Annotated in this window: 60 protein-coding genes, 3 tRNA genes and 1 pseudogene (1 of these 64 running past the window's edge); 20 read left to right on the top strand and 44 right to left on the bottom strand. The window is 52.9% G+C overall.

The window, feature by feature from the left end; genetic code table 11:
- Positions 1 to 508 precede the first annotated feature (508 nt).
- Complete coding sequence (uspC, locus tag CU081_RS13285) at positions 509 to 937, top strand: universal stress protein UspC (protein ID WP_003859692.1); 429 nt, start codon at positions 509 to 511, stop codon at positions 935 to 937.
- Positions 938 to 952: 15 nt separating this feature from the next.
- Here the strand turns inward: uspC and otsA are convergent, their stop codons facing one another.
- The 6 genes from otsA to CU081_RS13250 all read right to left on the bottom strand — a co-directional run bounded on the left by otsA (position 953) and on the right by CU081_RS13250 (position 7,753).
- Positions 953 to 2,377, bottom strand: coding sequence for an alpha,alpha-trehalose-phosphate synthase (otsA, locus tag CU081_RS13280; protein ID WP_003859691.1), 1,425 nt, complete (start codon positions 2,375 to 2,377; stop codon positions 953 to 955).
- Positions 2,352 to 3,155 (bottom strand): trehalose-phosphatase, encoded by an 804-nt coding sequence (otsB, locus tag CU081_RS13275; RefSeq protein ID WP_003859690.1) that lies wholly within the window; start codon positions 3,153 to 3,155, stop codon positions 2,352 to 2,354. Before otsB ends, otsA begins: the two co-directional genes overlap by 26 nt.
- A gap of 153 nt (positions 3,156 to 3,308) precedes the next feature.
- On the bottom strand, positions 3,309 to 4,289 hold the full coding sequence (gene araH / locus CU081_RS13270) for an arabinose ABC transporter permease AraH (RefSeq protein WP_003859689.1): 981 nt from the start codon (positions 4,287 to 4,289) through the stop codon (positions 3,309 to 3,311).
- A 14-nt stretch (positions 4,290 to 4,303) separates the two neighbouring features.
- The gene (araG, locus tag CU081_RS13265; RefSeq protein ID WP_003859688.1) at positions 4,304 to 5,818 is read right to left on the bottom strand and encodes an L-arabinose ABC transporter ATP-binding protein AraG; all 1,515 of its coding nucleotides are present in this window, start codon (positions 5,816 to 5,818) and stop codon (positions 4,304 to 4,306) included.
- 71 nt (positions 5,819 to 5,889) lie between these two features.
- Complete coding sequence (araF, locus tag CU081_RS13260) at positions 5,890 to 6,879, bottom strand: arabinose ABC transporter substrate-binding protein AraF (RefSeq protein ID WP_003859687.1); 990 nt, start codon at positions 6,877 to 6,879, stop codon at positions 5,890 to 5,892.
- 316 nt (positions 6,880 to 7,195) lie between these two features.
- A complete protein-coding gene (locus CU081_RS13250; protein ID WP_003859686.1) occupies positions 7,196 to 7,753 on the bottom strand; it encodes a DJ-1/PfpI family protein in 558 nt (185 codons plus the stop codon).
- 502 nt (positions 7,754 to 8,255) lie between these two features.
- On the opposite strand from CU081_RS13250, the gene CU081_RS13245 reads away from it, so the two are divergent.
- The gene (locus CU081_RS13245) at positions 8,256 to 8,759 is read left to right on the top strand and encodes a non-heme ferritin-like protein (RefSeq protein ID WP_003859685.1); all 504 of its coding nucleotides are present in this window, start codon (positions 8,256 to 8,258) and stop codon (positions 8,757 to 8,759) included.
- A gap of 574 nt (positions 8,760 to 9,333) precedes the next feature.
- On the top strand, positions 9,334 to 10,677 hold the full coding sequence (locus tag CU081_RS13240) for an anaerobic C4-dicarboxylate transporter (protein ID WP_003859684.1): 1,344 nt from the start codon (positions 9,334 to 9,336) through the stop codon (positions 10,675 to 10,677).
- A gap of 80 nt (positions 10,678 to 10,757) precedes the next feature.
- On the opposite strand, the gene CU081_RS13235 is transcribed toward CU081_RS13240, so the two are convergent.
- The gene (locus tag CU081_RS13235) at positions 10,758 to 11,009 is read right to left on the bottom strand and encodes a DUF2766 family protein (RefSeq protein WP_003859683.1); all 252 of its coding nucleotides are present in this window, start codon (positions 11,007 to 11,009) and stop codon (positions 10,758 to 10,760) included.
- A 106-nt stretch (positions 11,010 to 11,115) separates the two neighbouring features.
- Positions 11,116 to 11,199, bottom strand: a complete 84-nt coding sequence (azuC, locus tag CU081_RS13230; RefSeq protein ID WP_003859682.1) for a stress response protein AzuC — start codon at positions 11,197 to 11,199, stop codon at positions 11,116 to 11,118.
- A 214-nt stretch (positions 11,200 to 11,413) separates the two neighbouring features.
- Here azuC and CU081_RS13225 point away from each other — a divergent pair, with 214 nt between their 5' ends.
- Positions 11,414 to 12,832: an MFS transporter gene (locus CU081_RS13225; RefSeq protein WP_003859681.1), complete on the top strand. Its 1,419-nt coding sequence runs from the start codon at positions 11,414 to 11,416 to the stop codon at positions 12,830 to 12,832.
- Positions 12,833 to 12,875: 43 nt separating this feature from the next.
- Here the strand turns inward: CU081_RS13225 and CU081_RS13220 are convergent, their stop codons facing one another.
- Positions 12,876 to 13,514: an RpiB/LacA/LacB family sugar-phosphate isomerase gene (locus tag CU081_RS13220; protein ID WP_003859680.1), complete on the bottom strand. Its 639-nt coding sequence runs from the start codon at positions 13,512 to 13,514 to the stop codon at positions 12,876 to 12,878.
- Between the two features lie 245 nt (positions 13,515 to 13,759).
- Here CU081_RS13220 and yecR point away from each other — a divergent pair, with 245 nt between their 5' ends.
- Together yecR and ftnA are read left to right on the top strand one after the other, a co-directional pair.
- Positions 13,760 to 14,098 (top strand): YecR family lipoprotein, encoded by a 339-nt coding sequence (gene yecR, locus CU081_RS13215; RefSeq protein WP_003859678.1) that lies wholly within the window; start codon positions 13,760 to 13,762, stop codon positions 14,096 to 14,098.
- Positions 14,099 to 14,298: 200 nt separating this feature from the next.
- Positions 14,299 to 14,796, top strand: coding sequence for a non-heme ferritin (gene ftnA, locus CU081_RS13210; protein ID WP_003859676.1), 498 nt, complete (start codon positions 14,299 to 14,301; stop codon positions 14,794 to 14,796).
- Positions 14,797 to 14,832: 36 nt separating this feature from the next.
- Here the strand turns inward: ftnA and CU081_RS13205 are convergent, their stop codons facing one another.
- Positions 14,833 to 15,069: a YecH family metal-binding protein gene (locus CU081_RS13205; RefSeq protein ID WP_003859673.1), complete on the bottom strand. Its 237-nt coding sequence runs from the start codon at positions 15,067 to 15,069 to the stop codon at positions 14,833 to 14,835.
- A 191-nt stretch (positions 15,070 to 15,260) separates the two neighbouring features.
- Between CU081_RS13205 and tyrP the strand changes: the two genes are divergently transcribed.
- Positions 15,261 to 16,472: a tyrosine transporter TyrP gene (tyrP, locus tag CU081_RS13200; protein ID WP_032645646.1), complete on the top strand. Its 1,212-nt coding sequence runs from the start codon at positions 15,261 to 15,263 to the stop codon at positions 16,470 to 16,472.
- A 316-nt stretch (positions 16,473 to 16,788) separates the two neighbouring features.
- Here tyrP and CU081_RS13195 read toward each other — a convergent pair whose 3' ends face one another.
- Positions 16,789 to 17,457, bottom strand: coding sequence for a YecA/YgfB family protein (locus tag CU081_RS13195; protein WP_003859671.1), 669 nt, complete (start codon positions 17,455 to 17,457; stop codon positions 16,789 to 16,791).
- A gap of 411 nt (positions 17,458 to 17,868) precedes the next feature.
- On the opposite strand from CU081_RS13195, the gene CU081_RS13190 reads away from it, so the two are divergent.
- The 6 genes from CU081_RS13190 to CU081_RS13165 all read left to right on the top strand — a co-directional run bounded on the left by CU081_RS13190 (position 17,869) and on the right by CU081_RS13165 (position 23,477).
- The gene (locus tag CU081_RS13190) at positions 17,869 to 18,990 is read left to right on the top strand and encodes a branched-chain amino acid ABC transporter substrate-binding protein (RefSeq protein WP_003859669.1); all 1,122 of its coding nucleotides are present in this window, start codon (positions 17,869 to 17,871) and stop codon (positions 18,988 to 18,990) included.
- 67 nt (positions 18,991 to 19,057) lie between these two features.
- Positions 19,058 to 19,972, top strand: coding sequence for an ABC transporter permease subunit (locus CU081_RS13185; RefSeq protein ID WP_003859667.1), 915 nt, complete (start codon positions 19,058 to 19,060; stop codon positions 19,970 to 19,972).
- Between the two features lie 11 nt (positions 19,973 to 19,983).
- Positions 19,984 to 21,258, top strand: a complete 1,275-nt coding sequence (gene livM / locus CU081_RS13180; protein WP_003859664.1) for a high-affinity branched-chain amino acid ABC transporter permease LivM — start codon at positions 19,984 to 19,986, stop codon at positions 21,256 to 21,258.
- Positions 21,255 to 22,130, top strand: coding sequence for an ATP-binding cassette domain-containing protein (locus CU081_RS13175; RefSeq protein WP_003859662.1), 876 nt, complete (start codon positions 21,255 to 21,257; stop codon positions 22,128 to 22,130). The genes livM and CU081_RS13175 overlap by 4 nt, the downstream gene beginning before the upstream one ends.
- Positions 22,127 to 22,843: an ABC transporter ATP-binding protein gene (locus CU081_RS13170; protein WP_003859661.1), complete on the top strand. Its 717-nt coding sequence runs from the start codon at positions 22,127 to 22,129 to the stop codon at positions 22,841 to 22,843. Before CU081_RS13175 ends, CU081_RS13170 begins: the two co-directional genes overlap by 4 nt.
- A 163-nt stretch (positions 22,844 to 23,006) precedes the next feature.
- Positions 23,007 to 23,477 carry a hypothetical protein gene (locus CU081_RS13165; RefSeq protein WP_003859658.1) on the top strand — a complete coding sequence of 157 codons (471 nt, stop codon included), beginning with the start codon at positions 23,007 to 23,009 and terminating at the stop codon, positions 23,475 to 23,477.
- 5 nt (positions 23,478 to 23,482) lie between these two features.
- Here the strand turns inward: CU081_RS13165 and CU081_RS13160 are convergent, their stop codons facing one another.
- From CU081_RS13160 to uvrY, 8 genes are all read right to left on the bottom strand, one after another.
- On the bottom strand, positions 23,483 to 24,409 hold the full coding sequence (locus tag CU081_RS13160) for a LysR substrate-binding domain-containing protein (protein ID WP_022651459.1): 927 nt from the start codon (positions 24,407 to 24,409) through the stop codon (positions 23,483 to 23,485).
- 29 nt (positions 24,410 to 24,438) lie between these two features.
- The gene (locus tag CU081_RS13155; RefSeq protein WP_003859653.1) at positions 24,439 to 24,762 is read right to left on the bottom strand and encodes a hypothetical protein; all 324 of its coding nucleotides are present in this window, start codon (positions 24,760 to 24,762) and stop codon (positions 24,439 to 24,441) included.
- A gap of 447 nt (positions 24,763 to 25,209) precedes the next feature.
- Positions 25,210 to 25,296 (bottom strand) — tRNA-Leu (locus CU081_RS13145).
- An 11-nt stretch (positions 25,297 to 25,307) separates the two neighbouring features.
- A tRNA-Cys gene (locus CU081_RS13140) sits at positions 25,308 to 25,381 on the bottom strand.
- Between the two features lie 51 nt (positions 25,382 to 25,432).
- A tRNA-Gly gene (locus CU081_RS13135) sits at positions 25,433 to 25,508 on the bottom strand.
- 163 nt (positions 25,509 to 25,671) lie between these two features.
- A complete protein-coding gene (pgsA, locus tag CU081_RS13130; RefSeq protein ID WP_003859652.1) occupies positions 25,672 to 26,220 on the bottom strand; it encodes a CDP-diacylglycerol--glycerol-3-phosphate 3-phosphatidyltransferase in 549 nt (182 codons plus the stop codon).
- A 56-nt stretch (positions 26,221 to 26,276) separates the two neighbouring features.
- Positions 26,277 to 28,109: an excinuclease ABC subunit UvrC gene (gene uvrC, locus CU081_RS13125; protein ID WP_003859650.1), complete on the bottom strand. Its 1,833-nt coding sequence runs from the start codon at positions 28,107 to 28,109 to the stop codon at positions 26,277 to 26,279.
- On the bottom strand, positions 28,106 to 28,762 hold the full coding sequence (uvrY, locus tag CU081_RS13120; protein ID WP_003859647.1) for a UvrY/SirA/GacA family response regulator transcription factor: 657 nt from the start codon (positions 28,760 to 28,762) through the stop codon (positions 28,106 to 28,108). The genes uvrC and uvrY overlap by 4 nt, the downstream gene beginning before the upstream one ends.
- A gap of 397 nt (positions 28,763 to 29,159) precedes the next feature.
- Between uvrY and CU081_RS26770 the strand changes: the two genes are divergently transcribed.
- A complete protein-coding gene (locus CU081_RS26770; protein WP_418235935.1) occupies positions 29,160 to 29,240 on the top strand; it encodes a hypothetical protein in 81 nt (26 codons plus the stop codon).
- Positions 29,227 to 29,451: a DUF2594 family protein gene (locus CU081_RS13115; RefSeq protein WP_003859644.1), complete on the top strand. Its 225-nt coding sequence runs from the start codon at positions 29,227 to 29,229 to the stop codon at positions 29,449 to 29,451. The genes CU081_RS26770 and CU081_RS13115 overlap by 14 nt, the downstream gene beginning before the upstream one ends.
- 64 nt (positions 29,452 to 29,515) lie before the next feature.
- On the opposite strand, the gene sdiA is transcribed toward CU081_RS13115, so the two are convergent.
- The 8 genes from sdiA to CU081_RS13075 all read right to left on the bottom strand — a co-directional run bounded on the left by sdiA (position 29,516) and on the right by CU081_RS13075 (position 36,677).
- A complete protein-coding gene (gene sdiA, locus CU081_RS13110; protein ID WP_003859639.1) occupies positions 29,516 to 30,238 on the bottom strand; it encodes a transcriptional regulator SdiA in 723 nt (240 codons plus the stop codon).
- Between the two features lie 223 nt (positions 30,239 to 30,461).
- Positions 30,462 to 31,214, bottom strand: coding sequence for an L-cystine ABC transporter ATP-binding protein TcyN (gene tcyN / locus CU081_RS13105; protein ID WP_039268957.1), 753 nt, complete (start codon positions 31,212 to 31,214; stop codon positions 30,462 to 30,464).
- Complete coding sequence (gene tcyL, locus CU081_RS13100; protein ID WP_003859632.1) at positions 31,211 to 31,879, bottom strand: cystine ABC transporter permease; 669 nt, start codon at positions 31,877 to 31,879, stop codon at positions 31,211 to 31,213. Before tcyL ends, tcyN begins: the two co-directional genes overlap by 4 nt.
- A 21-nt stretch (positions 31,880 to 31,900) precedes the next feature.
- Positions 31,901 to 32,887 carry a D-cysteine desulfhydrase gene (gene dcyD / locus CU081_RS13095; RefSeq protein WP_022651461.1) on the bottom strand — a complete coding sequence of 329 codons (987 nt, stop codon included), beginning with the start codon at positions 32,885 to 32,887 and terminating at the stop codon, positions 31,901 to 31,903.
- Positions 32,888 to 32,990: 103 nt separating this feature from the next.
- Entirely contained in the window at positions 32,991 to 33,791 is an 801-nt protein-coding gene (tcyJ, locus tag CU081_RS13090; RefSeq protein WP_003859627.1) for a cystine ABC transporter substrate-binding protein, read from the bottom strand.
- Positions 33,792 to 33,877: 86 nt separating this feature from the next.
- Complete coding sequence (gene fliZ / locus CU081_RS13085) at positions 33,878 to 34,429, bottom strand: flagella biosynthesis regulatory protein FliZ (protein WP_015570235.1); 552 nt, start codon at positions 34,427 to 34,429, stop codon at positions 33,878 to 33,880.
- A 54-nt stretch (positions 34,430 to 34,483) separates the two neighbouring features.
- Entirely contained in the window at positions 34,484 to 35,203 is a 720-nt protein-coding gene (locus CU081_RS13080; protein WP_003859623.1) for an RNA polymerase sigma factor FliA, read from the bottom strand.
- A gap of 163 nt (positions 35,204 to 35,366) precedes the next feature.
- Positions 35,367 to 36,677 (bottom strand): FliC/FljB family flagellin, encoded by a 1,311-nt coding sequence (locus tag CU081_RS13075; protein WP_022651462.1) that lies wholly within the window; start codon positions 36,675 to 36,677, stop codon positions 35,367 to 35,369.
- 269 nt (positions 36,678 to 36,946) lie between these two features.
- On the opposite strand from CU081_RS13075, the gene fliD reads away from it, so the two are divergent.
- The 4 genes from fliD to amyA all read left to right on the top strand — a co-directional run bounded on the left by fliD (position 36,947) and on the right by amyA (position 40,757).
- Entirely contained in the window at positions 36,947 to 38,359 is a 1,413-nt protein-coding gene (gene fliD / locus CU081_RS13070; RefSeq protein WP_022651463.1) for a flagellar filament capping protein FliD, read from the top strand.
- A 30-nt stretch (positions 38,360 to 38,389) separates the two neighbouring features.
- Positions 38,390 to 38,800, top strand: coding sequence for a flagellar export chaperone FliS (gene fliS, locus CU081_RS13065; RefSeq protein WP_003859616.1), 411 nt, complete (start codon positions 38,390 to 38,392; stop codon positions 38,798 to 38,800).
- Positions 38,800 to 39,171 (top strand): flagella biosynthesis regulatory protein FliT, encoded by a 372-nt coding sequence (gene fliT / locus CU081_RS13060; protein ID WP_003859615.1) that lies wholly within the window; start codon positions 38,800 to 38,802, stop codon positions 39,169 to 39,171. The genes fliS and fliT overlap by 1 nt, the downstream gene beginning before the upstream one ends.
- A 98-nt stretch (positions 39,172 to 39,269) precedes the next feature.
- Positions 39,270 to 40,757, top strand: coding sequence for an alpha-amylase (gene amyA / locus CU081_RS13055; protein ID WP_003859614.1), 1,488 nt, complete (start codon positions 39,270 to 39,272; stop codon positions 40,755 to 40,757).
- A 445-nt stretch (positions 40,758 to 41,202) separates the two neighbouring features.
- Here amyA and yedD read toward each other — a convergent pair whose 3' ends face one another.
- From yedD to CU081_RS13000, 11 genes are all read right to left on the bottom strand, one after another.
- Positions 41,203 to 41,616, bottom strand: coding sequence for a lipoprotein YedD (gene yedD, locus CU081_RS13050; protein WP_003859613.1), 414 nt, complete (start codon positions 41,614 to 41,616; stop codon positions 41,203 to 41,205).
- A 231-nt stretch (positions 41,617 to 41,847) separates the two neighbouring features.
- Positions 41,848 to 42,171: a hypothetical protein gene (locus tag CU081_RS13045; RefSeq protein ID WP_017693216.1), complete on the bottom strand. Its 324-nt coding sequence runs from the start codon at positions 42,169 to 42,171 to the stop codon at positions 41,848 to 41,850.
- The gene (locus CU081_RS26525; protein ID WP_100185491.1) at positions 42,171 to 42,410 is read right to left on the bottom strand and encodes a hypothetical protein; all 240 of its coding nucleotides are present in this window, start codon (positions 42,408 to 42,410) and stop codon (positions 42,171 to 42,173) included. Before CU081_RS26525 ends, CU081_RS13045 begins: the two co-directional genes overlap by 1 nt.
- Positions 42,411 to 42,492: 82 nt before the next feature.
- Entirely contained in the window at positions 42,493 to 43,875 is a 1,383-nt protein-coding gene (locus tag CU081_RS13035) for a phage tail fiber protein (protein WP_100185490.1), read from the bottom strand.
- A 58-nt stretch (positions 43,876 to 43,933) separates the two neighbouring features.
- On the bottom strand, positions 43,934 to 44,167 hold the full coding sequence (cor, locus tag CU081_RS13030; RefSeq protein WP_100185489.1) for a phage exclusion lipoprotein Cor: 234 nt from the start codon (positions 44,165 to 44,167) through the stop codon (positions 43,934 to 43,936).
- A gap of 107 nt (positions 44,168 to 44,274) precedes the next feature.
- Positions 44,275 to 44,946 (bottom strand): hypothetical protein, encoded by a 672-nt coding sequence (locus tag CU081_RS13025; RefSeq protein WP_006809145.1) that lies wholly within the window; start codon positions 44,944 to 44,946, stop codon positions 44,275 to 44,277.
- Positions 44,947 to 45,261 (bottom strand): hypothetical protein, encoded by a 315-nt coding sequence (locus CU081_RS13020; RefSeq protein ID WP_017694302.1) that lies wholly within the window; start codon positions 45,259 to 45,261, stop codon positions 44,947 to 44,949.
- A gap of 42 nt (positions 45,262 to 45,303) precedes the next feature.
- On the bottom strand, positions 45,304 to 49,053 hold the full coding sequence (locus tag CU081_RS13015) for a phage tail protein (RefSeq protein WP_100185488.1): 3,750 nt from the start codon (positions 49,051 to 49,053) through the stop codon (positions 45,304 to 45,306).
- 9 nt (positions 49,054 to 49,062) lie between these two features.
- Complete coding sequence (locus tag CU081_RS13010; RefSeq protein WP_017385011.1) at positions 49,063 to 49,596, bottom strand: tail assembly protein; 534 nt, start codon at positions 49,594 to 49,596, stop codon at positions 49,063 to 49,065.
- Entirely contained in the window at positions 49,539 to 50,258 is a 720-nt protein-coding gene (locus tag CU081_RS13005) for a C40 family peptidase (protein WP_100185525.1), read from the bottom strand. The genes CU081_RS13010 and CU081_RS13005 overlap by 58 nt, the downstream gene beginning before the upstream one ends.
- Positions 50,258 to 50,962: a phage minor tail protein L gene (locus tag CU081_RS13000; protein ID WP_063946804.1), complete on the bottom strand. Its 705-nt coding sequence runs from the start codon at positions 50,960 to 50,962 to the stop codon at positions 50,258 to 50,260. Before CU081_RS13000 ends, CU081_RS13005 begins: the two co-directional genes overlap by 1 nt.
- A gap of 166 nt (positions 50,963 to 51,128) precedes the next feature.
- Between CU081_RS13000 and CU081_RS12995 the strand changes: the two genes are divergently transcribed.
- Positions 51,129 to 51,335, top strand: a complete 207-nt coding sequence (locus tag CU081_RS12995) for a hypothetical protein (RefSeq protein ID WP_154815480.1) — start codon at positions 51,129 to 51,131, stop codon at positions 51,333 to 51,335.
- Here CU081_RS12995 and CU081_RS12990 read toward each other — a convergent pair.
- From CU081_RS12990 to CU081_RS12965, 6 genes and pseudogenes are all read right to left on the bottom strand, one after another.
- Entirely contained in the window at positions 51,328 to 51,534 is a 207-nt protein-coding gene (locus CU081_RS12990; protein ID WP_063250681.1) for a hypothetical protein, read from the bottom strand. The two genes, CU081_RS12995 and CU081_RS12990, sit on opposite strands and share 8 nt — an antisense overlap.
- Positions 51,535 to 51,544: 10 nt before the next feature.
- Positions 51,545 to 51,892: a phage tail protein gene (locus tag CU081_RS12985; RefSeq protein WP_063250684.1), complete on the bottom strand. Its 348-nt coding sequence runs from the start codon at positions 51,890 to 51,892 to the stop codon at positions 51,545 to 51,547.
- Complete coding sequence (locus CU081_RS12980) at positions 51,892 to 55,293, bottom strand: tape measure protein (RefSeq protein ID WP_059596139.1); 3,402 nt, start codon at positions 55,291 to 55,293, stop codon at positions 51,892 to 51,894. The genes CU081_RS12985 and CU081_RS12980 overlap by 1 nt, the downstream gene beginning before the upstream one ends.
- 64 nt (positions 55,294 to 55,357) lie before the next feature.
- Positions 55,358 to 55,762, bottom strand: a complete 405-nt coding sequence (locus tag CU081_RS12975) for a hypothetical protein (RefSeq protein ID WP_042889550.1) — start codon at positions 55,760 to 55,762, stop codon at positions 55,358 to 55,360.
- Between the two features lie 117 nt (positions 55,763 to 55,879).
- Positions 55,880 to 56,155: a phage exclusion lipoprotein Cor gene (gene cor / locus CU081_RS12970; RefSeq protein ID WP_000735926.1), complete on the bottom strand. Its 276-nt coding sequence runs from the start codon at positions 56,153 to 56,155 to the stop codon at positions 55,880 to 55,882.
- Between the two features lie 166 nt (positions 56,156 to 56,321).
- Positions 56,322 to 56,554, bottom strand: a pseudogene (locus CU081_RS12965) (KilA-N domain-containing protein); it runs 219 nt beyond the window's last position.

Genomic DNA, 56,554 nt, shown 5'->3' with positions numbered 1-56,554 from the left:
CACATAATTTACGCGAATGTAACCCATAAATCCATCAGCATGACTTGTAATTTGACTATTTATTGAGCAACCAAAGCTTGGTTATATTCTTGTGGAACGAATACTCATGCAGAGGGATGAGTGGATCGGGTATGAAAATTGCTATGTCGGAGAAGCGCTGCCCTTCCGCGTCTGAACGGGCGCGAACGTCAGGGAACAGCCAGAGTTAATTAAGTAAAAACAGCAGGTTAAGCTTTCAATTCGAGACAGGAGCTTCCAGGGGTCAGCATCACGCTTGCGTTGACGATCGGTTAACGCGATTTAACAGCATGGAAGGCTAAATGTGTGATTTACGTTAAGTTGTTAATTACTTTCATTTAGCGCCGCCATTTCGTTATTCTTCTTATAAGAATAATTAATGAATAATTATGATAAGGTTCACACTATTGTCGCATGTACCTCTTGCAGAAGCGGCAGATTCGCGGTAAAGCTTGAGAAACGTGTCATTCTGACATAAAAGGAGTGTGTGATGAGTTACTCCCATCTTCTTGTTTCTGTTGCGGTTTCCCCAGAAAGTCATCAACTCGTCGCCCGTGCCGTTTCCATTGCCCGCCCGAACAACGCCCGCATAAGTCTGATCACCCTGGCAGCTGAACCCGAAATGTATAACCAACTGGCAGCGCCTATGCTGGAAGATATTCGTGAGGTTCTTCAGGAAGAAACGCAGCAATTTCTGCGCGAGCTGGTTGAGCGGGCAAACTATCCTGTCCATCAGACGGTGATTGCCACCGGGGAATTAAGTGAACATATTCTCGACATTTGTCGGAAACAGAATATTGACCTGGTCATTTGCGGAAATCATAACCAGAGCTTTTTTTCCCGGGCGGCATGCTCGGCAAAATCCATCGTTTCGTCAAGCCAGGTGGATGTCCTGCTGGTGCCTCTCGGGGGCAATTAATGCCCCCGAAGGAAATCAGGCGAGTTTAGGGAAGGTCGCGATCTTTTTTTGCAGATCACCTTCCTGACTTTGCGGCTGGATCGCGCGTAAATCGTCAATAAAACGCGCCTGCCAGCGGTTGATATCATTCTTGACGATGGTCTCCATCATTTCCGAATGACGTGAAATGCGTTCCGCAAGCGGCATGGTTAACGCGCGATTCAGGGCATTTGCCACGTCATCGCGATCGTAAGGGTTCACAATCAGCGCTGAGGTTAACTCGTTTGCCGCACCGGCAAATTGGGACAGCACCAGCACGCCCGGGTCAGCAGGATCTTGTGCTGCTACATACTCTTTTGCCACCAGATTCATCCCGTCGCGCAGCGGCGTGACCAGCCCGACGTCCGCATAGCGGAACACTTTCATCAGTATTTTGCGCTCAAAATGCTGATTCAGATAGAAAAGTGGAGTCCAGCCGAGCTGGCCATAGCGCCCGTTGATGCGCCCTGCTTCGGTCTCAAGCTGGTGACGAATATCCTGGTAGGCCTGAACCTCACCGCGCGAGGTCGGCGCTATCTGGGTGTAGCGGATCTTGCCATGATGCTGCGGGAATTTATCCAGCAGGGTTTCATAGGCGAGGAATCGCTCCGGCAACCCTTTGGAATAATCCAGTCGTTCAACCGAAAAGATATTCTTAACGTGCTTGAGTTCGTCCTTGAGCTGGGCAAGCTTCGGCGGCAGCGGACCGGAGGCCTGCTCGGCAATTTCGTCTGGCTCAATACCGATTGGGTAGACTTCGGTATGGAAATTTCGTCCCCACGCAGTATGAGATTTACCGCCGTGAGTGACCAGCCGGGTTTTGCCCGACACGCTGTCGAGGAAGGCCAGCCTGTCATTTTCCGTCTGGAAACCGAGCAGGTCGTAATCTGACAGCGCCTCCAGGATCTCCTCGTGCTGCGGCAGCGCCGTAAAGATCTCCGGGGTCGGGAACGGAATATGCAGGAAGAAACCGATTCGGTTATTCACACCCCGTTTCCGCAACTCCCTGGCGAAGGGCAGCAGATGATAATCGTGGATCCATAAGATATCGTCTTCTTCGATCAGCGGCAGTAGTTTATCTGCCAGCAGCGCGTTGACGCGCATGTAGCCTTCATAGGATTCACGCTGGAATTTCACCAGATCCAGACGATAGTGAAACGCTGGCCACAGCACGGCGTTTGAGAACTCGGAATAATATTCATCATAGTCCTTCTCGCTAAGGGCGAAGGAGGCCCACGTGATATTGCCCCGTGACACCTTTTTTAGCGGTTTCTCTTCGTTACTGATTTCCCCGCTCCAGCCAAACCAGAGACCACCCGCGGCTTTGAGGGCACCTAATACCCCGACCGCCAGGCCACCGGCACTGGCTTTTTTATCATCCGGCGGTGCGATGCGATTAGAGACGACGACTAAGCGACCCATAATGATTTCTCCCGTTGTTTTGCGCTATTTGTTGTTGTTGCTGGTTAGCGACGTCAGATATCCACTGCCAGACGCTGGCGACATTATCCAGCCGCCATCCGGCAATGGTTTCACCAGATCCAACCTTGACAGACATGCCCTGGGCCTGGTTTACCACCCTGAACCCGGCCTCGTCGGTCAGGTCATCCCCAAAAAAGACTGGCGTACGCCCTTTGAACGGCGCTTCCGCCATAAACGCTGCAATGGCAGCGCCTTTGTTAATTCCTGCCGGTTTAATCTCGACCACACATTTACCCGGCTGTAACGCCAGCTCCGGATGGGCTTCGGCCACGCTTCTTGCTATCGAAAATATCGCCGCCTCATGATGGGGCGCCTGACGGTAGTGCAGCGCAAAAGCCATGCCTTTGGCTTCCAGTTCCGTACCGGGAAGCATTTCCAGAGCCGAAGAGAGTTGCGCATGCAGCGCCTGAATCAGCGTGTCGGGGAGTGAAACTATATGCAGTTGATCATGGATATCGCGGCGCTCCGCTCCGTGCACACCGGCCAGCGGAAAGTGATAAGGACTGGCGAGCACGTCCAGCTCGGCCATTGAGCGCCCTGAAATCAATGCCAGTGCCCCCTCGTTCTGTCGGGAGAGCTGCTGCAAATTCTCTAACACCGTGTCCGGTACAACAACGTCATCCGGATGCGGTTCAATCCCGGCGAGCGTCCCGTCGAGGTCAAAAAAGAAAGCAAATTTTCCGGGCAGTACAGGCGGTGCGGTTAACAAGTCAGCCACCCTAATCCTCCTTACAGTGAACAAAACAGCCATGTAAGTATAGACAGTGTGACGGTGCTCGCCATTTAGCAACCGGCCCGTCAGCAAAACTGGCGGGCCGGTCAGGGGGTCAACTATGGTTAATAGTTGAGCAGGTTAGTGGCTAAAAATAAATCAGACGGTACGCTTCGCTTTTTGCTTGTAACGGTCGAAGATCACCGCTGCCAGCAGGATCAGGCCGCGTACGACGTACTGAGAGAACGGAGAAATATTGAGCAGGTTCATGGCGTTCTCCACGGTCCCCAGAATCAGGATCCCCGCCACCACATATGAGATTTTTCCGATGCCGCCCTTGAGGGAAACGCCCCCCAAAACGCAGGCTGAGATAACGATCAGCTCATAACCAATGGAGGTCATAGGCTGGCCGCTGGTCATGCGCGACGCCAGAATAATCCCCGCCGCCGCCGATACCAGCCCGGAAAGCACGAAGATAATGATCTTGGTCCGTACGACCGGGACACCCGCCAGACGCGCCGCCTCTTCATTGCCGCCAATCGCCAGGGTATTTCGGCCAAAGGTGGTGCGGTTGAGCAGGAAACCGAACAGGATCAAACAGCCTACCGTCAGCCAGATTGGCGCAGGCAGCCCCAGCCAGTTGGCATAGCCCAGCGTGAAGAAACGCTCGTCTTCGATCCCGACCGCTTTGCCGTCGGAGATGATATAGGCCAGACCGCGCACGATTTGCATGGTCGCCAGCGTCGTAATCAGGGCGTTAATCTTCAGGCGCGCAATGACAAACCCGTTCACCAGGCCGCTCAACACGCCGAGCAGCAGCCCGGCCAGCACGCCGATCCACAGGCTTTCGGTCATGTTGATCACCACGGCAGTGGTGACGCCTGCACAGGCAATCACCGAGGCGACCGACAGGTCAAAATCACCGGAGGCCAGGCAGAACAGCATTCCGCAGGCCACCATGCCGGACATGGAGATAGCCAGCCCCAGCCCCTTCATATTGATGAACGTGGCGAAGTTCGGCACAAAAATCGCGCAGGCGACGAAGAGGGCAGCAAAGACCACCAGCATGCCGTACTGGTCCCAGATGCGGCCAAAACTGAAAGCCGACTTCGGCGCTCCGGATGTAGTAACAGAGGACATCATTGACTCCTTACTCAGGCGACAGCCTGGCTAACTTTAGGCATGGCGAGACTCAACGCCTGTTGTTCATTCGCCTGTTCATGCAGCAATTCACCGGCAATTTCGCCTTCACGCATCACTACAATGCGGTCGGCGACGCCCAGCACCTCGGGCAGATCGCTGGAGGCGAACAGGACCGCCACACCACGTTTTGCCAGTTCATAGATGACGTTATAGATTTCGTGTTTCGCCCCCACGTCAATACCGCGCGTTGGTTCATCCAGCAAAATGACCTTCATATCTTCCGATAGCCAGCGCCCCAGAATGGCTTTTTGCTGGTTACCGCCGGACAGGTTCATGATCAGCTGTTCAGCGCCGGGGGTTTTAATGTTCAGCGAACGGATATGGTGATCCGCGTTGCTCGCTTCCCAGCCGTCGTTAATCAGACATCCCGCGCGGATAAACTTGCGCCGGGCAGAGATGTTGATGTTGTCGCGCACCGAGTGCACCGGAATAATGCCCTCTGCCTTTCGATCCTCCGGGCAGAGCATAATCCCCGCGTTAATCGCCTGCGCAGGCTTCTGAATATCGACCTTTTTCCCGTCGACGAAAACCTGGCCCTGGGTTATGCGCGTCCCGCCAAACAGCCCTTTCATCAGCTCGCTGCGCCCTGCCCCCACAAGGCCAAACAGCCCGACGATTTCGCCGCTGCGCACCGAGAGTGAAATGGGCGTGCGCACGCCTGGGGCTTTGACGTTATCCAGACGCAGACGCTCCGGGCCATACTCGCGCGGTTTCCAGTGGTAAATGTCACCCAGATCGCGTCCGACCATCGCCTGCACCAGCTGATCGTGATTAACCTGCTGCATATCGGTGAAGGTGCGCACGTAGCGTCCATCTTTAAACACGGTGATGGCATCGCTTAAGGCAAAAATCTCTTCCATACGGTGAGAAACGTACAGAATGATGCGGCCTTCTTTGCGCAGCTCGCGGATCACGCGAAAGAGATTTTCTATTTCACGCGCCGAGAGCGAGCTGGTTGGCTCATCGAAGGCGATAATTTTGGCGTTACGCGCCAGCGCTTTGGCAATTTCCACCATCTGCCACTGGCCGATGGAGAGATACTTAAGGGGCGTTTGCGGATCGACATCCAGCCCAAGGTGCTTGAGCTGCAAGCCCGCTTCATAATTGAGCAGCGAGCGGTTGACCACGCCGCTTTTATGCGGAAGCTGGCCCAGATAGATGTTCTCCGCCACGGTCATTTCAGGAATGAGATGCAGCTCCTGATAGATGATGGCGACGCCCGCATTTAACGCTGCCGTGGTGTCGGCAAAGGCCACCTCTTCGCCGCGAATAGCCAGCGTGCCGGTGGTGGGCGTGTAGTTGCCGCTGAGAATTTTTAGCAGCGTGGATTTTCCCGCGCCATTCTCCCCCATCAGGGCGTGAACCTGGCCGGCATAGCAGTCGAAGCTGATATCGGTCAGCGCGTTTACACCGGGGAACGTTTTACCGATGCCGCGGAAAGAGAGATACGGATCAGACTGTTGCATAACGACTCCGTGATTCCTGTAGTGTGTACGTCTGGCCCCTCACGGTGAGGGAGGGGCGCAATCACAGCGTATTACTTACCGCCCAGTCCTTTTTTCGCCAGCTCCTCTTTGAAGTTATCGCGGGTGATCAGCACCACATCGGTCACTTCAGTGAATTTCGGCGGTTCAGCCCCTTTGGTCACCCAGTTGTAGAGCATTTCGCTGGATTTATAGCCGTGGACATCCGGGCTTGGCAGCAGTGAGCCATAGAAGCCGGTCGCCTGCGCTTTAGACAGTTCGCTCACGGCGTCAACGCCGTTAATGCCGATCCCGATCACGTCCGGTGCTTTAAAGCCCTGGCCTTCCGTTGCACGCACGCCGCCCAGTACGGTGTTATCGTTCATCCCCACCACCAGCCAGTGCTTCACTTCCGGATGCTGGACGAGCATGGAGTTCGCCGCATCAAAGGCGCCCGGAATATCGTTGGATTTGGTCGGGACTTTGTAGATCTGTTTTTCCGGGAAGCCAGCCGCTTTCAGGGCGTCCATGGACCCGGTGGTACGACGACGGGCAGTGTCCAGCTCGTCAGCGGTAATGGCCATCACGGCGGTCTCTTTGACATCCCAGCCGCGTTTTTGCATCTCTTTATAGAGCTCCTGGCCCTGACGCTCACCGATTTTAGTGGCCGCCATCATTACCAGCGGAACGGTATCCATCGGTTTACCTTTGGCGTTCACGAACTGATCGTCCACCGCAATCACTTTCATGTCGTAACCGCGCGCTTTCGCGGCAATCGCTGACCCCAGTTTTGGATCCGGCGTACAGATAACGAAACCTTTCGCACCGCTGGCCGCCAGGCTATCAATGGCGTTCAGCGTTTTCTCACCGTCAGGTACGGCGATTTTAATTACCTCAAATCCCAAATCTTTTCCGGCTTTATCAGCAAATTTCCATTCGGTCTGGAACCACGGTTCTTCAGGCTGTTTAACCAGAAAACCGAGCTTTAAATTTTCAGCGATAGCGGATTGTGACATAACGGCAGCCAGGCCGATGGCCGCCAGCGCTTTAGTAAATTTGTGCATGGTAAACTCCAGCTTAAGCATTCTTATCTGTAGGGAATAATGGCGAACAACTTATTTAATCGGACTTAAAACAAGGCATTAGCGCTTACCTTGTTATAAGCGTTATTGCTGGAGATAGTTTTAGCGGGAAATTAATCATCCATAAGAGAGCGACATCACACCGCAGAATTACAGTAATTGCGTACATAAATTCAGCGAAAAATGACATAAAAAAGGACGTAATTGTCCTACAAATGGAAAGGAGTTAAGCAGGATTATCCATAAGGTCAGCTAAGAAATCCCTGTAAGCCGGACGCCTTAGCGTCCGGCAGAAAATTTACCAGCGGTAATAGATGTGTTCAGCATGATCGCGCACGGGGGCGTCGTCACCCAACAAATGAGCAGAGAGCGTCAGCGCAAAGTCAAAAGCGTGCCCCAGCCCCTTGCCGCTGATGAGGTTATTATCCTCCACGACCGGCGCATCTACATATACTCCATCATCAACGCTCTGCCACAGATCGCCGGAACAGACGTAGCGGCGCCCCTTCAGTAGCCCGTTACCGCCCAGCACCCGCGCGGCCGCAGAGCAGATCGGGCAGATAAGTTTGCCGTGCTCGTCATGCGCGGAAACAAAGCGGATCACCTCCTGGTTAGCAGCAAGATTGACGCTCCCCTGCGGCCCACCGGGCAATACGACCGCGTCATACAGCTTATTAATGCGCTCCGTTAACGTACTGTCAGCCACCATGGGGATATTATGGTAACTCACTACCGCACGGGACTCCGCGCAGGCCAGCGTCTCCACCTCAATCTGTAAACGCCGCAGAATATCAATAGTGATAATCGCTTCTGCTTCTTCAAAACCAGGTGCCAGCAGCACCGCAACGTTAGCCATCATAAACCTCAAATAATGAAACAATGTAAAACATCGTTTCATTTTCCCGCGTTATCAGATTACAATCTTGCGCCGCGATCACAGAACCGTATATTGAGTGAAAATTGATTTAGCTCAAATTTGATACGACAGGATATATTTGCAAATATTATTTCTGATTTATCACTTTTACAGAATTTCCCGCCAAAGAACGTTTCCTGAAACGATAAAAATGAGCAGAATTGATTTTACACCCTTTTAAATCAACACGTTATATAATTACCAATCTCGTAACCTTCTTTCTATTCTGGGCTATATTTAAATTTGTAATCTATGGTAAACACAGCCCAATTAAGAGTTTTCTTAAGTCGAAGAGAAGCGTATGCTTATTTAAATCGAACACAGGAAGTGAATTTTCGAGTTTTTACCTTGCAGAAATCTATTTCTGCCATTCAATCGTCAATACCTGCCGGGTCAGGTTAAGTAGCGGACATCAAGTCCCACAGTCAATAAGGATATGAGAATGACTACCCAAACGATGATGCAAAAACTGAATGCCCAGATGAACCTGGAGTTTTATGCTTCAAATCTGCATCTGCATTTGAGCGCGTGGTGTTCCAGAAAAAGCCTCAACGGCACTGCCACCTTCTTTCGTACTCAGGCGCAAAGTAACGTCACGCACATGATGCGTGTCTTTAACTTTTTGAAAGCTGTCGGGGCAAACCCTACCGTCAAAGAGCTTGAAACGATTGAAGATAATTACACTTCTCTGGAAGAACTGTTCCAGAAAACGCTCGAAGAGTATGAGCAACGCTGTGCGAAGCTGAGCAAACTGGCTGATGAAGCCAAAGCGCAACAGGACATCATTACCCTCACGTTTTTACGCGATATGGACAGAGAGCAGCAGCAGGATGGCATGCTGCTGAAGACGCTCGCAGATGAAATCCGCAACGCGAAACGTGCGGGGATTTGTCTGGAGCAGACGGACCGCCATCTTCTCGACATTGCGACCGTGCAACACCACTAATCTTTCACCCGCTCCTGTCAGGGCTGAGAGTTCCCCACAAAATAATGCCTGCACAGACGGCCCCCTCTCCCTTGAGGGAGAGGGCTGGGGTGAGGGGGAACATACGGCTCTGGTGGTCATTCCGTTCACTTTATGTTCCTTGCTACTCTGTCACGGCATGACCGGTGAACGTGCCAGGGTGGCTCAGTCGCCACCACCCTGGCGACCCGGGCTTCCGGCGGAAAATCGCCGCTTCGCGGTGCCTTCGGCTTATTCCTTCCGGCTTATCGGGGACGGGCGGAGGTAACATCCCTGTAAAGCCCGCCCTCTCGGCGCATCCCTGCGCCTCGCCCCGGCCTACAGGAAACGCCTCAGCGATTTACAGCCGGACCGAGGCATCGCTGAAAGCCCTCAGTTATTCTGAGGCAACGTTATCGCTTTTGCTTTCAAATTACTGGGGATCCCTCAGCCCGTCAGGGGGTGGGTACCAACTCCCTGCTTTTGCTGACATTTAACAAATCAGATCTTGCTCCCAATGAATAACCACACATCGTGTAATGATTTGTTTAATTACATTCATTGACGAGGGAGCATCATGATCACCATTGAGTTTATTGTCATTATCCTCTGCCTGCTGATAGGCACCCGCTTCGGCGGGATGGGCCTGGGGCTGATAAGCGGTATCGGCCTGTTTATTTTAAGTTTTGTCTTTGGTCTGCAACCCGGTAAACCGCCCGTTGACGTGATGCTCACAATCCTCGCCGTCATCGGCTGTGCGGCCACGCTACAGACCGCCGGTGGCCTTAATGTAATGATGCAGTTTGCAGAGCGCCTGCTGCGTAAACATCCCCAACACATCACCCTTCTCGCACCGTTTACCACCTGGATGTTGACCTTCCTCTGCGGGACCGGTCACGTCGTCTACACCATGTTTCCCATTATCGCGGATATCGCCCTGAAAAAAGGCATTCGCCCGGAACGGCCGATGGCGGTGGCCTCGGTGGCCTCTCAGATGGCGATCACCGCCTCCCCCGTTTCCGTGGCCGTCGTTTCGCTGGTCTCGATTCTGGGTGCGCAGCACGGCATCGGTCACGCGTGGGGGATCCTCGAAATCCTCGCCGTTTCCGTACCGGCCTCACTGTCTGGCGTCGCCATTGCGGCACTGTGGAGCCTGCGCCGGGGGAAAAACCTCGCAGACGATACTGAATTTCAGGAAAAGCTGAAAGATCCGAAACAGCGGGAGTTTATCTATGGAGGAACGGAGACGTTGATGGATCAGCGTTTCCCGAAACAGGCCTACTGGTCAACGTGGATCTTCTTCGCCGGGATTGCCGTTGTGGTCCTGCTGGGTGCGCTGCCCGAGCTGCGTCCGGCGTTTGAGATCAAAGGGAAAATGACAGCCCTGTCGATGAACCTTGTCATTCAAATGATGATGCTGATCGCCGGGGCCATCATGCTGATGACCTGCAAGGTGAATGCGTCGGCCATTTCAAACGGGGCGGTATTTAAGGCGGGGATGGTCGCGATTTTCTCGGTGTTTGGCGTGGCGTGGATGAGCGATACCTTTTTTCAGGCGCATCTCGACGAGCTGAAAATGGCGCTGGAGGGGGTGGTGAAGAGTCATCCCTGGACGTATGCCATCGTGCTGTTCCTGGTATCAAAACTGGTCAACAGCCAGGCTGCGGCCTTGACCGCGGTCGCCCCGATGGGGTTGATGCTGGGCATCGATCCGAAAATGCTGGTGGCCTTCTTCCCGGCATCCTACGGCTACTTTGTGCTGCCGACCTATCCGAGCGATCTGGCCTGTATCGGATTCGATCGCTCCGGTACCACCCGCATCGGTAAATTCATCATCAACCACAGCTTTATTCTGCCGGGGCTGATTGGCGTCAGCTGTGCCTGCGTGGTGAGCTATCTGCTGGTGCAGACGTTCTTCTGATCCTTCTGCGGGCGACAGGCTTTGTCGCCCTTCGACGTAAAAGCAGAAAAGGGTTTCTAATTTTAAAACATCGGTTTATTTTAGTGTGACTCACCCTGCGGTGTGAAGCGGAGTTCAATCAGCGCAATCGCTTTCTGGATCGCGCGGAGCGTAACCGGGTCCGCCGCAGCAGGATGGTTGGTGAAATCGATGTTTTTCAGTTGGGTCGACATCTTTTCGCGTACCTCAACCGGCGCGATAACGTCAATCACATCAAGGATTTGTTTGATAACCAGCTGGCAGGCGACGACGTCAGATACCAGTTCCTGATCGGCGCTCAGGTTTTGTGACATGGGGTTCTCCTTATTCAAAGGCCGCCATAGTAGCAAAACAGACGCCCTTCCATCTCCCTCTCGTCGTCCGCAGACATAAAAAAACCTGCCGAAGCAGGTTTTTTTATCAGAACATCGCACCCGGTGGGACGTCTTTAAACGTTGTGCAGTAGTTTGCCCACATGCTTTTCAGGATTTTGCGCAGTTTCATTATGTTGCTCCAGTAACGTGTTATGCAGGTGTTATTGTCAATACGCTTATAATATGACCACCATCACAAAAATCAACCATTTTGTGACCTGCATCACGGTTATTAAACCCTCAGTGCTGCTGGTTTGTTAAAAAAAGCCATGATAAATCTGCACGTTACAGTCTTATAAATTCCAGTAAATGTTTATAAAATTTTTTGAGCGGGCAGGAAGAGAATGAGTGAAAACGTATCCGGCAAAGAGAGCCGTGGATTATCGCCTGCGGCGCTGCTGGTGGCCGGTGCTTTCTTTATGGAGTTTCTGGACGGGACGGTGATTGCCACCGCGCTGCCGGACATGGCAAAAAGCTTCGGTGTACAGGCCGTGGATCTGAATATCGGCATCAGCGCCTACCTGATCACCCTGGCCGTGCTGATCCCCGCCAGCGGCTGGATCGCCGACCGCTTCGGCGCGCGAAAAGTGTTTGCCCTCGCGCTGGCAATCTTCACGCTGGCCTCGGTATTTTGCGGCCTGTCCACCACGCTCGATCAGTTCGTCGCGATGCGCGTCCTTCAGGGCATGGGTGGCGCGCTGATGGTGCCCGTGGGTCGCCTGGCCGTGCTACGCACCACGCCAAAACATCAGCTCATCACGGCAATCGCCACCCTGACGTGGCCTGCGCTGGTCGCGCCGATCATCGGCCCGCCGCTGGGTGGGTTCATTACCAGCTATGCCGACTGGCGCTGGATCTTCTTTATTAACGTGCCGCTGGGGATAATCGCCATTTTGCTGGCACTGCGCATCATTCCAGACCTGCATGAAGATACGCGCCGACCGTTTGATTTACCGGGTTTTGTTGTCACCACCCTTGCCATGGTGAGCCTGGTTTATGCGATGGAGTTGATGGGCGCAGAGCCTCTGCGAACAGGATTAACCGCCACGCTGTTTATCGTCGGTATCGTCGCGTTAAGTCTGGCACTGCGTCACTTTAAGCGGACAACCTGGCCGATGATCAGACTCGATGCGATGCAGGTGCCGACGTTTCGCGTCACCCTGTATGGCGGATCGCTGTTTCGCGCCTCCATCAGCGCGGTTCCGTTCCTGTTACCGCTGATGTTCCAGGTCGGCTTTGGCATGGACGCGTTCCATTCGGGCCTGCTGGTGCTGGCGGTTTTCGTTGGCAATCTCACCATTAAACCGGCGACGACGCCGCTTATCCGCAGCCTGGGGTTTAAGCGGCTGTTGCTGATTAACGGTGCGTTGAATGTCCTGGCGTTGCTGGCCTGCGCGTTTCTGACGCCGCAGACGCCCGCGTGGCTCGTCATGCTGATCCTCTATCTGGGCGGCGTTTTCCGTTCGATTCAGTTTACAGCCATCAGTACGCTGGCTTTTGCGGATGTGCCATCGGTGCAGATGAGCTATGCCAATACTCTGTTTTCAACCGCAACGCAGCTTGCCGTGGGGCTTGGGATCACGCTCGGGGCGATTGGTATTCGTATCGGGGAAAAAGTCAGTGAGGCGATGGGGATTGCCGGCATGCCGGGAATGAGCTTCCGGCTGGCATTTGTGGCGATCGCACTAATCTGCCTGGTGGGAATGGTTGACACGCTGCGTCTGACCAAAGATGCAGGCAGCGCGGTCTCATCGAAAAAGTAACGCTATCTGCCGGGCAGGCAACGCACCGCCCGGCAAAACGGAATCAGCCAACAATACCGCGCACGAAGGCTTCGATCTCTTTGTCCTGGCAGTTCTCGAAGAAGCACTGCTGGAAGCGCTGGCCTGAGACGGCGGTTTTAACCAGCTCAGGATCGATTGCTCGCAGGGTATCCAGATAGTTTTCTTTCACCACCGCCGCTTTCACCTGGTTCAGGATCCCGGCGTTACGCACCTGCGGCTCTTTACGCTCTGGTGGATAACCTTCGCCATTGCGTCCGGTAAACGCTTTCTCAAAGATAAAGCGTACGTTCAGTTCTGCCCCCCAGCCGAAGCCCTTTGCAAAAGGCAGAGAAAGCGCGTTACCGTTGTTGATTTGCGCAAACAGGAAGGCATCCGCAGGATCGATGCAGTAACCGCAAATCACACCCGGATGGATGTTCAGGGACATCAACGCGCCCTGCCCGGTACCGCAGCCGGTGACAACAAAATCGACAGCTTTAGCGTTAAGCAGAATGCTCGCCATGATGCCCAGGTGAATATAGGTGAGATGATGATCGTTCTCATCACTCATACCGACGTTATAGACCGGGAAACCTTTCTCATCAGCAACGGCTTTCAGCTCATTAAGGATGATGGGATTTTTAGCGGCCTGGCTGTTTTCCATCATCAGTGCAATTTTCATCTTGTCTCTCCTGAATGCATGGCGGGCGATCCCGCTGTGGATACTTTTTCCACTTAACCTTACTATCAAACAAACACACTTTCAAATTAAGTGAAAACTTGTTTTAAAAAACAAAGATGCGCTCACAATTTCGCGCGGTGGCCCGGCTCGTTGCACAGTGAGAGGGCAGATCCTCCGGCTATTCCGGCCATTGCGTCACATCGCGTTGGTTACAATGGCGTATTTCCCGTCACGCAGAGTGAACCATGAAACGTATAATCATAGCCGGAACGATCCTGTTGCTCGCTGGGTGCAGTATCAACCGTCAGGCAGAAATCAGCAGTACGGATGCCCCAAACGGAATTGTGCGCCTCGACTATGGCCAGGCCATGCTGCAAAACGCCTGGTCTGATGAGTATGTTAATAACGGTACGGCAACCAAAGCCTGTCAACATATGGGCTACGCCACCGCGTCAGCCTACGGGCAGCCAATTAAAACCTGCACCCTGATCAGCGGTTCACTCTGTCTGAACGAAAGTGTGACCATTCAGTATAAATGTCAGGGATATGCTGTTACCTCTTCCAGCCAGAATCCGTGGTATTAACCGCTACTGCCAGTCACGCTGGCAGTTTATTTAATAAGAACTAAAACAATTCTCATTAATAAATATAAATATCGGCAATGCGTTTTATTCCCATTCGTATTTTTAATAAAGAAATATTTATTTTACTTTTTGCAAATAATTAAATAACAAATTATAGTGTCGCTCATCGTGAACCAGAATTAATAAACCGGAGCTGCACCATGTTAAAAACTGAAATGATCGACAAGCTCAATGCGCAAATGAATCTTGAGCTTTTTTCTTCCCTGCTTTATCAGCAGATGAGCGCCTGGTGCAGCTATCACAGCTTTGAAGGAGCGGCCGCCTTCCTGCGTCGTCATGCCCAGGAAGAGATGACGCACATGCAGCGTCTGTTTGATTACCTGACGGACACCGGCAGCCTGCCGCGTATTGATAACGTGGCATCCCCTTTTGCCGAATACGGCTCTCTTGATGAACTGTTCCGCGCCACCTATGAGCACGAACAGCTGATCACCCAGAAAATTAATGAACTGGCTCATGCCGCCATGACCAGCCAGGATTATCCAACCTTTAATTTCCTTCAGTGGTATGTGGCTGAACAGCACGAAGAAGAGAAGCTGTTTAAATCCGTGCTGGATAAATTATCTCTGGCAGGTAAATCCGGGGAAGGTCTGTACTTCATTGATAAAGAGCTGTCGACGCTCGACACGCAGAATTAACAGAAAAGCGGTGCTGAGTTTTCAGCACCGTTTTATTTAATGACGGCAAATTTTACTTTCGTGAGTGGAAAATCCGTCTGCTGCCGGAATGAATTTTCCGCGCGCCGCCAGAAACGCCACCAGCTCCGCGGCCGTCATCTCCGAAGCTGAACAGGTATGGAAACGCGCCGCTTCGCCAAAGCGGGCATGTATCGCCTCAACCAGACTCTCCTCCGTATACCGCTCACCTGACTCAATCATCATATTCAGCACGTCGTGTCCGTGAATTGACATGGTTACCTCTCGTAAATAAAAAGCAGACTAAACGCTCCCTCCACGGCACGCTTTGCGCTGGCTCAGGTTACCCTTTTCTTTTTGTAAATTAATTTTTACACCCTATGTAACGGTGATTTGACGAGACGGGGCTTTTCCCTTACTCTGCGCCGCAGAATGAGTCGCGGTATGGAAGCGTTGTAGAGGAAAGCGTGAAGAACAGAACTCTGGGAAGTATTTTTATCGTCGCCGGAACGACAATTGGCGCAGGAATGTTGGCCATGCCGTTGGCTGCCGCTGGCGTCGGGTTTGGGATTACCGTAGTGCTGCTGGGCGGTCTGTGGGCCCTGATGTGTTACACCGCGCTATTATTGCTGGAGGTTTATCAGCATGTCCCTGCCGATACTGGCTTAGGCTCCCTGGCTGCACGCTATCTTGGACGCTACGGGCAGTGGATCACCGGTTTCAGCATGATGTTCCTGATGTACGCCCTGACTGCCGCTTACATCAGCGGCGCCGGGGAGCTGATTGCGTCAAGTATCAATGACGGCTTCGGTGCGTCGCTTTCACCGGAAACAGGCGCCATTGTCTTTACGCTGATTGGTGGCGGCGTGGTTTGCGCGGGCACATCGCTGGTCGATCTGTTTAACCGTTTTTTGTTCAGCGCCAAAATTCTTTTCCTTGTTGTGATGCTGGTGCTGCTGGCACCGCATGTTCACAAGATTAACCTGCTCTCCCTCCCGCTGGAGAAAGGTCTGGCGCTTTCGGCCATCCCGGTTATTTTCACCTCCTTCGGTTTTCACGGCAGCGTACCGAGCATCGTGAGCTATATGAACGGTGATATTCGCAAGCTACGCCGCGTCTTTGTTATCGGCAGCGCCATTCCGTTGATTGCTTACCTGTTCTGGCAGCTGGTGACGCTGGGCAGTATTGATTCCAATACCTTTATCGGCCTGATGGCAGAGCATTCTGGTCTGAATGGATTCCTGGTTGCCCTGCGTAACGTGGTGGCCTCTTCACACGTGGAGCTGGCGGTACATCTGTTTGCAGACCTGGCGCTGGCAACCTCCTTCCTCGGCGTGGCGCTTGGTCTGTTTGACTATATGGCGGATCTGTTCCAGCGTCGCAATACCGTTGCGGGACGCTTACAGACGGGGGCGATGACCTTCCTGCCGCCGCTGGCCTTCTCGCTCTTTTACCCGCGCGGGTTTGTGATGGCGCTGGGGTATGCCGGCGTGGCGTTATCGGTACTGGCCCTGCTGCTGCCTTCCCTGCTGGCGTGGAAGAGCCGCCAGCAACATCCGCAGCAGGGGTATCGCGTAGCGGGCGGTACGCCAATGCTGTGCGTGGTGTTTGGGTGCGGTGTGGCGATTATTCTGGTGCAGATTTTGATTGCAGCGGGGATGCTGCCGGAAGTGGGATAACTTATTTATACAGGTCCTGAGGTACTGTTCCGTTCACCTTAAGATCAACAGAATATAATTTTTTCACAGCATGTGAACGGGATAAGGGGGCCGCCGCGGCCCCCTTATCAATCCCCGCGGCCCCGCGGAAAATCGGTGCTTCGCACTGCGCTCACCTCCCGACCATCTGCCTGCGGTCGGCTCAACTCGACATCCTGTCTCGATTCGCCTCTGGCCGCCATCCATGGCGTCCAGCCCTTGTCATCTGGTCTCCGGTTCGCCGATTTTAGCGGGGACTCAACACCCGTGCCCCATTCAGGCCACAGTAATTAATGATTTAATGCAGGCAGCAGCTTTTAAACTTCTTCCCACTCCCGCACGGGCACGGGTCGTTACGCCCCACCTTCGACCCGTTCACGATCGGCTTTTTCGCTTCCGGCTGCTGCGGGTTAGCCACCCAGTAGTTATACAAGCGCAGCGCCGCAGGCTGAATGCTCTCGATGCTGGCCATATACTCCTCTTCGGTCAGCGCATCCAGCTTCTCGCTGTTCTCTTCCGTCCCGTGCAGGGCAATCACCGCCAGGTCCGCTTCCAGCGCTTCCGGCAGGGATGACCAGTCCGTCAGCGCCACGCCGCGCATGTAGCCATAGCACCACTCTTCCACCACGGTATAGCTCTGACCGTCAACGTCGTTATAGCCAAACAGCGGTTCAAACTGATCCGGGTATTCGCTCAAACGCTCGGCAATATCGTTCATGTGCTTAAAGCAGAGATCGATAAAACGGTTCATCTCACGATCGTTTTTCCAGCGAGGAATATATTTCTCACCACCCCAGACCGCCACCAGCCAGGTGTCGGGCTCCACCACAACGGGACCGGAAAGTACTGCGGTAAGCATGCCGTCCAGTTCGGACACGTCAATAACGGATGCATCGTCGTGACCGTAAGAGATTAATGTCTCTTCCAGCCACGCCATCTCGCTTTCATTTAATGGGCCTTCAGCCATTGCTGATACTCCTGATAAAAAAAACGATCCTGACATATATCGCCGCGCGTGCCTATCTGAAGTTTAGGTCTTTATTGCTGCAAAAACGTGCAAATCGTGACCGTTGCACAACTTATGGGCTTTGTTGTTAAGGAGATGTGATCTCCGCTGTAAATTCATATCATCCCGCAAAGGCGCATAAAACGGCGCTCTATACTCAACGTGTTGTGACCCGGTCAAGGGATTAACCATTCTGGCAACCTTTTTGCTTAATGTTCTGCGCGCTTCGCGGTGCGTGGGATCCTCGCCGTATTAAGCATGAGATTGCTTCTAAAGTGCATTTTGTTCTCGCTCTTGTTTTTGGATTTACGATGCCATCAGGCGTTCGGGTTTATACCTGGTGCAAAAACCTCTTTGCTAAGGAACATAATAATGTCGCTGAAATTTACCAAAACTCCCCTCTCCCTGGTGCTGGCCGGTTGTCTGGTGACGGCCTTTTCCGCGCAGGCCGATATCGTCATCGGCGTGGCCGGGCCGTTCACAGGCCCGAACGCAACCTACGGCGATCAATACTGGCATGGCGCTACGCAGGCGGCGGAAGACATTAACGCCGCCGGCGGGATCAACGGTGAGAAAATCAAACTGGTTCAGGGCGACGACGCCTGCGAGCCCAAACAGGCCGTCGCCGTTGCCAACCGCTTAGTCGATCAGGATAAGGTGAAAGCGGTCGTCGGCCACTTCTGCTCTTCGTCGACCATGCCCGCCTCCGAGGTCTATAGCGATGCCGGGATCCTCTCCATCACTCCCGGCTCAACGAACCCACTGATTACCGAACGTGGCATGAGCGACATATTTCGCATGTGCGGACGTGACGACCAGCAGGGCCAGGTCGCCAGCGATTTTATTCTTGATAAGCTGAAAGCCAAACGGGTGGTCATCATCCACGATAAAGACACCTACGGTCAGGGGCTGGCGGATGCCACTAAAGCGGCGCTGGCGAAACGCGGCGTTAAGGAGGTGATGTACGAAGGGTTGTCCCGCGGGGAGAAAGACTTTAACGCGCTGGTGACCAAAATCGGCGCACAAAAACCGGACGTGGTGTTCTTCGGGGGCTGTCACCCGGAAGCGGGCCCGCTGGTTCGCCAGATGCGTGAACAGGGCGTGCAGGCGAAGTTCTTCTCGGGAGACTGTATCGTCAATGAAGAGATGGTCACCGCCGCCGGTGGGGCACAGTACACCAACGGTATTTACATGACCTTCGGTAAAGATCCGCGCCTGATCCCGGACGGAAAAGCCGTCATCGAGAAATTCCGCACCGGTAAATTTGAACCTGAAGGGTACACCCTCTACGCCTACGCGTCTGTGCAGGCTATCGCGGCGGCATTCAAGGCCACGAAAGGGACGGATTCCGCAAAAGCCAGCGAGTGGCTGAAGGCCAACCCTGTCGACACGGTGATGGGTAAAAAAGCCTGGGACAGCAAAGGTGACCTCAAAGTCTCTGACTACGTGGTCTACCAGTGGGATGACAAAGGCAAATATAAAGAAGTGCCATAACGGGACGGAATCTGCTCAGCGCCGGCAGGTCTGACTGTCGGCGTAACCCTTATTCAGGTGCGCGACCATGAGTACATTCTTTCTGCAACAATTAATTAATGGCTTAACGCTGGGGTCGGTCTACGGTCTTATCGCCATCGGCTACACCATGGTGTACGGCATCATCGGTATGATCAATTTCGCCCACGGCGAAGTGTATATGATCTCCGCCTATCTCTCGGCCATTGGCCTGGCCCTGTTGGCGTTTTTTGGACTCCACTCCTTTCCGCTGCTGATCCTGGGGACGCTGGTATTCACCATCGTGGTCACTGGCGTTTATGGCTGGACGATTGAGCGCATCGCCTATAAGCCGCTACGCAACTCGACGCGTCTGGCGCCGCTGATTTCGGCCATCGGGATGTCGTTGATACTGCAAAACTACGTCCAGCTCAGCCAGGGCCCGCGCCAGCAGGGCGTGCCCACCATGCTTGATGGCGTGCTGCGTTTTCACCTTGGCGAAGGGTTTGTCCAGATAACCTATACCAAAGTCTTTATCCTCATCGCCTCGTTCGCGGGCATGCTGGTGCTGACCTGGATTATCAACCGTACCCGCTTAGGACGCATGTGCCGTGCGGTACAGCAGGATCGTAAGATGGCCTCCATCCTGGGTATCAACACTGACAGAATAATTTCGCTGGTGTTTGTTATCGGCGCAGCCATGGCCGGGCTGGCGGGCGTGCTGATCACCATGAATTACGGCACCTTTGATTTTTACGTCGGGTTTGTTATCGGCATCAAGGCCTTTACGGCGGCGGTGCTGGGCGGCATCGGCTCTTTGCCCGGTGCGATGCTTGGCGGGCTGATTCTGGGCGTCGCAGAAGCGCAATTCTCCGGGATGGTGAACTCGGATTATAAAGACGTGTTCTCGTTTGGATTGCTGGTCTTAATTCTGATCTTCCGTCCTCAGGGGCTGCTGGGCCGCCCTGTCGTGGCTAAAGTGTAAGGAACAACGCGATGACCTCTGACGGTTTTTCCCTGAAGCGCTGCATTCTGGACGCAATTTTTTCCGGAATGATCGCCCTGATTATTTTCGGCCCGATTGCGGGTGTGATACTGGATGGTTACAGCTTTACCTTTGACGGCCAGCGGCTGGCGTGGATTGTTGGCACGGTGATGGTGGGACGTTTTTTGCTGAGCGCCTTTTCAGCTACGGCGGCCGGAAGACGTTTACAGACGCGGTTTGAATCCGACAATGCGGGCGTGTATGTCCGGCCGCCGGCGTATAAAAGCCGCATGCGCTGGATCATTCCGCTGATTGTCACGCTGGCGATCTGCTTCCCGTTTGTAGCAACGAAATACCTTCTGACGGTTGCCATTCTCGGACTGATCTACGTCCTGCTCGGTCTTGGGCTGAACATTGTTGTTGGCCTGGCAGGGCTGCTGGATCTGGGTTATGTCGCCTTCTATGCCATCGGCGCTTACGGGCTGGCGCTCGGGTATCAGTATCTGGGGCTTGGGTTCTGGAGCATGCTGCCGCTGGCGGCGCTAATGGCCGCGGGCGCAGGCGCCCTGCTTGGCTTTCCGGTGTTGCGCATGCACGGGGATTATCTCGCCATCGTCACGCTCGGGTTTGGCGAGATCATCCGCCTGGTGCTGAACAACTGGCTCACCTTCACCGGCGGGCCAAACGGCGTTTCAGCCCCTGCCCCAACCTTTTTTGGCCTTGAGTTTGGCCGACGCGCCAAAGAAGGCGGCGTCCCCTTCCACGAGTTCTTCGGCCTGACCTATAACCCCAACATGAAGTTTATTTTCATCTATGCGGTACTTTTCCTGGTAGTCATGCTGGTGCTCTACATTAAACACCGGCTGACCCGAATGCCCATTGGACGGGCGTGGGAAGCGCTCCGTGAGGATGAGATTGCCTGCCGTTCCATGGGGCTGAATCACGTTCTGGTCAAACTCTCGGCCTTCACCCTGGGCGCATCGACGGCAGGTATCGCCGGGGTGTTTTTTGCCACCTACCAGGGGTTTGTTAACCCGACCTCTTTCACCTTTTTTGAATCGGCCCTGATCCTCGCCATTGTGGTCCTGGGCGGGATGGGCTCCACCGTCGGCGTCGTACTGGCCGCCTTTGTGCTGACCGTCACGCCGGAACTGCTGCGCAGCTTTGCGGAATACCGGGTGCTGCTGTTTGGCATGCTGATGGTGGTGATGATGATCTGGCGTCCTCGCGGTCTGATCCGCATCAACCGCAGCGGATTTACCGTGCGTAAAGGAGTGGCGCCATGAACGCAACGATTTTACGTGTAGAACATCTGATGATGCACTTCGGCGGGATCAAGGCCTTAAACGACGTCAATCTTGAGGTGCAGCGCGGCTCCATTACCGCACTGATTGGGCCTAACGGCGCAGGAAAAACGACCGTCTTTAACTGCCTGACCGGTTTCTACCGGGCCTCCGGCGGCAACATTCTGTTCAATGCACGAAATAAAACCACCAATGTCATTCAGGTGCTCGGCCAGAAATTCCAGCCGGGCGACTGGCTCAACCCGGCGCAGCTTGGTCAACGCCTGTTCTATAAAATGTTTGGCGGCACGCATCTGGTGAACCGCGCGGGTCTTGCGCGCACGTTTCAGAACATCCGCCTGTTCCGCGAGATGTCTGTTGTGGAAAACCTGCTGGTGGCACAGCACATGCGCGTCAACCGCAATCTGCTGGCGGGTGTGCTGAATACCCCTGCGTATCGTCGGGCAGAAAACGATGCGCTGGACCGGGCGTTTTACTGGCTGGAGGTGGTGGATCTGGTGGATTGCGCGAACCGTCTGGCCGGGGAAATGTCCTATGGTCAGCAACGACGCCTCGAAATCGCCCGCGCCATGTGTACCGGCCCGGAGATGATTTGTCTCGATGAACCTGCTGCCGGCCTGAACCCGGTGGAGACGCACAAGCTGAGTGAGATCATCCGGTTCCTGCGCGACCACCATGACATCACGGTTTTGCTGATCGAGCATGATATGGGGATGGTGATGGGCATTTCAGATGACATCATTGTGCTCGATCACGGCGATGTAATTGCCAGAGGTAAACCGGCTGAGATTCAGCACAATGAAAAAGTGATTGCCGCGTATCTGGGCACCGACGAAAGCGAGGTAAATCTGTGAGCGAACCGATGCTTCAGTTTCAGGATGTGGATGTTTTCTACGGGGTGATCCAGGCGTTGAAGCAGGTTTCGCTTGAGGTTAACGAAGGGGAAACCGTTGCCCTGATTGGCGCTAACGGCGCGGGGAAGTCAACATTACTGATGTCTGTCTTTGGTCAGCCCCGGATCCGCAACGGGCAGATCCTCTTCTGCGGCGAGGATATCAGCCACAAATCTACCCACTATGTTGCCACCGGCGGCATCGCGCAGGCACCTGAGGGACGACGCATTTTCCCGGATATGTCTGTAGAAGAGAACCTGCTGATGGGGACAATCCCCGTCGGCAATCAGCATGCAGCGGAAGATATGCAAAGCATGTTCGACCTCTTCCCTCGCCTCAAAGAGCGACGTAACCAGCGGGCGATGACGCTTTCAGGCGGTGAACAGCAAATGCTGGCTATCGCCCGCGCGCTGATGAGCCGTCCTAAACTTCTGCTGCTGGATGAACCCAGCCTCGGCCTCGCGCCAATTGTGGTTAAACAGATCTTCCAGACGCTGCGCGAACTGGCCCGTAACGGAATGACGATTTTTCTGGTCGAGCAGAATGCGCACCACGCGCTGAAGTTGTCCGACCGCGGCTATGTGATGGTTAACGGCCAGATTCGGTTAAGCGGCAGCGGCGAGGCGTTGCTGAAGGATCCGGAGGTGAGGAAGGCGTACCTGGGTGGAGTGTGAAACGAAAAGGCTATAGTGAGAAAAACTCACAGTGATTGCCATTATTAATCGTTTTTCTGATGCGACCGCATTCAAATATCATCTTCACGACCCGCCTTTGCGCGGGTCGATAAAACGTTCAGCCGCAAACTGAATAATAATGATAAGAGGATCCGGGGCAAATATGACACTTGATGCGTTATATCAGTTATTGAAAACTGTATTACCACCTGACACCGATTCAGCCGATGATTTACAGGATTTTATGGCCATGCTTATGGCGACGAAACATCACTCTGAGGCTCTGTCACCGTTTGCGCAGCGCGTATACATGCTATCCGTTGCCCATCGCGACCCTAAGCAAGCGGCTGCGCTGATTTCAGCCTGTCATCCTGAAGCAGGAAAGCCCCTTCCGCTGCTCGACTTCTCCGGCTGGCCGGACGTGCGTTACGCCACGTCGGGTGAATTACAGACGCCCGAGACTGAAGAATATTTTAACAGAATTTCGTCTGCCGCCACGCTATTACGTGCGGCAATCATTGACGCTGAGCAACAGAAAAACACGCCAGCATTTTATATTCTGGATAAGATACTCAGCCTGAACAGCGCTTTGCCAGAACGTTATAAAAAGATGGCAAACATATCTTATTCATAACGGTATTAATAAACCCGACTGTCATCGTATTCCAGATAATCGATATCCAGCGCCGGAACGACCGGGGTATGGTTTTGCAGCCAGGCCAGAAGATGCTGAATGCTCTCTCTTTTGAGTGAATTTTTTGGCCAGACGAGGTAGTAGCCATCCCCCGTCGCAATAGCTTCCCTGAACGGCAGGCCCAGCAGGCCACTTTTCAGGGCATCAAGCGTGAGATGCAGGTCGGCGATAGCGATGCCGTGCCCGTTCATCGCGGCAATACTTCCCTGTTCAAGGGTATCGAACACCATACCGCTGCTCATATCGAGCCCCGGGAACAATCCTGTTCTTCGCAGCCAGCGCCGCCAGTCACGTCTGTCCGGTGAAGGATGGATCAAATCGCATTGCGGAAGCCGTTGCCGGGCCGGTTCGATAAGTGATGGGGTACAAACCGGGATAAGCCATTCATGAAAAAGCAGCTGACTCTCCGTTGTGTCACCAAAACGGCCATTACCAAGAAGGATGGCGCAGTCGTAGGGCTCAAGATTGAAATCAACGGTATCAATGTCCATCCAGACGCTGGCAATCTCAACCTGTGGTTTTGCATGGTTGTTGCGAAAAGATCGCAGCACGTCGAGAAGCCATCTCATGGTCAGGGTGCTGGGTGCTTTTAACCGCAGCAGGTGGTTTTCACTGCGAAATGCCCGGCAGGCCCATTCAATGCTCGTGAAGCTCTCGTTCAGCTGTCCGGCAAGCACTCGCCCGGCTTCAGTGACCTCCACGCGAGGACCTTGCCTTTTGAAAAGCTCGCAGTCGAACCACAGTTCAAGGGTACGAACATGTCTGCTGACCGCACCCGGCGTAATATTGAGCGTTTCAGCGGCTTTACTGAAGGAGTTCAACCGCGCAGCAACTTCAAACGCACGCAGTGCATACAATGGCGGTAAAGACATAACGTCCCTTAAATGAAAATTTCATTATGCTAAAACTTGTTCCGGGGCAACGCCAGCAAGTAAATTATGGAGAAAAACAATGATCCCCAATATACCGAGTCATATCGATAGGGGTCAAAATCGATATGCAAAAAGCTGCGGACAAACTCGTAGCCATTAGCAAAGATGTTTATCTGAACGGCTGCAACAGCGATTACAAACACCATATATGCGATAAATAGCGGGTATTTATGCAGCCTGTTAACTTTTAGTTTCCCGAGATAAAGCAAGAAAAAAATTGCAACAGATACAACAAAATAGACGATGGCAGGCCAAACGGGTGGATGAAGCGAAAATTCTAATTCTTGTGACATAATCAATTCTCTTTAGCTATCTGGTACATCTGCCATCCCGTAATGCTCCCAGTGGTCAAATCCAGCGCCATTGCGGTTTTAGATGCCTCTTGTCAACCGTAGTTCATATCCTGTACGTTCGAGAGCTTGTCGCCGGAGAACAATGTTTTGATCATTTGTTGATACCCTTGCCCAGCCCATTTGCAAGCTCTTCCACTTTTTCTAAGGAAAATCCAAATGAAGTTATCTGCGAAGCTGCCGCAGGGCAATCGATGAAACGGAGATATAAGAATTTACGCGATAAGGAAACGCCCTCGACGCATAATGATCGAAAAATTATGGTTGTGCATGGGTCAGGCACGAAAAATAAGATTTGTTGTCAGGAAGGGGGAATTGCAGGCACAAAAAAACCACCTTTCGGTGGTTTCACGACACTGCTTATTGCTTTGATTATTCTGCGTTTTCCCATGGTAGCCGGAGTGGGACTTGAACCCACACAGCGCGAACGCCGAGGGATTTTAAATCCCTTGTGTCTACCGATTCCACCATCCGGCCAGGGAAGAAAGTGGAGGCGCGTTCCGGAGTCGAACCGGACTAGACGGATTTGCAATCCGCTACATAACCGCTTTGCTAACGCGCCTTAAATCTGTTGTCTTTCGACCTGCACCCGCAAACTGCCGATGCTTTAATCTGGAGCGGGAAACGAGACTCGAACTCGCGACCCCGACCTTGGCAAGGTCGTGCTCTACCAACTGAGCTATTCCCGCATGTCATCAAGTAACTATTTAACGACTTCCTAACCACTTGATTTCATTATCGTCCGGCTAACTGTGCCGCCGTTCGATGCGTTGCATTCTACTGATATGACGTTATGAGTCAACGTTATTTTTTGCATCTCAGGACCGTTTGCTGAAAATTAAGCCGAAACGATCACTGTTCAAGCAAATCACCGCGCGCAGCGTTCAAATATTGCAGCATTGACCACAATGTCAGCACCGCCGCAACCCACAGCAGACCAATGCCGGCCCACTCAACCCAGGCATTCGGACGCCACAGCATCCACACCAGCGCCGCCATCTGCGCAGTGGTTTTAACTTTCCCAATCCAGGACACCGCCACGCTGCTGCGTTTACCCAGCTCCGCCATCCACTCGCGCAGGGCAGAGATAATAATCTCACGTCCAATCATGGTCGCGGCAGGCAGCGTCACCCACCAGGTATGATAATGTTCCGCCACCAGCACCATCGCGATTGCTACCATCACCTTATCCGCAACCGGATCGAGGAATGCGCCAAAGCGGGTGCTCTGGTTCCAGCGACGCGCCAGATAACCGTCAAACCAGTCCGTCACGGCAGCGATCAGGAAAATAAGCGCACAGGCAAAAGGCGCCCAGACGACCGGCAGGTAAAATGCCAGGACGAAGAACGGAATGAGCACAACGCGAAAGAGAGTGAGCAACGTAGGGATATTAAATCGCATGATGACGGTAACTGTCTGTTGTCAGTAAAATTTAGCTCTATGTTGCTACAGAGCCCTCAATGTTTCAACGAGTAGTAGATCTTTTCTGCCAGCCCTTGCGAAATACCCGGCACTTTTGCAATTTCTTCCATACTGGCGTTGAGTAATCCTTGCAATCCGCCCATATACTTCAACAGCATCTGGCGACGTTTTGGCCCGACGCCTTCAATCGTCTCAAGGGTACTGGTATTTTTCACTTTCGCCCGTTTTTTACGGTGCCCGCTGATGGCATGATCGTGCGACTCATCGCGAATATGCTGGATCACGTGCAGCGCAGGGGAATCCGGCGGCAGGCTAAAGCCCTCGCCTTCCGGCTCAAAGAACAGCGTTTCCAGGCCAGCCTTACGATCTGCCCCCTTCGCTACCCCTAGCAGCAGCGGATGGTTCTTGTCCCACTCTACGTCGAGCGATTCGAATACCGCCTTCGCCTGCCCCAACTGCCCTTTCCCGCCGTCGATAAGGATAACGTCCGGGATTTTGCTCTCTTCAATCGCTTTACCATAGCGACGGCGCAGCACCTGGTTCATGGCGGCATAATCGTCACCGGGCGTAATGCCGGTGATGTTATAGCGACGATACTCTGCCCGCAGGGGGCCATTCGCATCAAAGACCACACACGACGCCACGGTCTGCTCACCCATCGTATGGCTGATGTCGAAGCATTCCATGCGTTTCACTTCCGGCAGCTTGAGCAGCGTAGCAAGGGCGGTTAAACGCTGGCTGACGGTCGACTGCTGGGACAGTTTGGTGGTCAGCGCCGTGGCGGCATTGGTTCGCGCCAGCTTCAGATAACGTGCGCGATCGCCCCGCGGTTTCGTCTGGACATTCACCCGGCGGCCTGCCAGCTCTGAAAGCGATTCCGCCAGCAGGGTTTTATCGTCGAGCGTGAAGTCTAGAAGGATCTCCGAGGGCAGCGTACGCATCTGGCTGCCCTGCAAATAAAACTGGCCGACGAAAGTCTCCACCACTTCACCCAGCTCGGTGCCGCCAGGCACTTTCGGGAAGTAGCTGCGGCTGCCGAGCACTTTACCCTGACGAATAAACAGCACGTGAACGCAGGCCAGACCGGCGTCAAAGGCTACGCCGATAACATCGAGGTCGTCGCCCGTATTAGAAACAAACTGCTTCTCGGTCACCCTGCGCACCGCCTGGATCTGGTCGCGGATGCGTGCGGCCTCTTCAAATTCCAGCGCCGCGCTGGCTTTTTCCATACGAGTAATCAGTTGCGTCAGCACCTGATCGTCTTTCCCGGCTAAAAACAGGCGGACATATTCCACCTGCTGCGCGTACTCTTCTTCGCTTACCAGCCCTTCAACGCACGGCCCCAGGCAGCGGCCAATCTGATATTGCAGGCACGGCCGGGAACGGTTGCGGTAGACGCTGTTTTCACACTGGCGAACGGGGAAGATTTTTTGCAACAGCGCCAGCGTTTCGCGTACGGCATAACCGTTCGGGAAAGGGCCAAAGTATTCACCCTTCGCATGCTTAGCGCCACGATGCATCGCCAGGCGAGGATGGGTATCACCGCTCAGGAAGATAAACGGGTAGGACTTATCATCGCGCAGCAGGACGTTGTAGCGCGGCTGATACAGCTTGATATAGTTGTGCTCAAGCAGCAGCGCTTCCGTTTCCGTGTGCGTCACGGTGACATCAATGTTGTGGATGAGTGCGACCAGTGCTTCGGTTTTACGAGAGGCAAGATTGCTGCGGAAATAGCTGGAAAGGCGTTTTTTCAGATCTTTTGCCTTACCGACATAGATAACCGTACCGCCAGCGTCGTACATTCGGTAGACGCCCGGCTGGCTGGTAACGGTTTTCAGAAATGCTTTTGAATCGAACGCTTCACTCACTGACTTATTAACGACTCCGCATTGCACAAACCATGGCGAATGGCCAGGTGAGTCAGTTCGACATCACCGTGAATGTTCAATTTACTGAACATCCGATAGCGATAGCTGTTGACCGTTTTCGGGCTGAGATTCAACTGCTCTGAGATCTCATTCACCTTCTGACCTTTAGTGATCATCAGCATAATCTGCAATTCGCGCTCAGACAAACTGGCAAACGGAGATTCCGTTTTTTCCGGTTCAATCTGACTCAGAGCCATCTGTTGAGCAATATCAGAAGCGATGTAACGCTGCCCGGCGTATACGGTGCGGATCGCATTGACAACTTCCTGCGGCGCGGCGCCTTTACTGAGATACCCGGCAGCACCCGCCTGCATAACCCTGGCAGGCAGCGGATTTTCGGTATGGACGGTCAGCATGATAACTTTGGTATCAACGAACATGCGCGCGATTTTGCGCGTGGCTTCAAGCCCGCCAATACCGGGCATGTTCATATCCATCAGCACCACGTCTGCGGAGTTAGCGCGACACCATTTGACGGCATCTTCGCCACAGCACGCCTCGCCGGCAACTTTAATACCCTTTATATCTTCAAGAATGCGTCGTATCCCTGCGCGCACCAGTTCGTGGTCATCAACAAGAAGGACGTTGATCAAAGGAAATGTCTCCAGAATAGGGATAACGCTACTGACTGCTAATTGGGTTTATATTAACGGTTTTCCATGCAAGATTAAAACGCTAAAAAATCGGCTATACGATTCTGGTCTCGTTTTTGGAAATTAGGCTGTACAGCAAGTGGAAAGAAAACCCTTGTCCGCTGGGCTTTTACCGCTATTTTCTAGCATCGATATTCAAAAAGTTACTAAAACAGTTGTTAACTCAAACGAAAAAGTGCGCGCGATTTTTTGTAACAACAATTAACGAATGACGAACCGGGGATAAACATTTAATTGCCGCTAACATATTGGACAGAGTACCTTCATAATCCGCGTCGACCAATAATCGCGGCGCGACAAGTATAAAAAACAACCACTGCATTTTTTGCCATAGCTTGTGGTATACTCCGCCGCCTTAACTTTCATCGTCGCGCTCATGCGCTGTTTTATAATGAGGAAAATAAATGAGCACACCTGAATTTGCCACTGCCGAGAATAACCAGGAACTGGCACAGGAAGTAAACTGCCTGAAGTCGCTGCTGACGCTTATGCTACAGGCGATGGGCCAGGCTGATGCTGGTCGTGTGATCATTAAAATGGAAAAACAGATCGCGCAGATGGAAGACCAGGCGGAATCCGCTGTTTTTGCCAATACGGTTAAGCAAATTAAACAAGCCTACCGCCAGTAACAAAAACGGCTGGATGCAAAGCATTCAGCCGTTTTCTCGTCTGACACGCAGAACGTGATATCAGTCAGATAAGTCCCGTCGCCGCGGCATAACACGCTATCTGGATCTTATTCGGTGCGTTGAATTTCTTCTGCATATTCTTCTGGTGGAAATTGACGGTATTTTCCGAGATGGAAAGAATGATGGCGATTTCTGCCGACGTCTTCCCTTCTGCGGTCCACTTCAGAATTTCCCGTTCACGCTTGCTGAATTTCATTTCAGGCGGCATCACCGTCTCATGTTCAAAGCGCAACAGCGTAGTGAGCGCCATCTGGACCAGCATTTGTAAACGCAGCTCAACTTCTTCACTGGATATCGAGTGTGCCTGTAAGCTGGTACATGACACGGAAAGGAAACCGAGCGCATGATTTGGCATCATCAGACACTGCGTTATTCCCTTGCGTAAACCGTGGTCCCGCGCGCCGTCCCATAATTGCTGGGCATCCGTGAATAATTCATCCGTCCAGGGCAAATGTCCCTGAATGAAATTCTCCGGCTTCAGTACCGGGTCAATGGCGAAATAATTCTCGGACTGATATTGCGCCATCCATTGTTGCGGATAACTGGAATGGACGGATGTTCGCGGGCGGGTAAATGGCACAGGGTGTCGAACACAAAGCGCATAATAATCGAATTCAAGCGCCTGCGTTTGTCGCTGAAGTTCCTGATATACCTCGTCAGCACAGGTCATTTGCTGAAACCGGAGGACGCATTCCCGTCGCCAGGTGAAAAAGTCTATATCCCTCATACTTGCCGAATGAAGCCTCTGATAAAGATAATCATTATTATGGTGAATATAACCTAACACATTTAGCATGATTATGTATATAAAATATCGGCCACAGGCCGATTATCTTTAATTTGGCGATGGCTTATCCACTTCAGGCGGAATAAAAAAGCAACAGAACGGAGTTTAAGGGAGGATAATTTGCTCCAGAAGCGGCATCTGGAGCAAATTGAACGCTAAAATGCTACTGCATTAAGAATTTTTCAAGGAACTGACGGGTACGGGGCTGCTGCGGATTGGCAAACAGCGCTTTAGCTGGCCCCTGCTCAACTATTCTCCCCTGATCCATGAAAATAGCCCGATCGGCAACGTCGCGGGCGAAGCTCATTTCATGCGTCACAATCACCATCGTGCGTTTCTCCTGCGCCAGCTGTCGGATGGTGTTCAGCACTTCCCCAACCAGCTCAGGATCGAGCGCGGATGTGGGTTCGTCAAACAGGATCACATCAGGGCGCATCGCCAGCGCGCGTGCAATAGCGACACGCTGCTGCTGCCCGCCAGATAAGCGACGCGGATAGCTCGTCTCCTTCCCTGCCAGGCCAACCTTCGCCAGCAGCTCGCGGGCGCGGACCGTGGCGTCTTCCTTAGGTTCCCGCTTGACGATGACCGGCCCTTCAATAATGTTTTCCAGCACCGTGCGGTGCGGGAAGAGATTAAAGCTCTGGAACACGAAGCCGACATGCTGGCGCAGGCGGCGAATCAGCCCTTTTTGCTGGCTGATGGGTTTCCCGGTATCAATGGTGATATCACCCACGCGGATCGTCCCGCCTTCGGGCTGCTCCAGTAAATTGATGCTGCGCAGCAGCGTGGTTTTGCCTGACCCGCTCGGGCCGATAATTGCCACCACTTCGCCCTGCTCAACCTCAAGATCAATGCCATGCAGCACCGTTTGCCCGTGGAATTTTTTCACCAGGTTTTTGACGTCAATTGCACTCATTTTGGATCACGCTCCTGGCGGTTAAGCTGGTTTTCAAAATAGTTTTGCAGAGCGGACAGCACCGTCGCCATCACCCAGTAAATCAGCGAGGCCGCCAGATACATAGTAAACACTTCCAGCGTACGCGAGGTGATCAGCTGCGCCTGACGGAACAGCTCCGGCACCTGAATGGTCGCCGCAAGGGAGGTGTCTTTCACCAGGCTGATAAAGCTGTTGCTCAGCGGCGGCAGCGCCACGCGCGCCGCCTGGGGCAGGATCGCCCGGCGCAGCGTCTGCCACGGGGTCATCCCGATACTGGCCGCCGCTTCCCACTGCCCTTTATCGATGGAGGAGATCGCCGCACGCAGCGTTTCAGAGGTGTACGCCGCTGTATTCAGCGACAGGCCAATCATCGCCGCCGGGATCGGATCCAGCTCGATACCGAACTGTGGCAGCCCGTAGTAAATCATAAACAGCTGGGCGATAAGCGGCGTTCCGCGGAACACGGAGATGTAAAACCGCGCCAGCCATCGCACCGGCCAGATGTTGGACATGCGCATCAGTGCCAGCACAAACCCGAGCACCAGCCCGAAGAACATCCCGCCGATACTGAGCTGTAAAGTAAACACCGCGCCTTTAAGCAAGAACGGCAGCGAATCAATAACCAGTTGAATACTTTCTTGCATTGTTATTTTTCTACCTGATTTTTAGACATGAGGATGATAGGCAAACAGCGCAGGCGCTCCGCCAGTATGAACAAACAAAATAGGTCCTTCATCCTTAAAGCGCTTCCGGGCGATGCCGTCGATCAGGCCCGCCATTGCCTTACCGGTATAGACCGGGTCAAGCAGAATACCTTCGAGACGGGCCAGCAGCTTAACGGCCTCCATCCCTTCATCATTGGGGGTGCCATAGCCCGGCGCGAAATAGTCATCCCACAGCAATATTTCCGCCTTCGCCTGAAGCGCAAGCTGTTCAGCCACCGCCTGTTGCAGGGTGACGACTTTCGGCTTTTGGTCCGCAACGCTTCTGGAAACCGTCACGCCAATCAGCTCGACCTCCGGCATCAGCCGCTCAAGCCCGACCGCTAAACCGGCATGGGTCCCCGCACTGCCGGACGCCACCACCACCGAGGATAAACTTACCGCGCCTTCGCACTGCTGAGCGATTTCCAGCGCGCTCTCAACATAGCCGAGGGCACCCAGCGCATTCGAGCCGCCAACCGGGATCACGTACGGACGAAAACCCTGCGCTTCCAGACGCGTCGCCAGCTCGTCGAGCTGTGCTGCCGGGTCGGTCAACGCGTCGACCATTTCAACCTGCACGTTGAACAGATCCAGCAGCAGACGGTTACCGTTAGTCAGGTAATTCTCTGCCTGCGTCCCGATCGGGTTCTCCAGCAGGGCTACGCAGTGGAGCCCCAGCTTCGCCGCCACTGCCGCCGTCTGGCGAACGTGGTTAGACTGAATTGCCCCGGCGGTGATCAGCGTATCCGTCCCCTCGCGCAGGGCATCGGCGGCGAGAAATTCCAGCTTGCGCAGCTTATTCCCGCCCATCGCCATGGGCGTCACATCGTCACGCTTAATGAAAATATCGCGCCCCAGATAGTCAGAAAATCTCGGAAGAAACTCCAGCGGCGTGGGTGCGCCGATAAATTCCAGACGGGGAAAGCGCGTTAAATTCTGTAGTGACATGGTTCCTCCGGTCACGCAAACAATTGTTATTTCATTATGCACGCAGACGCGCGAGAAATAAAAAAGGCGCTTTTAAAAGCGCCTTTTTTTGTCAGTCAGCGAATTATTTCGTCACGTCTGCGCCGAACCACTTCTCAGAAAGCGCTTTCAGGCTACCGTCTTTCTGCATCTCAGCAATGGCACCATCGATGGCTTTCAGCAGATCCTCGTTACCCTTACGCACCGCCACGCCGGACTCCTGACGGGAGAACGCATCACCCGCGACAGCCAGGGTATTGTTGGTTTTCTTCACCAGATCCAGCGCTGCCAGGCGGTCCACCAGAATGGCGTCGATACGGCCTACGCGCAGATCCTGGTATTTCGTCGGGTCATCATCGTAGGTACGGATGTCCACGCCCTGCACGTTCTGGCGCAGCCACTCTTCGTAGTTGGTGCCCAGACCGACGCCGACTTTCTTACCTTTCAGATCCGCTGCGGACTTGATGCTGCCTTCGTTACCTTTCTTCACCAGCGCCTGAATACCGGACACGGTGTACGGCGTGGAGAAGTCATACTTCTTCTTACGTTCGTCAGAAATGGTTACCTGGTTAATCACCACGTCAATACGTTTGGAATCCAGTGACGCCAGCATCCCATCCCATTTGGTGGGTTTCAGGGAGGCTTTAACGCCGAGGTGTTTTGCCAGCTCCTGCGCAAACTCCACTTCAAAACCGGTCAGTTTACCGTCGTCACCCTGGAAGCTGAACGGAGGATAGGTTCCTTCCAGCCCAACCAGCAGCGTGCCGCGCTCTTTAACTTTGTTGAGCAGATTCTCTGCCGCGAACGTTTTCACGCTCATCCCCGCGACCAGCGCAACGGCCATCATCCCCATCAGCGCCTGACGACCCAGAAGTGCTAATTTCATAAGTACTCCGATACAGTGGAATTTTTGAGTAGTGTAGAGAAATCGCCTGCAACGTCAAAGGCGGCTGCGCTACATCTTATTCTTTTTTAATATATATCAGAAGTTGTTCCGGCGCGGACTTTCTGCTTTATGACGCCCGGCATCTGGACTTTATATTGTGCATACTTTCGCAGCGCGATGCGGTAATTGTTGGTACTGGTGGCGGGCAGCCAGGGCTCCAGATTTTCATCCAGGTATCCGGTCGTCAGCAGATCGCGGGAGATATTTTGCATGGTCAAATGCTGACCCAGGCGGCGCAGGCGAACCACGTATTCACGCACGGTGCCGTGACTCATCTCGGTTTGTTCAAACAGGAACTGCTTGAAGCCGATAATATCGAAGAAGTCGCTTTGCTCTTTGCAATGGAGATCGCCACAGAAACGGCAAAGCGCTACCCACTCTTTTTGCTCTTCAAGCCAGGCGGCTTCATCCATCAGCGTGTCGAGGCGGGAAATCGCAATCTTATTCACGATTTCACCGCGACGAACCAGCGTGATGCGGTCGAGTAATTTTTTACAGTGGGCGCAATGCGTCTGGCTGTGTTTAAAGTCTTTCAGGTAGCGGCTTAAAGGCCGTCTTTTAGATTGCTGCACCGTCATGATAACTCCTGGTTGTCAATACGTTGTGCGGCATTTCCAAGGCGAATGACTCACCTATAACTTACCCAGTTTTGTGCGCAGGCGTTTAATGGCCTGGCTGTGCAGCTGGCTCACCCGTGACTCGCCCACCTCCAGCACGGCACCAATCTCTTTGAGATTGAGCTCTTCCTGGTAATAGAGGGTTAACACCAGTTGCTCACGTTCCGGTAAAGCTTCAATCGCTTCCATCACGCGCTGGCGTAAATTCCCTTCCAGTAAGTGGTGTAACGGGTTTTCTTGCTGATGTTCATCCGTCACCAGTTCGATGCTATCGCCATGCTCTTCGCGCCACTCATCATAAGAGAAGAGTTGGCTGTTATTGGTATCGAGCAACATCTGACGATATTCTTCAACAGGAATGCCCAGACGTTCCGCCACTTCGGTTTCCGTCGCGTTGCGCCCCAGTTCCTGTTCCAGCTGCCCCATCGCATGCGCCACTTCGCGCGCGTTGCGGCGAACGCTGCGCGGCACCCAGTCGCGGCTGCGCAGCTCGTCCAGCATCGCACCACGAATACGCTGCACTGCGTAAGTCGTAAATGCCGTTCCTTGCAGAGCGTCGTACCGGTCAACTGCATTCAATAACCCGATACCGCCCGCCTGTAGCAGATCGTCCAGTTCCACGCTCGCCGGCAAACGCACCTGGAGGCGCAATGCTTCGTGACGCACCAGCGGAACATAACGCTGCCACAGCGAGTGTTTATCCATTACACCTTCAGCGGTATAGAGTGAATTCACGATAAACAGCCCTGCGTTAGTTGAGTTATCGGCATGATTATCCGATTCTGGAGGGGTTTTAATCGGGTGAATAGTGGGTGAAATGAGGGGTTATTTGGGGGGTTACGCGTGAATGCGGACAGAAAAAACCCCGCCGAAGCGGGGTTTGAGCGTAATCAGGTGATTAGCCTTGCAGCAGAGACAGAACCTGCTGAGGAACCTGGTTAGCTTTGGACAGCACGGAGTTACCGGCCTGCTGGATGATCTGCGCTTTAGACATGTTGGACACTTCGGTCGCATAGTCGGCGTCCTGAATACGGGACTGCGCTTCAGACAGGTTGGTGGTGGTGTTGTTCAGGTTGGTTACCGCAGAGCTCAGACGGTTCTGTACCGCACCCAGAGAAGAACGGAAGCTGTCAATCTGAGCAATTGCTTTATCTAAAACAGCCAAAGGATTTGCGCTTGCAGCTCCTTTGAATTCTGCTGTAGGGGTCGCACCACTAAGAGCAACAGTCACTTTGTTAGTAGTCGCCGCTGCTGTTTGGTTTGTAGCATCGTCATCACCTGTATCAACCAGAGAATCCGCATTAGCTGCATAGTTTTTACCCTGGAAGGTAACGTAAGAAGCTGCATTACCATCTTTATCGGTTGTAACTTTAACCAGTTGCCCAGCTTGGGTAGCAGTGGTATTAAGGCCATTTGCACTATCAGTATAATCAATATCTGCTTTGTTAAGAATTACTTTACCGCTGTCGCGGTCAACTGAAGCGGCATAGAAGTCGCTTCCTGACTGAACTACGTAATTTGCAGTTGCTGCACCATCTTTATCAAGAACGTTACGCAGAGTCAGAGTTGATGCTTCTACATCCAAATCTGAGGCAACACCACTTAAATCAACATTCAACGGCGCAGAGTTGGCCGCTGTATTAATTTGTGTAACCGCGTCACTAGTCTTGAGTGAGTTTTGAGAAACAGAGAATCCACTCAGACCCAAGGTTGAAGAGTCAATTTTCTGCAAATCAATGGAAATAGTCTGACCATCGTTTGCGCCAACCTGAATCTTCATGGTGCCGTCTTTTGCCAGCACGTTCACGCCGTTGAACTGAGTCTGACCAGATACGCGGTCAATTTCGTCCAGACGGGATTTGATTTCGTCCTGGATGGAAGACAGGTCAGAATCAGAGTTAGTACCGGTAGTTGCCTGAACGGTCAGTTCACGAACACGCTGAAGGTTGTTGTTGATTTCAGACAGTGCGCCTTCAGTGGTCTGCGCCAGAGAGATACCGTCGTTAGCGTTACGTGCAGCCTGAGTCAGACCTTTGATGTTAGAGGTGAAGCGGTTAGCGATAGCCTGGCCCGCAGCGTCATCTTTCGCGCTGTTGATACGCAGACCAGAAGACAGACGCTCGATAGAAGAAGACAGAGCGGACTGGTTCTTGTTGATGTTGTTCTGAGTGATCAGCGAGAGGCTGTTGGTATTAATGACTTGTGCCATGATTTCGATTCCTGTTGTTCATCAAATCTGTTTGGTTAGATTTGGGTTTCCACCCTTCGGCTTCATCGCCGTCAAAGGTGTTATCGTCTGGTCCAAACCAACCTTTAGATTTTTTTTCAGGATCGCGTTAATTTTTTTAGCCACGGAAAAGCTCTTCTCTATTACCGTTATTCCCGCCATTAAAAAAAAGAAATTAACCGTAAACTTTCCCCCATAAAAGCCGATAACCCCACTATTCGTTCTACGTGTCGATAGATTAAGGAATAAATATGGCAAGTATTTCATCATTGGGGATTGGATCGGGTCTTAAGTTAGCAGACATTCTGGATAGTCTGACCAAGGCCGAAAAAGAGCAGCTGACGCCGATTTCCAAACAACAGTCATCTTATACCGCCAAGCTGAGCGCTTACGGCACGTTGAAGAGTTCACTGGAAGCCTTTCAGACTGCCAACACCGCGCTGAATAAAGCCGACCTGTTTACGGCGACCAGCACGTCGAGCAGCTCCACGGCATTCAGCGCCACCACTACCGGCAGCGCGATTGCCGGTAAATACACCATCAGCGTGTCGCAGCTGGCGCAGGCGCAAACCCTGACGACCAAAAACGCGCAGCCGGATACCAAAACGGCCATTGCCACGGCTGACAGCAAGATCACCTTTACCGCCGGTAACGGTAAAGATCCGGTGACCGTCGATATCAGCGCGGCAAACTCCTCGCTGACCGGCATTCGCGATGCGATTAACAAAGCTGACGCCGGCGTGACCGCCAGTATTATTAACGTCGGTAATGGTCAGTATCGTCTGTCCATCACCTCCACCGAAACCGGGGCGGACAACGCGGTCAGCATCAGCGTGAGCGGCGACAGCGCCCTGCAATCCTTTATGGGTTACAACGGCACCAGCACCGACGCCAGCAACGGCATGACGGAAAGCGTCACCGCGCAGAACGCGAAGCTGAAGGTGAATAACGTCGATATCGAAAACAGCAGCAACACCATCAGCGATGCGCTGGAAGATATCACCCTGAACCTGAACGATGTCACCACCGGTAACCAGACGCTGACGATCGCTAAAGATACGTCGAAAGCGGAAACGGCGATGAAAGCCTGGGTGGATGCCTACAACACCCTGCAAGATAGCTTCGCCTCACTGACAAAATACACGGCGGTAGATCCGGGTAAGGATGAACAAGATACCAGCAACGGTGCCCTGCTCGGAGACACTACGCTGCGTACTATCCAGACGCAGCTGAAAACCATGCTGAGCAATACCGTCGGCGGAACCGCCTATAAAACGCTGTCTCAGGTCGGCATTACTTCAGATCCAAGCACGGGCAAGCTGGAACTGGACAGCGACAAGCTGAAAAAAGCGCTGACGGATAACCCGTCTGCCGTGAAAGATTTGGTTGTGGGTGACGGTAAAACCACCGGGATCACCACCACCATGGCCACCCATCTGACTGACTGGCTTTCCAGCAAAGGCATTATTCAGGCGGCCAAAGATGGCGTCAGCAAAACGCTGAACAAGCTGACGGATCAATATAACTCAGTTAGCGAACGTATTGACGCAAGAGTGGCACAGTACAAAGCCCAGTTTACCCAACTGGACGTACTGATGACCTCGCTGAACAACACCAGCAGCTACCTGACGCAGCAGTTCGAAAATACGTCCAGCAACAAGTAGTAAACGCTAATCAGACCCGAGGGGGATAACATGTACGGCGCAAAAGGCACGCAAGCCTACGCAAAGATAGAAGTTGAAAGCGCGGTGATGAGCGCCAGCCAGCAGCAGCTGGTTATCATGCTATTTGATGGAGCCCTCAGCGCGCTGGTACGCGCGCGTCTGTTCCTGGCAGACGGTAATATCCCGGCAAAAGGGCTGGCGCTCTCAAAAGCCATCAACATTATCGAAAACGGGCTGAAGGTTGGCCTGGTGGAAAATAATGGGGATGAGCTTACGCAAAACCTGATTGCCCTTTATGCCTATATGGTACGTCGCCTCCTGCACGCCAACGTGAATAACGACGCCAGCGCCATCGAAGAGGTGGAAAACCTGCTGCGCAATATCGCTGACGGGTGGAAGGAGGTTGCCGGTACGCCACAACTGATGCAGGACGCCGTCTAATGAGTAACGCACCGCAACTTTATGCCCTTTATCAGCAACTCCTTGAGCAGAGCCAGTTGATGTTGCGACTGGCCCGGCAGGGACTATGGGATGATCTGATCATCTGTGAAACCGACTATGTTAATGCGGTGCACTCACTGGCTCGTCTCACTCAGGAAAGTGAACCTTCGACGCAGATTCAGGAGCAGCTTCGCCCGACGCTGCGGGTGATCCTGGACAACGAAGGCCAGGTAAAAACGTTGCTGCAAGCCAGAATGGATGAGCTGGCGAAGCTGGTCGGGCAATCTTCCATCCAGAAAACCGTTCTCTCCACCTACGGTAACCAGGGCGGTCATGTCCTGGTTCCGCAAAGTAATAGCGATATCAATTAGCCATTTAACTGGCGGGCAAACGTTAACCGTTTCGTTCGCCAGGCATTTCTGCCAAACCTGCTCCATACTTGAGTTTCGCGACCTCATGGAGATGGTGCATGCGCAACCCAACACTTTTACAATGTTTTCACTGGTACTACCCCACCGGCGGTGAACTGTGGCGAGAAGTCACGGCATTAGCCCCCAATCTGAACGAAATCGGCATCAATATGGTCTGGTTACCGCCGGCCTACAAAGGGGCATCCGGCGGCTATTCCGTCGGGTATGACTCTTATGACCTTTTCGACCTCGGTGAGTTTGACCAGAAAGGCAGCGTCGCCACCAAATACGGCGATAAAGCCCAGTTGCTGGAGGCCATCAACGCCTTAAAAAGTAACCAGATTGCGGTGCTTCTGGACGTGGTGGTCAACCACAAAATGGGGGCCGATGAGAAGGAACCCGTCCGCGTGCAGCGCGTGGATGCGCAGGATCGCACCCAAATCAGCGATGAGATCATCGAATGCGAAGCCTGGACGCGCTACACCTTTCCCGTTCGGGCCGGCCAGTATTCGCAGTTCATCTGGGATTACAAATGCTTTAGCGGTATCGACCACATTGAAAACCCCAATGAGGACGGTATCTTCAAAATCGTGAACGACTACACTGGCGAAGGCTGGAACGATCAGGTCGACGACGAGATGGGCAATTTCGATTACCTGATGGGTGAAAATATTGATTTTCGCAACCACGCGGTGACGGAGGAGATCAAATACTGGGCGCGCTGGGTGATGGAGCAAACCCACTGCGACGGCTTCCGCCTTGACGCGGTAAAACACATCCCGGCCTGGTTCTATAAAGAGTGGATTGAGCACGTCCAGGAGGTGGCCCCGCAGCCGCTGTTTATCGTGGCGGAATACTGGTCACACGAAGTGGATAAATTGCAGCACTACATCAATCAGGTGGACGGCAAAACCATGCTGTTTGATGCGCCACTGCAAATGAAATTTCACGAAGCCTCACGCCAGGGACGCGACTACGATATGAGCCAGATTTTCACCGGTACGCTGGTGGAAGCCGATCCGTTCCATGCCGTGACGCTGGTTGCCAACCACGACACCCAACCCTTGCAGGCGCTGGAAGCCCCAGTTGAAGCCTGGTTCAAACCGCTGGCCTACGCGCTCATCCTGCTGCGTGAAAACGGCGTGCCGAGCGTGTTCTACCCGGATCTTTTTGGCGCCAGCTATGACGACACCGGCGGGGATGGCGAGACGTATCACATCGATATGCCGGTGATTGAACAACTCCACGAGCTTATCCTCGCCCGGCAGCGTTTTGCCCACGGCGTGCAGACGCTGTTTTTCGATCATCCAAACTGCATTGCGTTCAGCCGCAGCGGGACTGAGGAGCACCCGGGCTGTGTGGTGGTGCTGTCGAATGGTGATGACGGCGAGAAGACGATCTGCCTCGGGGAAAATTACGGCAATAAGACCTGGCGTGATTTTTTAGGCAACCGCGAGGAAACCGTGACCACGGCGGCGGATGGCGAAGGGACGTTCTTCTGTAACGGGGGAAGCGTCAGCGTCTGGGTGATTGAGGACGCGCTGTAGGGCTGGAACAGTGCGGTCTGCGGACCCGCTCCCGAAGCGTACGCCATCCTCACAAAATAATGTCTGCACAGACGGCCCCCTCTCCCTTGAGGGAGAGGGCTGGGGTGAGGGGGAACATACGGCTCTGGTGGTCATTCCGTTCACGTTATGTTCCTTGCTACTCTGTCACAACATAACCGGTGAACGTGCCAGGGTGGCTCAGTCGCCACCACCCTGGCGACCCGGGCTTCCGGCGGAAAATCGCCGCTTCGCGGTGCCTTCGGCTTATTCCTTCCGGCTTATCGGGGACGGGCGGAGGTAACATCCCTGTAAAGCCCGCCCTCTCGGCGCATCCCTGCGCCTCGCCCCGGCCTACAGGAAACGCCTCAGCGATTTACAGCCGGACCAGAGCATCGCTGAAAGCCTTCAGTCGTTCTCAAACAAGTTTTTTGCTTCGGGTTAAAAGTTACGGAAGCTTACTCTCCAGCGGATTCTTACTCAGGTAATCTGCGCATTCCACCGTTGGACGGTCAACCTTGTACAGTTCCATACCGTCATACTCCAGCGCCGCCCCATCACGCTCCAGCGGATAGACATCCAGCTTACGCGTCACGTTATAATAATCATCTGAACGCAGCATGATCTTACCCGGCACCGCGATAACGCGCTGCCACTGACGGCAATCCAGCGTATCCCCTTCTGGCGTCACCACCAGCGTGGCGATCGCTTCCGGGCTCACCATCGCGCTCTGCGGACCTTTCGACTGCCAGTAACCTGCCAGTTGCGAAGGTACCGGGTGCTTAATCACTTCCTGATAGTTATCAACCTGAACACATCCCGCTAACGTCAGCATCGCAGCCACAATTGCTACTTTTTTCATCATCTTTCCTGCATGCGAAGAAAAAAATATTGTGGCATTAAAGCCATCAGGCTGCCAGCGTAAGATTGGAAGGTTTACACCTGCATCCCCATCACATGAGCATACATTTTTCATAATCGACAAAGATCGTCCAAGAGCGCTCCAAATAACAGATGGTTGCAGTTGTCGAAAACATCAGTCGTCTAAGTTCACCTTAGATCGAGTGCTGTTTTATGCCCCACCCATGCCCCATTACATCACCGGGCAGTCGTCGTCATCGCTTGCACGATTGATGAAGAACGTGACGCGTCCAAGCACCTCTACTTCTTCCAGTGCGCTTCCCTCTATTGCCTCTCCATCATCTGTAATGAGCGACTTTCCCATCAACCTGGCAAACTGCGTATGACCATCGCAAAGTATAAGCAGCACATCCCCGGGCGCGCATTTGGCTGCTGGTTCAATGACTGCAAATCCTGAATCAGTTTCAAGCACCCTACTTTCTGCGCCGATGTTGCAAATCACCTCGGGTGAAAGTTGGCGCTCGACATAATCGCTTGCAGGTGATGCAAATCCCATTACTGGACCCTCCCCATGTTACGCAGGATCCAGTACCTGTTATCGCTACCGTCTGTCGTCTTGTCAGCGAAGCCTGGCTGATTGCGCTCTATCCATGCATTGGCGTCGGCTCGGGTGAAGTGCCAGTTAAAACCACGCAACTTTTCTATAAAGCTGTCTGTTCTCAGGTAGCGGTAGCCCTTTGGGTTAAGCTCTATGGCCGCAATAAAGGCGGCCTGAATATCTGAAATTCGGGGCATAATCTGCACTCCCTTTATTACTGTGTTTATATACAGTAGTTTCAAATGGAATGCAGATCAATTTGGGTTCGCCTATTAATTTTTAAGGCTGAATGTCCTCAGGCTGCTCTGTCAGTTCAAGAGAAGCTTCGGAAGCTCTTGTTTTCCAGATGCTATCCTCTGGCATATCCAGGCGAACATCGATCCAGCTGTTCACCGGCACATCCATCGGCTCCCCTTTCATTTTGACGATCTCCCCGTCATCGCTCAGCATGTATTTTCGCTTAAAAAGCCGAATCGTCAGCCCACCGCTTTCTGTCTGCTCTGCTTCAACAACACCCAGCTCTCCCATTCCACCCGGGTCCATTGGCGGGAGCAATTGCCAGCCTTCTGATGCCAGGCCTGCCGAGCCGATAAGAACATACACCCCAACATCCAGCCGCGAGATTTTGATCCCTTCAGCCTCGGCGTTCGCCGTACCGCAGCCGCACCAGGTGAAGCCCACTTCGTCAACATCGGTACGCTGGTTATCTTCCTGAGATTTAACGATTCTGGCGATCGGTGATGCAGCCTTGAGCGTTCCGTCGCTGGCTTTCGTGGTGTTCTGCGTCGAATAAAGGGTATGCGTCGTTGAGAACCCGACGTTAGCATTGCCCAGGATGGTTCCATTACCCTGACGATACTTGAGGCCCTGCGACGTAGAGGCTAACTGCCATGACGCGTAGCCACCACCGGTTCCATCCTGCCAGCCACGGAGTGTTAACATGCCCGTGTAAGTATCAACTCCGCTGCCTCCACCCCAGCCATTCCCTCCAAGCTGTATGCCAAAAGACATGCCGAGCGGATATTGTGAAATACCATCATAAGGGCCGAGGTTGCGATAATCGCGATGGCATTGCGCCATTACAGCTGCTCCGTTCAATACTCCCGATCCAGGTGAAAACTGGCTATCAACGTCTCGTGTGGCGCTGTTTCCAAGACCGAGCCCTGTACGAGCGCCTGATGCATTTTTCGCACCGGTTCCACCCTGCTCAATGCTGAGCGCTGTTGTCAGGCCGGAAAGACTGGTGATATCGCTGTTTGCACCTTTCTTCGCCAGTGATTTTTGACCCGGTACGGTAACGGCAACGCCATTGATAGTGATGGTAACATCAGATGTCCCGTTCATCACATCAGCGAACCCGCTCATATAGCGCTGGTACATTGTGAAGGTTTCAGCGATGTCCTGCGCCAGACCGTCCACGCTCAGGCTGTCGCTCAGAAGAATGGCGTATTTGGTTCCGGCCGGAATGGCAGGACTGGCCGCTGGCGTAACATTGAGGCTTGTTGCGCTTCCAATCGCGGTAATCTGAAATACCTGCACAGGGCTGGTCATAGCAATAACAGTACAGCCGTTACGAATAAGAGAACCAGCAGCAGTGAAGTTTGTGCCGGTACCTGTAAGGGTGTTTCCGCTGATGGCGATAGTGCCAGTGGTATAAATCATGTTTTCTCCAGGCAATAAAAAACCCCGCCGGAGCGGGGTTTGTTCAAAACTGAATGGGTTAGTGACAGGTGGTGCTGGTGAACGTGTTGGCGCTCACCCATGACCAGTTAAAGGGATAACCGGCACGGTACTGCGTCTGATTATTTTGCTTGCGGACTCGGTAGATCTGGACGCTGCTTTCCTGTCCGCCAACCAGGGCTGTTCCGGTGCATACGGGTTGCTGCTTCTCAATAACGCCAGTGCAACCGGAGAGCAATACCGCTACCGCCAGGCAAAGAATCATATTTTTCATAGGGGTTATATCCCAGGGCATTCATGAAGCCACACAATAACAATATGAATCAACGGGATATAATTGATTTGGTAGATCAATTATTCAAAATTGATCGCTAAAAACGATCAATCATAATTGGCGCAGTTAATGGCCATAATCACGTTCCTCAGATTCGAATACGCGACGTTCTGAAGGTTGCCGCCGGGGGTTGTCTGCGGCCTGGCGAATATTCGCGTATTGCTTCCCTCAAGCTTTGCCATGCTCTTGTATATAGCCGAGTATGGCTGCGGTTGACCGCCAGCCGATACAACCCCGGTAATTAGCCCCAGCATGGCAGGCATGCAGGCCCACTTCCCCGCCAGAGTTGTATTGATGTTGTATCCTGAGCTGGCATCCACCCCGGCGGTACCGAGGGTGACAACATCGCTCAACGTGCGCGTTTCGTTTGTTAAAATCAGCGTCCCTGATGCATCCCACACAGCCAGCCCGTAGTCTGGCTTTGTCTGCGGGAAAATAGAGAAAAAATAAACGTACGCTGTGCCGGTTGCATTCGGTCTGAGAAAATCAATCGTGATGGTGTTCCCGCTTATCGTCTGAGTGATTTCGACCTCAACCGTGCAATGAACGAAGGCGACAACAGGCTGGCCTGCGGGGAATGTGTGCGTCACTTTGGTATTGAACCCCGATGTTCCCTGAAGTGCCGCTGTCTTTCGCGCCTGAAGAGCGATTGGCGAGCTGTTCGCGGTCACCCATACTTCCCCGCTCGTGGTCGTTAGTAAAACGCCATACTCCGCCATTTATGCCCTCTCGATCTGGAAAATGAGATAAGCCGCTGCCGCAGGCTCAGTCCCTGCTGAGTAGTCGGTATCGCCTACTGCTGACACTGTTGCTGTTCCCCCCGAAATGGTGATCTTCCTCCGACTCGTACCAAACTGATCGCCGTTCATGCTCTGAAAATAGGTCAGCCTGCAACCCGGTGGAAGCGCTACGGTGTAAGAGCCTGTTTTCTGGTTCTGGGCCAGCTGGAGATAGCCACAAACGCTGACAGGCTTAACGCCATAGTTGTTTACCTTGCCTGATGCGTCCCATGTCTGAACACCATATTCCGCCATCCAGTTCTCCTGAAAAAAAGAGGCCCCGTAAGAGGCCTCCCGTTACCATGTGCCCGTGATTCTCCCGATCTGCACCCTCAACACATTGTTGGAATCCCGCACGCTGATTGTCTGGTTTGTCTGTTTCATTGCCCCCTCACCAGCTGTCGAACCGTAGTTCTCAAACGTACCTCCCTTATCCAGCCTCCATCCGACTGAGCCAGCGACATAGTTATTGGACTGGATGTAGTTTCCAATCTTGGCGTTGCCGATGGTGCCGTCCTGAATGAAGGTTTCCCGGATAAACACCTGCCCGTTCTGGATAACGAACGGCAGTGTAACCGCTCCCCCTGCCTGCGCCATGACGGCGAAGCGATCCGCTATGAACAGCACCTGCGACTGCATGCCCGATGGAGTGTTTTCTACACCGATCCCCATTCCGGCGGCATACTGTCTGCCATTCGCGTCCACGGCAACCTTGATGCTGTACATCGCCTTCAGGTCACCACTAACGTTTGCTATCGCCTGAGCGTTAGTGCTGATCGCTGAAGTGTGCCCGTTGATGGTCGCCGTGATGCCGTTTATCTGCGTGGCCGTGGCCTGCTGATAATTCGAGAACGTCTGGTTCAGGCTGTTGATGGATGCTTTGTTGCCGTTGACATCCGTCTGCAAACTCAGCAGTGAACTCGCCGTGGCCTCCCTGTCGCTTGCCATGGCGCTGTCAATACGATCGATGTTGGCCTTACTGTCACCGTACTGCGCGCTGAGTGTCATCCGCTGATTAGCCTGCGCTAGCGTATTGGTGATTAGCGCGATGGAGTTGCTCTGAATGCCGCCGCTGGCCTTGTCCGTTTTAGCCCCCAACTCCTCCAGCCGGGACGCCATAGAGGAATCCAGGTTTGTGACAACCTGGCTAAGATCGGTTATTGAGGCTGTATTCTGCGCGCCGACTTCAGCAGCTGAGTCCGCTTTATCAGAGGCGGCCTTAGTTGCTGCGGTAAGCTGACTAACCTCAGAGGCTCGCGCCTCCGTCTCAGTGGCCAGCGCCTGGCGAACATCAGTAATACCGGCTTCATTATCCGCAGTCATTGCCTCCAGGCGGGTAACATCGGTAACGCGTGCCTCCGTCTCAGTGGCGATCACCTCCCGAAGTTGCTCGAATGTGGCAGAGTTGGCGTCCTGCTGGGCGGTCTGACGAACAACAACATCAGCAATGGCAAGTGCGTTACTGATGATTGCCTCTGCGGTCTGCTTGTTAGAGCCAACCACCGCCGCGAGACCATCCGCGTTATCTTTGATGGCATCAGCCAGTTCTGCGAACTTTTCACTGCTCTCGACGGCGCTCTCGATGAGGTCTTTAAAGGTATCGCTCTCTTTAATTTCCTCCAGGATTGCATCGGTGATATCGCTAAAGTCATCCGTTGGCTTTCCTGAAGCCTCCACGAAATCAGAAACCCCAAACGCGTTGCGTGTCCGGACGTAAACGTAATAGACGTGGTCAAACTTGAGCTTTTGAATGGTCCACTGGTTCCCCCTCCCGAGGAATTGAGTTTTGTTCTCAATATCATCGGTTAATGGGATTGGCGTCTCGCCAGCGTACCAGAACTCAAAAGAGGTATCTGATGTTGCCGTTACAGACATAACTGGCACCAGAGTGGCCTGTAATGGCCCGGGTATCCACTGAACGGAGTTGGGAGCCTTTGGCGCGCCTATAATAAGACTCACCTGAGTTTCGGCGCCTTTCATCCCGTTTTCATTGCGCCCACGAACGCCGAGCGTGTAGCTACCGGCAGCAAGACCGTAAAACTCATACCGGAACTGGTCAGTTTCGTGCTGAGATACCAGCTTCCCATCAGCACTGTAGATGTACAGCTCAAACACCAGCTTTTTAGTGGTGGTTGCCGTCTCCCACGTTGCTGTAACCTGGACGGTCTCAGTGTTTGTGTTCAGGATTCGCAGGTTTTCCACGTTAGGCACGCGGTAGCCGTTCAGCGTATCGCTGGGAACTTCAAACACTGCACCCTCGTCAACGATGGCCTGTTTGTTGGGGTCGTGCAATGAGGCCGTTATGCTGTATACGGAGTTGTTTTCCGTTTCGGCAACGCTCAGTATCCGGAAAAGGCGAATCGCAACGCTTGCGGTTGAAATGGCAAATACAGTTCCCGCCCTCACCCATTCAGGTTCGGTTTTGAGTGTGACGTTATTTCCGTTAACGCCATCAATCTCATAGCGAGAGAACTTTCCGTCCCTCCCCATAATCGACATAGTGGAGCCGTCTGTTACTACCGAGGAGTCCACAGCGTCAACCGTTATCACCTTCCCGGAATGAGAAACAATTCTCCCCCCAAGACGAGTTCCGGCGTAGTCATTATCCATGACCTCAACGATATCACCCGGCGTGAAGTGGATAGCATCCCGAGCCATCTGGAAAGACAACCTGCTGCTTTCACGCTTTGCTGTTTCCAGCAGCCATTTACCTGCCCGCCATGCCTGTCCGCGAGAGGTGCAGCCAAACGCCTCCAGAGTGGTTTCGTTGTAGTTTCCTTTGGCTATCATCTCATCGTCGGAAACGTACTCTTTCACCTGCTCCCAGCCGTTGTCAGGATCGGTCCAGGACACTACAACGGCATTGTATTTCTCTGAACGCTTTACAGAGCTTCGTTTGAACTCGCCATTCACAACGTTGGCGTTCGTGATTGTCGCAATCGGATCCTGTGGCGCATCCAGCATTACGGACAGGCGCAGGCCGTCCCACAGCGCAATGCCACGGAACATGCTCGCTATCTTGTCGAGAATGTCTCGCGCACTCGCCTGCTCTGTGATGTAGGCGTTGAGCGTCATGCGTGGCTCTTTGCCACCATACCCATCATCTACAAGCTGATCGCAATATTGCGACAGAATGTAGAGTGCGCCATCGTCAACATCGATGTATCCGGCGCGTTTCGCCAGGCCAAATCGGGTGTTTTTCGCCAGCTCGCGGAACAGCCACGCCGGGTTGTTAGTCCATGACTTTTTGAAACCACCCGTCCACAGGCCGGAGTAAGTTCTGGCAATTGGATCGTAGTTATCCGGTACGTCAACGATCAGCCCGCGAAGATGGTATGTGCGGCTCGGCGTGTCGGTGTACTGGTCACGGTCGATGACTGAGCCGGCAACAGCAGAGAACGGATAGCTAAGGTTGTCGTCGGTGATCTCGCTGTAGCTGTTCCAAATAGTCCCGTTTGACAGCAAATCGCTGCTGCTGTCAGGCGTAATGCGGCGAACACGGATATCAAACGGTTTGGCGTCGGGGGCATCAATGACGTGCGCCTCAAGGTACTCGCCAGAGATTTTCCCTGTAATCGTCACCGTCTTCTCCATGACCCAGCCCGACGAGCCAGTTCTGGTCTCGATAACCATCGTTACAGAGGTGTTTTTCTGGTTACCCTTGGAGTCCTGCTCCATGAGCCCGGTGACGCCGATGTTAAAACGAACGCGGGTCACGTCCTGATCTGTCACAGTTCTAACCAGCGGGGTGTCGTAAGTGACCTCAGTGTTAACAATGGTCGTCGCTTCGATTGCAGAGAAGCCGTTGATTGGCTCCTGAGTCTCCGATCCAGGTCGCCAGGCAACACTAATGCCGTTCACGTTGACATTACCGTTCGAGTCAGTGATAGGCGTCTTATTCAGTTTGAATGAAGACAGGTGCTCCTGATCCACCGGGCCCGCGATTGGCCCCTCAGATATCAGATCCAGTACCCGATAAAATTGTTTTGATTTGAGGTTATCGTCGAGTAATTTTGGGGTTGATGCTTTACCGCCACCTGAAGACATAGCGCCACCTTAGCTGATTGATTCTTCCCAGTCGGAATTATTAGATGTGTCGATTCCGAGACTTATTACATTGCTGCCGACCTCCATCTCACCGAGGAGTATCGGTACGGGATGCCCCTGTCCGACCCTGTTTTCTGCACTGGTAAACGAGTTATTCGTGAGGGTGTTTGTTTCGGCCGCTTCCGCTGATGTTTTGCTTTTCATGTTCCGGGACATGTAGATGGAGTAAGCAACCGAGGCGGCAGACAGCACCAGTGAGGCAATGAGAACTATCGTACTGGTCTCAAGTCCCGCCCCCTCAACCACCGGGACAAACAGCACTACAGAGCCATCCTTCAGGCGCCGATCCATGTGCCACTGCACCGAAGACGTTTCAACATCCTCACCCGCCACTCGCATTCTTACTCTGGCGTTCAGGAATGCTTTTTTGAACTCATGATTCTGAGCAAGCAAAAGACGAATGCCCTGGGCAGGGGTATCAACGTTCAGCTCGACTTTGCGGAAATGTCGGCGTAAATGCCCTGCAAATTTAAAGATGAGCACTGTTCATGTCTCCATATGGAATGCATCTGCTTAACGTATGCCGGGCGCATTTGCTCTCTCCGGCTTAAATGCCCTGAGCAATCGTGGTGAAGAACCATATTGTCATCGAGCAGAATCATTGCGTGGCAAGGGTCGGCACCGGGGAATGGCTGCCTGATTATTACGTCACCTGGCAGCGCTTCTCCCGGCGATACCTGATTGAAGCCATTGCGCGACATGTTGTTCAGATAGAGATTCTCCCCTCTCAGCCACCAGCCATTCGCCCTTTCGAAGTCAGGGAGGTCAATGCCGCACAGGTGATACGCATCACGGAATAGCGTGTAACAATCAGTCACTCCGTGCTCGAACCGCCTCCCCAAAAGGTAATCCAACGGCCTGAACGTTCTGATTTTCCCGTTACAGGCCAGCACCCATGGAAGGCCCGATGCAACCTGGCATTTACGGTCGGAGCCGGACAGAACCGGGCTGTTCATTGGGTGAGAGTGGAATACCGCAGTCACCTCTCCAGCCTCCTCGGCCGCCAGCCAGTCATCATCACTGATTCGGAAGTGCTTTCCAGGTTCCGGGTGAACATTCCGACAGCGGAACAACTGCCCGCCATCCAGGATTAAGCCGCACACCTCATCCTGCGACGATGCCGCATAATCGAGTAATTCCTGCATCATGAAACCTTCTGAGAGCCGGGGAAGCTGCTGATTGGCATTGGTTCCGGTCGCGGATAACGGAAGCGGCAGCCGCTACGGCGGTGAGAGCACTTATCTTTCGCCGGGTCAGTGGTTGGATTGTCGCGCTCATCTGCAACCGGCGGCCCGTCATATCCGCACCCGACGCCGCGATACTGCCACTGGCACACGTCGGCAAGGATGGTTCGCGCCGGGATGATCGCGTTGTCGCAGTCGATAGGTGTTGCCAGCGTATAGCTTACCTGCTCAAACGTCTCTTCCGTCATCTCCTCAACAACGTAGCGGGAAACCGCTTCCTGTGTCGGATCTGCGTCAGGGTTGCCATTGGGGAAGTTCACCGCGTCCAGGTATTTCACCGGAACCTGACGGCGGGTGATCACCACCCCAAGCATGTCGTCGAAGTCATGGTTTATACCCGTCAGTAAACCCGTGACGTTCGCCACCACCATTGTTGGGCGGGCATATGTGCCTTCGTTCTTTGACTCAAACCCTTCGACTGCTATCGGGTATGCCTGATACTGATTCCCCTTCCAGATCACATTTCCGTAATATCCATTGGTGCCGGAATGGAACCGGATAAGGTCTCCACCAAAGGGTTGCAGGTCGGCCTCGAACAGGTCGATAAACGCGCCTACTCCGGCGTCGACGCTATCAATAATCATACTGGCTGGTATGTCGCGCACGGCACACTCCCATAAAAAAAAGCCACCAAGTGGTGGCTACTGTTTGAATATCAGGATGTTGCTTACTGATAACCCTGGTTAACGTGTAAGCTCAGCCCGTCAGTGGTGGGACACTGGCGCACTAAAAGAAAGAGGGATGGCTGTTTACCTCTTGATAAGGAATATTATGGAAAAGAAATTCATCGATCTGGGCTTCACGATGTCAGAGAAAATACCAAGAGAAACTGCATTGGAAATCGTTGCTATCAAGCAGGTTCTTGCGGCCATTTTGGCAAAAATGCCTGACAAACGAGATAGCATCATTGATGACTTATCAGGTGTTGATAGCGATATCATGCGAGATATCGTGGCGAACTTTAAAAAAATTAAGTAATTGAAATATTGAAACTAGCTTCATATTTCGCGGCCTGTTTCTGGGCCGCATTTATTGTCCCACCCGTGAGGCAAGCATTTTTTATTAACTCCGAAGCCGCATTTTGCACCATTTCTCTCAGTTCATTTGCATTACGCTGCTGCACAGCCATATTTGCGATAGCCAGTTCTAATGCTGCAACTCGTTGTTCTAAAGTCATAATTCTCTCCTTACCGTGGTACTTGTTCAAATGTGGCCGTCAGTTCAAACAGCGGCCCGGTCTTTGTCATATTCCAGGAGCGGCAGACAAACAGCTTCCGCACTCCCGTATCGGATGGCGTCCAGTAGAACGATTCAACCGCACCTCTCGCCTTGAGGAACGCCTCTGCATCCTTCGCGGGGTTACTGCGGCACGCTCCGCTGACGCCGCGAAAGGTGAGCGAGTATTTATCCATCAGTGGATTGATACCCTTCACCTGTCGCTGTTCGTAACCGTCGCCGAGCTTAACGACGGCAACATTCGGCGTGCGCTCAACGGAGTATGCTTTCTGTGGTGTCCATGTGAATGTTTCTGGCACTATGACCTCCGTAGTAACCCGTTAGGGCGCTGCTGATCACGAATGGTGCTGAGGCTAACCTTCTTCATCATCTGCGCCATTTTAGCCATTGTGGCATCGTCAATGCCGCCGGTAGTGTTGATGGTGAAATGGACAGTTTGATTAACAACTCCGCCACTACCCCCAACCTTATTTGCCGGAATAATCTTCCCTGACTGATTCGGGATGAATGCCTGCTGACCCCCGGCGGTCTGGAAGATTTCAGAACGGCCATCCTCGTTGACACGATAGGCGTTACCAGCAGAAACCGTACCGCCGTAGCGACGACCGCCACTCATGGTGACACTTGCAATATTCGAAAGCAGGGAAGCACCGGCCGAGGCGATGGCTGCGTAGTTCGCCATTTTTTGTGCTGGCGTAAGAGCAGTCGGATCGGCCATGGCTTGCATAATCGCCGTGTTAAGACTCAGGGTTGATTGCGCTATCGCGAATGCTTTTGCAGCAGCGAACATGGCAACATATGCACCACTGCTCTTTCCAGACGTGTTTGCGATAATTGACGCCAGGCTATCAAACCCCTGTGACGCCGAGCCGAGAATGGAGCCTATCGCCTCAGTTTGTGCATTGGCCTCATCTACAGCAATTTTCCTCCTGGCGTTTGCTGCCTGCTCCTGAATGGCCGTCTTGGCATCTTCGTAAAGCTGTGTATTTTTCTTGTCTATGGTCTGATACTTAGCAAGTGCCGCTAACTTCTGCTGCTCCTGCAAATCAATAAGAGCCGTTGGATTTTGCACTGCGCCCGTTACGGCGTCAGGGGTGGTCACGTTTGCAACGATCTCCTGCTGTGCAAACTTTTTACCTTGCTCGGCCTGCTGCCGCATCTTCACCGCATTGGCTGCGTCCCATTCAGCGGCAGCATATTTTCTTATTTCATCAATTTGCCCAGCCGTAGCGCTTTTATTAAGAGACTGCTCAGCCCTTAGCATGGCCTGTTCGCGTGACAAATCCTGTGTTGCCCCGGCAGCAGTTTCTGCGCGCTGCTTATAATCAGCAATTTTCTGGGCGTTGGCCTCCATCTGAGTGGCTGCGCTTTTTCCCTGCTGTTCATTCTGCTGCTGCGCTTTGCGCCGTGCCTCCTCAGCTTCCTGTAGATCGTAATTCTCTGCAGCCAGACGCTCAGCAGACGCGATCTGATTAGGGTTGTCAGTAACCTTAGATGCCGCCATTCTGGCTTTTGCCACTGCCCGCTGGCGTTCATCCTGTATTTTCAGAAGCTCGTTCTGCTCTTCAAGGTTCAGGATTACTTTATCGCCATCTGCAGTTGGAGGGGCGATCTGTAATGACTTGGGGTTGAAATTCTGCCCGGCCTGATTGGCCCGGTTAATCTCATCTGCAGTATTACCGAAGGCTTTCGCAACAGCTCCTTGAACTCTCTCCAGAGTGGTGCCTTTTTCAATGAGTTGATCATGCACACCCATCGATGAAAGCATATTATTAGTAAGCAAACGGTTCGCTTCTGAGGCAGTATTTTCTGTTCTAGCAAGCTTATCCTTTTTGTTGGCGAGATCCCGAATCTTCCCGTTCAGTTCATCTGAAACCTCAGCCTGCCGTTGGCTGAACTCTGCTCCCTGCCCCATTGAATCCGCATAAGCTTGGGCGGCTGGAGTAAAGCTCTTGTAGCGATTTTGAAGCGATGCGATATCCGACTCTAAATCAGCTATTTCATCTTTTTGCGCCCGGATTGACACATTGGCATCAGCAATGGTTCCTCGCAGTTGAGTGTTGCTCAATGATTTTAAAGATGAGTTGAGCTTGTCTAAACCATCAGCAAAGGCAATTGCCTCTTGTTTGGCTTGCTGAGCTTTCTGCCAAAAATAGAATATGGCTCCAGCCGCAATCATGGCTGCACCAGCAGGACCACCAATAAGGGAAAGAGCACCTCTCGCCAAGGCGGCTGCAGCTGAAGCCGCGCGTGATGCCACTGCTGATGCCTCTTGCGATGCGATAAATCTACCATTGGCTGCTGTTGCGACGCCAGTGGCATTAGCCAAGGCGATTCTTGCAGCGGAAACCTTAGCTTCTGCAGATGCAATTGCAGCTGCCCGGGATTGAGAGGCAGTAGCCTCGGCAGCCGCAAGTCGCGTAGTTAATGCAGCAGATGCCTGCTGCAGCTGAGCCATGCGAGTTGCAGCCTGAATCCGGCCTTGTTCGGTAATTTGAGCGCGTAAACGCTGAGCCTCAAGCGCTTTCTCAGAGTTAATTTGCGCAAGCTGCGTTCGGATGGTTTGCGCTTCCGCAGTCGCTAGTCTGACCTCTTCTACGGAAGAAGCAGCAGTTGCTTTAAGAGTGTTTAATCTGGCCTGAGCAAGATTGAGATCAGAGGTTGCTGCGTTCTTACTAGACTGAGCAGAGCGTAATTGCGCAGCAGCTTGAGCTTCAGCAGCTGAGGTAGTTACTACTGCTGCTTTGGCAGCAGCAATTTGCGAGGCAGTGTTACGAACTTGCGCAGTAGCAGCCATAGTCAGAGCGCCAATATATCGACTTCCCATTACAGCAGCGACTGCGGTCAAAGCCATGCTCAGACCTGAAATATTATTGCTTGCTGTGATTATGGCGTCATTGAAGATAGCAACACCCGCTTTCACAGAAGAGCTCTCTCCAATAAATTTAGTAATATTATTGCCAGCAACTTGCATTGCTTGGCTGATTGTTGTCGTAGTTTTGGCGAATTCAGCTCCAATGGTTGCTCCCTGGGATAGCAGGCCATTCACAACAACATCGGTAGTAAGCTTACCTTCAGCGGCTAACTGGCGCATCTGGCCAATTGTCACGCCCATTGAATCCGCAAGAGCGACAATTAGACGATTACCCTGCTCGTTTACAGAGTTGAATTCTTCCCCGCGTAATGCACCAGACGCCAAGCCTTGAGATAGCTGAATAATCGCGTTCTCTGCTTCTTCAGCGGTAGCACCTGAAACCACAAAACCTTGGTTGATTATCGTTGTGAGTTTTACAAGGTCCTGCGCACTCGTGCCGTACTGGCGGGTTGCACGCTCCAGTCGGGCATAGAGAGAGGCAGTAGCCTCCAGGCTAGAACGCGTTTGCTGAGTAATGTTGAATACCCGCTCTGTAACGTCCACCAACTCTTCATTTGGCCGCAGCGCATTCGCTAATTTGTTGTTCAGTTCGGTCCATGCATCGGCATATTGCGACACTTGGTTAACAGAAAGGATCGCCATTACAGCCGCGGCAATTTTACTCAATTCGCCCAGAGAAGAAGAAAGTGATTGCGCCGCATCATCAGCTGCGTCAAAACCATCCTGCATATTGTCGGTGGCTTTGACCACCTCCTTATCAGCACGCAGCAACTGTGCCGTATCGGCCTTAATCACATATTCAATATCGCCGACGTTCTGGGTCATTTCAATTTCTCCAGGCAATAAAAAACCCCGCCGGAGCGAGGTCTTGGGGGTAAGATGAGTCTTACTATTTTAATAAACCGAACATAAAAAGAATGAACATCAGCAAAATACCAGCGCCTATCCACTGGCCAATTGCATGACCTGTCGCCTCGCTTGATGCAGCTTGAGCGTTGAGTTTGGTAGTTTCATCATTTATTGCTGATGCTGAGGCTAGCATCTCTTCAGCGAGCGTTTCAAAAAGCACAACTTGTGCTTCTACCGGAGCTTCAGAAAAAAAGTCACTAACCTGATCTTGTAAATCTAAGGATGCGGTATGTATGTTCCCCCCATCAGCGATCACTTGCTGAATTTTCTGGTTCCGTATTTCAACAAGCGCCCTTATTCTGCTTCTGTTTGATTTATATGTTTTTTCTTCCGAGCCACTAACTGTGAAATAGTCATTGATAGCGCCCGGTATGTCGATATGCATATCCCTATCCCCATCAGTAAAAGATGGTCAAATCCTACCACCAGTTGACGGAATAATCAGCAGGGATCGGCGCAACGACAAAACCCGCAGTTAAGCGGGTTCGGATGCGCGCTTCAATCAGGCAGATTTGGTTGGAAGGTCGTTACGAATCTCTGGCTTCTTGTCGCAGGTAGTGCTGGAGAAATTGTTCTTTGATACCCACTGCCAGTTGAACGGATAGCCGGCGCGATACTGGGTCTGGTTGGCTACTTTGCGAACTCCGTAAATCTGCACGGTGGTATCTTGCCCGCCGAGCATTGCCACACCTTCACAGATCGGTTCCTGTTTCTCCATGATTCCTGCGCAACCAGCGAGGAGTGCAACGCAGATCGCAATAATTGGTAGTTTTTTCATTCCTTTATCCCTCTACGCCATTTTAGGCATTATCCTATAGCCATAGACTAAATGAGTAAACGACAACCACCCCCTCAATCTTTGTGGTTTTCAAATGCTCTATCACCGATTTTCCGCGCCATTGCGGATCTCTGATGGCCGTCAGTTTTCTGGCGGCTTCTTTTTCTCAGTAAATACCCGGCAAATACATTTGCACCTCATCAGCAACGCGATCACGCGCTGCATGGAGTAGCTTTTTGCGTCCGCCAACTCCCCACCGGGCCATCTGGCTGGCGCACTGACTGATCTGTTTGGTTTCGGTATTGATGATGTGGTCGATTTTGTTCAGGCGGGACATGGCACTGATGCCGTTTCGGATCACCATCTGAAAGGTTTGGTACACTTTTATTTCGAATTCAA

Source organism: Enterobacter sp. CRENT-193 (assembly GCF_002787395.1).
GTDB lineage: Bacteria > Pseudomonadota > Gammaproteobacteria > Enterobacterales > Enterobacteriaceae > Enterobacter > Enterobacter hormaechei_C.
Note: the sequence above shows the minus strand (reverse complement) of the source record. Positions and strands in the feature narration are given on the sequence as shown.

Coding starts and splice junctions, on each gene's coding strand:
- uspC (WP_003859692.1), top strand. CDS start 509: ATGAGTTACTCCCATCTTCTTGTTTCTGTTGCGGTTTCCCCAGAAAGT.
- otsA (WP_003859691.1), bottom strand. CDS start 2,377: ATGGGTCGCTTAGTCGTCGTCTCTAATCGCATCGCACCGCCGGATGAT.
- araH (WP_003859689.1), bottom strand. CDS start 4,289: ATGTCCTCTGTTACTACATCCGGAGCGCCGAAGTCGGCTTTCAGTTTT.
- araG (WP_003859688.1), bottom strand. CDS start 5,818: ATGCAACAGTCTGATCCGTATCTCTCTTTCCGCGGCATCGGTAAAACG.
- araF (WP_003859687.1), bottom strand. CDS start 6,879: ATGCACAAATTTACTAAAGCGCTGGCGGCCATCGGCCTGGCTGCCGTT.
- CU081_RS13250 (WP_003859686.1), bottom strand. CDS start 7,753: ATGGCTAACGTTGCGGTGCTGCTGGCACCTGGTTTTGAAGAAGCAGAA.
- CU081_RS13245 (WP_003859685.1), top strand. CDS start 8,256: ATGACTACCCAAACGATGATGCAAAAACTGAATGCCCAGATGAACCTG.
- CU081_RS13240 (WP_003859684.1), top strand. CDS start 9,334: ATGATCACCATTGAGTTTATTGTCATTATCCTCTGCCTGCTGATAGGC.
- CU081_RS13235 (WP_003859683.1), bottom strand. CDS start 11,009: ATGTCACAAAACCTGAGCGCCGATCAGGAACTGGTATCTGACGTCGTC.
- azuC (WP_003859682.1), bottom strand. CDS start 11,199: ATGAAACTGCGCAAAATCCTGAAAAGCATGTGGGCAAACTACTGCACA.
- CU081_RS13225 (WP_003859681.1), top strand. CDS start 11,414: ATGAGTGAAAACGTATCCGGCAAAGAGAGCCGTGGATTATCGCCTGCG.
- CU081_RS13220 (WP_003859680.1), bottom strand. CDS start 13,514: ATGAAAATTGCACTGATGATGGAAAACAGCCAGGCCGCTAAAAATCCC.
- yecR (WP_003859678.1), top strand. CDS start 13,760: ATGAAACGTATAATCATAGCCGGAACGATCCTGTTGCTCGCTGGGTGC.
- ftnA (WP_003859676.1), top strand. CDS start 14,299: ATGTTAAAAACTGAAATGATCGACAAGCTCAATGCGCAAATGAATCTT.
- CU081_RS13205 (WP_003859673.1), bottom strand. CDS start 15,069: ATGTCAATTCACGGACACGACGTGCTGAATATGATGATTGAGTCAGGT.
- CU081_RS13195 (WP_003859671.1), bottom strand. CDS start 17,457: ATGGCTGAAGGCCCATTAAATGAAAGCGAGATGGCGTGGCTGGAAGAG.
- CU081_RS13190 (WP_003859669.1), top strand. CDS start 17,869: ATGTCGCTGAAATTTACCAAAACTCCCCTCTCCCTGGTGCTGGCCGGT.
- CU081_RS13185 (WP_003859667.1), top strand. CDS start 19,058: ATGAGTACATTCTTTCTGCAACAATTAATTAATGGCTTAACGCTGGGG.
- livM (WP_003859664.1), top strand. CDS start 19,984: ATGACCTCTGACGGTTTTTCCCTGAAGCGCTGCATTCTGGACGCAATT.
- CU081_RS13175 (WP_003859662.1), top strand. CDS start 21,255: ATGAACGCAACGATTTTACGTGTAGAACATCTGATGATGCACTTCGGC.
- CU081_RS13165 (WP_003859658.1), top strand. CDS start 23,007: ATGACACTTGATGCGTTATATCAGTTATTGAAAACTGTATTACCACCT.
- CU081_RS13160 (WP_022651459.1), bottom strand. CDS start 24,409: ATGTCTTTACCGCCATTGTATGCACTGCGTGCGTTTGAAGTTGCTGCG.
- CU081_RS13155 (WP_003859653.1), bottom strand. CDS start 24,762: ATGTCACAAGAATTAGAATTTTCGCTTCATCCACCCGTTTGGCCTGCC.
- pgsA (WP_003859652.1), bottom strand. CDS start 26,220: ATGCGATTTAATATCCCTACGTTGCTCACTCTCTTTCGCGTTGTGCTC.
- CU081_RS13115 (WP_003859644.1), top strand. CDS start 29,227: ATGAGCACACCTGAATTTGCCACTGCCGAGAATAACCAGGAACTGGCA.
- sdiA (WP_003859639.1), bottom strand. CDS start 30,238: ATGAGGGATATAGACTTTTTCACCTGGCGACGGGAATGCGTCCTCCGG.
- tcyN (WP_039268957.1), bottom strand. CDS start 31,214: ATGAGTGCAATTGACGTCAAAAACCTGGTGAAAAAATTCCACGGGCAA.
- tcyL (WP_003859632.1), bottom strand. CDS start 31,879: ATGCAAGAAAGTATTCAACTGGTTATTGATTCGCTGCCGTTCTTGCTT.
- dcyD (WP_022651461.1), bottom strand. CDS start 32,887: ATGTCACTACAGAATTTAACGCGCTTTCCCCGTCTGGAATTTATCGGC.
- tcyJ (WP_003859627.1), bottom strand. CDS start 33,791: ATGAAATTAGCACTTCTGGGTCGTCAGGCGCTGATGGGGATGATGGCC.
- fliZ (WP_015570235.1), bottom strand. CDS start 34,429: ATGACGGTGCAGCAATCTAAAAGACGGCCTTTAAGCCGCTACCTGAAA.
- CU081_RS13075 (WP_022651462.1), bottom strand. CDS start 36,677: ATGGCACAAGTCATTAATACCAACAGCCTCTCGCTGATCACTCAGAAC.
- fliD (WP_022651463.1), top strand. CDS start 36,947: ATGGCAAGTATTTCATCATTGGGGATTGGATCGGGTCTTAAGTTAGCA.
- fliS (WP_003859616.1), top strand. CDS start 38,390: ATGTACGGCGCAAAAGGCACGCAAGCCTACGCAAAGATAGAAGTTGAA.
- fliT (WP_003859615.1), top strand. CDS start 38,800: ATGAGTAACGCACCGCAACTTTATGCCCTTTATCAGCAACTCCTTGAG.
- amyA (WP_003859614.1), top strand. CDS start 39,270: ATGCGCAACCCAACACTTTTACAATGTTTTCACTGGTACTACCCCACC.
- yedD (WP_003859613.1), bottom strand. CDS start 41,616: ATGAAAAAAGTAGCAATTGTGGCTGCGATGCTGACGTTAGCGGGATGT.
- CU081_RS13045 (WP_017693216.1), bottom strand. CDS start 42,171: ATGGGATTTGCATCACCTGCAAGCGATTATGTCGAGCGCCAACTTTCA.
- CU081_RS26525 (WP_100185491.1), bottom strand. CDS start 42,410: ATGCCCCGAATTTCAGATATTCAGGCCGCCTTTATTGCGGCCATAGAG.
- CU081_RS13035 (WP_100185490.1), bottom strand. CDS start 43,875: ATGATTTATACCACTGGCACTATCGCCATCAGCGGAAACACCCTTACA.
- cor (WP_100185489.1), bottom strand. CDS start 44,167: ATGAAAAATATGATTCTTTGCCTGGCGGTAGCGGTATTGCTCTCCGGT.
- CU081_RS13025 (WP_006809145.1), bottom strand. CDS start 44,946: ATGGCGGAGTATGGCGTTTTACTAACGACCACGAGCGGGGAAGTATGG.
- CU081_RS13020 (WP_017694302.1), bottom strand. CDS start 45,261: ATGGCGGAATATGGTGTTCAGACATGGGACGCATCAGGCAAGGTAAAC.
- CU081_RS13015 (WP_100185488.1), bottom strand. CDS start 49,053: ATGTCTTCAGGTGGCGGTAAAGCATCAACCCCAAAATTACTCGACGAT.
- CU081_RS13005 (WP_100185525.1), bottom strand. CDS start 50,258: ATGCAGGAATTACTCGATTATGCGGCATCGTCGCAGGATGAGGTGTGC.
- CU081_RS12995 (WP_154815480.1), top strand. CDS start 51,129: ATGGAAAAGAAATTCATCGATCTGGGCTTCACGATGTCAGAGAAAATA.
- CU081_RS12990 (WP_063250681.1), bottom strand. CDS start 51,534: ATGACTTTAGAACAACGAGTTGCAGCATTAGAACTGGCTATCGCAAAT.
- CU081_RS12980 (WP_059596139.1), bottom strand. CDS start 55,293: ATGACCCAGAACGTCGGCGATATTGAATATGTGATTAAGGCCGATACG.
- CU081_RS12975 (WP_042889550.1), bottom strand. CDS start 55,762: ATGCATATCGACATACCGGGCGCTATCAATGACTATTTCACAGTTAGT.
- cor (WP_000735926.1), bottom strand. CDS start 56,155: ATGAAAAAACTACCAATTATTGCGATCTGCGTTGCACTCCTCGCTGGT.